A 57,671-nucleotide genomic window follows, 5' to 3' on the forward strand; every position below is an offset into this window, starting at 1 on the left:
GAGCCGGTTGCCTGATTCAGTCGGGCGGTCAGCCGACGGTATTGCCAGGTAAAGGCAACCACCTGAACAACACTAATAACAACTAAACCCAGGCCCGCCCACCGAAAAATAGTTGAAGACCAGACCGCCATCAAAAAGGACAGTACAAGAACAATCACTAACGCGAAAATAACTTCCCAGAGCATGTTTCTAAGAATTCGTTCAATGGCCGAACGAGACCGCTTCCGAAGCATTGTTTCGAGGTCAGATCCCGACTTGTCAGCAACTTGTTCAAATTGAGCCTGATAGAATACCTTGAATTCGTCGAGTTCCATCTTTAATTCTGTTGTACCGTTTGTTTCAATTGCTGCTTGATACGACTCATTTTAACACCCACGTAATTAGGGGTTATACCCAACAATTGCCCAATGGCGGCATAGTCGTAATCATCCAGGTAGAGCAGCACAAGTGCCTTATCTATTTTATCCAGTTGCCCAATCGCGGCATATAGCGCAGCAAATTGTGTTTCTGCAAACTCATCATCGAAGTCAGGGGGTTGTAAAACTGCGTCAAGACCGTCCTGAGACGGTTTTCGTTTTTCGCGACGGAAATGAGAAATGGCCGTATTTAAGCCAATCTGATAGAGCCAGGTTGAAAAGGCAGCCTCTTGACGGAAATTACGATTCGCCTTCCAGGCGTTTAGCAGAATTTCCTGAAACAGGTCTTGGCGATCTTCCGGTCTATCAGCATAGAGGTGACAAACTTTATGGATGATTTTCTGATGCTGGCCGATCTGGCGAACAAACTCCTGCTCTGACAACATAAAAAACGATAGCAAGGTCTAAAGTTGCTTAGATTAGGGCATTTTGCCTACTCAAACTAGCCAGTAACTGCTGCCGTAGCCGATCTTCACTGCGAATGGGGTTGGTTGGCAGTGCTGTTACACCTCTGGTCACCCACTCGTTAATTTGCTCGGTCGATTCTCCCTGGGCACGGGCCAGTGCTGCCCAAAACAAATAACTGTAGGCTGACGGAAATTCATCGGGAGAGGGTTTGATTTTCGACCAGTTCATCAACGCCAGTTTCACATCTCGATCAATATAGGCGTAGGCAAAGGCCAGTTCTTTCCAGACCTCAATTTTCATCAGGCTTGGCTGATCATCGAGCAAATCTTCCGCTTTTCTGAGATGATCAAACGCATTCGTCATCTCTTGCCGATCGAGGTAACGATAATAGGCCATGATATGGGCAAATAGTTGCAACGATGACTCCGGCTCTTTCGTTAACAGGGCTATTTGTTCCTGATTTAGGGTCGCGTAGGGCTGTCCTGACTGGCTATGTACCAGCAACTCAAGCGTTGCCTGTTCTACCGCAGCCGGATGTCCACCACCCATAAGGCGCATGAACCGGGCGCGATCTGTAAAGAATGGACCCGTCCGACCAGGAATGGTTGTTGCCAGAAAAAACATGCTCGAAAACACACCAAAAATCAAGCTAGAACAAACGGCTATACGCGCCACGGCCGACGAATCGGGTGTTAGCGCATTGGCACCTACATACCCTAACCAAAGCGTTAATGCACCCATTAGTAAACTAATAAGCGGACCAGCAGCCACAATAGCCGCAAACTTTTTCCGAAGGAAATTATCCGTTCGAATGGGCACCGTTCCCGATACTCCCCCATAGAGCCCGGCATCCCGATTGAGGTACCATTGTACTTGATCAGTATCGGGATGCCTACGAATTCCCAATGGCCCGACAACCAGTATGTAAAACCGAAAGTTAAGCGCCAGCCCCGTAAGCAGGTGACCTAATTCATGCACCAATAAAGCAGCCCAGGCGGCCACCAGGACGCTCGCCAGCTTTATGGCATCTTCCCAGCCATTACTGGCGTAGGCTATGTTTTTCAGGACAGCCTCGGAAAAGGCGTGTTGTACTACCCATACACCTCCATAACCGAGAGTTGCTCCGGCAATGGCCACTAACATCATTCGAAATATGTTCTTCTTTTTCATACGGCTCAGGCGCCAAAGGTTCTCCAGTAGACTAGAACAATAGCCACCATAACTAACAAATGGGTAATAAGCCAGGCCCGCTGCCAGCGTGGTCGATGGTCCCAGGGTACAGTTTGATCGAAGGGGTCGAAAATCAGGGCGACTCCCAGATTGGCAGCTGCATCATCATAGGAACCGGTCAGAAAGAAATAGAGACAAAGCAGAACGAACGCTCCATACATCGCGCGATTTATTTTAATGGAGCGGGGGTTATTTTGGGTAGATGGATTAACAGAGCGCATCGTATTAGCTGGTTTTTAGCTTATTAGTCGCTATCGTACCCTAAATATTACAAAGTGACGAAGTTTTTTTAGTGACCCTGTCCAAGCTACAGGCACCCCCCAGCAATAAGGTATTTGAGCGATGAGAAAAAGATAAGGTTAGATTTGCAGACAAACGGTGATATGATAAAGCTTGATTACAAAAAAAGCCGCTGGGACTCTCCCAGCGGCTTTTTCTATAAATATATAATCCAGTCTACTATTCCACCACAACACCCATATCACAGAATTTATCAATACGTTGATTGATGCGTTCCTGTGGGTCAATGGCGTTTAGTTCGGCAATGGTGTTCAGGATAACTTCTTTCAGATGATTGGCCATCGCCTGATGGTCGTTGTGAGCGCCCCCAATAGGCTCTTCCACAATTTCATCTACCAGTTTATTCAGCTTCATATCACGGGCGGTCAGCTTCATGGCTTCGGCCGCCTGCTCTTTGAAATCCCAGCTTCGCCAGAGAATGGTCGAACAGTTTTCGGGCGAGATAACCGAATACCAGGTATTTTCCAGCATCATGACTTTATCGCCAATCGCAATACCCAACGCTCCGCCCGATGCTCCTTCGCCAATGACGATACAGATAACGGGAACTGTGAGCATGAACATCTCTTTCAAATTGCGGGCAATGGCTTCACCCTGCCCCCGCTCTTCGGCTTCCAGACCCGGAAAGGCCCCCGGCGTGTCAATCAGGGTAACAATGGGTATGTTGAACTTCTCTGCCAGTTTCATCAGGCGAAGAGCTTTTCGGTAGCCCTCGGGATTAGGCATCCCGAAGTTCCGGTGCTGACGCTGCTTGGTATTCCGGCCTTTTTGCTGCCCAATGATCATGACCGTTTGGCCCGGTTCGCCAGGGTGGCCAATTTCGCAGAAACCACCCACCATAGCCGGATCATCGCGAACGGTACGGTCACCGTGTAGTTCGATAAACTGATCGCACATAAGCGAAATGTAATCGAGCGTGTAGGGCCGGTCCGGGTGGCGCGACAATTGCACACGCTGCCAACGGGTAAGGTTCTGAAAAATCTCCCGGCGCAGCCTGTCAATACTCTGCTCCAGCACTTTTACCGCTTCACTAACATCGATATTGCTGGTCTGAGCTAATTTCTTTGTCTCTTCCAGCCGCGCTTCGAGGTCGGCAATGGGTTTTTCAAAATCGAGGTAGGTTCTCATAAAAAAAGGGAGATAGGAGGAAGGGGAATAAAGGGAAAAGCGGTTTTAAACCCATTCTCCCTTTCCTCCCTTTCGTCCCTTTACTCCTTAAAGTTCATAGCTTTCGCCTTTCTTTGGAATAATCACCTGTGGATAACCTTCTTCGGCCAGTGTGGCTTTGAATGATTCCATGCTTTCATATTCGCCGTGAACCAGAAAAATATTTTTGAGCGATTCGGGCGATTGCATACCCACAAAATTAATCAAATCATTGCGGTCGCCGTGACCGCTGAATACGTCAATCTTTTCAATGTTGGCCAGCACCTGATGGTCAGTTCCCTTGATGCTCAGCGTTTGCTGTCCGTTCAGCAATCGCCAGCCGAGCGTTCCTTCAGCACAGTAGCCGATAATCAGAATGGTGGCGTATGGATTGCTGATATTTTCGGCCACGTGGTATTCAACCCGCCCGCCCTGTACCATGCCCGACGATGAGATAATAATACACGGCTCGCCAAAATTCGAAACGGCTTTACTGGCTTTTGACGATTCCAAAAACTGAAAATTCTGAAAATCGAATAAGGCTTCGTTCTCCTTGAAAAACTCCCTTGCCTCTGTACTCAGCATTTTTATGTGCTGAGAATAGATTTTGGAGCTCTCAAACGCCATCGGACTGTCCGAGAAAACCCGAATTGGCGGAAAATTCCGTTCGGTATACAGTCGGTTAAGGGTATAAAGAAGTGCCTGTGTCCGCCCAACGCTGAAGGACGGAATGATGAGCCGTCCCGGTATGTCGATACAAGTCCGCTGAATAATATCGGCCAGCGCGTCTTCGGGAGACATCAGGTTCTCGTGGAGACGATTGCCGTAGGTGCTTTCGCAAACGAGGTAATCGACTTGTGGAACGGTTGCCGGATCAACTAAAAGCGGGTAATTTTTGCGGCCAATGTCACCCGAGAAGCAGATACTTTTCCGTTCGCCATTTTCCATCACATTGATAACGATGTGCGCTGCACCCAGCAAGTGACCTGCCGGAATAAACGTCACATCGACGCCATCGGCCACTTTAAACTTCCGGTTGAAGCCAATGGGCACCACATTTTCCATCGCTTCACGAACCTGTCTGTCTAGAAACAGGTCTTTCTGCATTTGAGACTGCCGGTCTCTTACCCGCTGCTTTTTACTGGCGTTCAGCTCATTGATACGCTTCTGATTCAAGGAAGCTGCATCTTTGAGCAGCACATTGGTCAGCGCGAACGTTGGTTCAGTACACAAAATCTGGCCTTCGTATCCTTCACGAAACAGATTAGGCAAATTGCCCGAGTGATCCACGTGGGCGTGAGTCAGTAATACCAGATTGATGCTTGAGGCCTCAAACGGAAAATATCCCGGATGAGTAACGGCGGGGGTCGTTTGACCGTTAGAACTGGAACGCTCCAGATCGGAACCACAGTCAATCAGGATGCGGTAATCATCCTCCAGTTCCAGCAGATACATACTGCCGGTTACCTGCCGGGCCGCCCCCAGAAATGATAATTTCATGCTTGCAACTTTAACTATTCGGTGTCGTTTATTCGATGTCTTGAGGTAGGTGCTTCTAAAGCAAGTTGGGTGGCGCAAACTTCGTAAGTTTGCAAAAGTACGAAATACCCGTTGAATCGCCTAACTGTTACTGAATGCACTTTTTCTCCCATTTTCCAGCTTCTCTGTCTATTTTTTCTGTCGTCTGTTTTCTTACCTTATCAGCCTCGACACCGGCCCTTTCGCAGGCCCAACCATCTGCCGATTCGCTTGCTATTCAGCAACTAATCAGGCAGGTAGACGAATTTCAGGCGGGCCCGGCAACCCGCTATGGAACAGTCTCTTTGTCGGTTCGACGGGTGCGGGATGGCGAAGAATTTATTGGTTACAATGCGCGAATGAGTCTGCCTTCGGCCTCCACACTCAAATTAATTACCACCGCTACGGCCCTGGCTGTTCTTGGGCCAAACTATACCTACACGACTACGCTCGAATACGATGGCGCGATCAAAGACAGCGTATTAACCGGAAATCTATACATTCGGGGCACAGGCGACCCCTCGCTGGGTAGCTGGCGATTCCCGAATTACTACGACCTCCCATCGCTCCTTACCAGCTGGTCCGGTGCCGTTCGGGCTGCGGGTATCCGCCGAATTCAGGGAGCTGTTATTGGCGATGCCAGTTTGTATGATGACCTCACTACCCCCGAAACCTGGCCGTTTGGCGATTTGGGCAACTATTACGGGGCCAGTCTCAGTGCACTGAATGTGAATGAAAATCTGTATCGGGTATTTTTCCGACCGGGTAAATCGGTCGGTACTCCTGCAAGCGTACTTCGTACAGACCCGCTACTCCCCTACCTGAGCTTTCGCAACACAGTCACGACCGACGCAGCCAATACCGGCGATCAGGTAAATATTCTGGGCGCACCATTTATGAACCAGCAGTGGCTAACGGGCAAAGTCCCTATGGGTGAGCCTGCCAATGAGTTCAGCGTAAAAGGGGCAATGCCCGATCCGGCTTATTTTTCGGCCTACGCCCTTCAGAATCAACTTATACAGGATAGCATATCGATCAGCAACGCACCAACGTCGATAGGCGGAGGCTTGTCTGCAACGATTGTCACAACAGGTAAACGTACGATGCTGAATCAGCATAAATCGCCCTTATTAACGGAACTGGTTCAGCAAACGAATTTCCAGAGTATCAATCTATACGCCGAGGCTCTATTGAGAGCAACAGCGTTGACCCTCAATAAATCCGTCCGGTCAACAAGCACCAGCATTGACGCATTGATCGCGTTTTGGAAAAGCAAAGGTGTCGCACTGGATGGCTTTCGGATTCGGGATGGCAGCGGCCTATCGACCGTAGGGGCTCTTACGGCCGACAACATGACGGGAATACTAAGCGCGATGGGCCAAGATAAATCATTCCCGCAATTCTATGAGACGATACCCATTATCGGGCAAAGCGGGACGGTGAAAAGCCTGGCCCGAGGAACAGCCGCAGCTGGCAACATTCGGGCTAAAAGTGGGTCTATTGAAGGCGTCCGGGCCTATGCCGGCTACTTTACAGCGAAGGATGGCGAACAAATGAGCTTCTGCGTGCTTGTGAACAAGTTCACCCCCGGTCAAAACCGCGCCGTTACTAAAGAACTGGAAAAGATATTTGTCGGATTGGTGGGATTGAGCGGGAAGTAACGCGGGCTTACACCCGCGTCACGTTACTCATCTTCCAAATGCTCACAAACAGTGACGACATTGAACCAATACTGGCCAATGGCTTTGGTCACTTCGCTGAGCCGCTGAAAAGTTGGCGGCTTGGTAATAAAGCTATTGGCCCCGTTGAAATAAGAAGTTTCGATATCATCTTTTGCATCGGAAGTCGTCAACACCACAATTGGAATATGACGAAAATCGTCATTCGCTTTAATTTCCCGGAGAGCCTCCCGGCCATCTTTGCGGGGCATATTTAAATCCAGTAATATTAATTCGGGCAACGTGTGAGCTGCCCCGGAATACCGCCCTTCATACCGGAGAAAATCCAGCAGATCTTCGCCATCTTCGGCGAACGAAATACGGCTGGATGGATAATGTTGATGAAATGCCTCCCGAGTGAGGTAACGGTCGTCTTCGTCGTCGTCAACCAGCAGGATATGAATAGGTTTCTGAAGTTGGTCGGTCATACTGTTGTTGTGATTGGCTTTCTGGTAAAACGACTACAAACGTGGTGCCCTTATTGGGTTGGCTACGGGCCGTAATGTAGCCGTGGTGATACATGACAACTCGCTTGCAAATAGCTAGTCCAATACCGGTACCTGCAAAAGCGCTTTTGCCATGTAATCGTTGAAAAACTTTAAATATATGGTCTACGTATTTCTCATCAAACCCAATTCCGTTGTCTTCAATAGTGATCTCAACATATTGTCTTTCGGGTACTAACCCTATGTAATTTTCCCCGGTAACTGTCTGTACATCAATACGAAGCAACGGTTGAACACCCGGACGAATAAACTTAAGGGCATTGGAAATCAAGTTATTAAACAAATGATCTATCTGGCTTGGAATGCCTTCAATAACCGGCAAACTGTTTACCTCAACATGAACATCCAGCCCTTTGATGCGCAGTTCCTGATCATCCAGAATGCGCTGTACAATATCGTTCAGCTGTACAGATCTAAAATCTTCCCGATGACTGGAAATACGAGAAAAATTCAACAAGTCCTTGATGAGTTTGGACATTCGCTCGGCTGAGTTCGAAATTTTGCTCATAAACAGCAGGCTATCCGAGTCGAACAAGTTACCATAGCGATCGGTAATCAGGTTTGAGAAAGACTGAATCTTACGCAATGGCTCCTGTAAATCGTGGCTGGCTACAAAGGCAAAGCGTTCGAGTTCTTCATTGGAGGCTTCTAACTGACGAATTTGTCCTCGCAGTTGTGAGTCGTAGGCTCGCAGTTGATCTTCTGTCTGCTGGCGGTGGGTCAGTTCCTTTTCCAGTAATCGGTACAAAATCAGAAGTGCTAGAAACGTCAGTAGCGACAGGGCGGAAATAATAATAAGTGTATTCCGAAATGAGCGACCCGCCTGCCGATCCCGAACATCCATTAACGTTTGTTCCGTTTCGATCATCAAGGCCACATGTGCCCTCAGTAAATCCATTCGGCGTTTGCTCTCAGCACTAATTGCGGTATTCTTCAAATCAGATGCTTTTACGCGAATACGTTCTTTAGTTATTGATAGCTTGTCGTTGACTAACTTTTCAAGGAGAATGCGCCGTCGTATTTGAATCCGGTTATCAGTAGTTAGAATTCTCAATTTTCTAATTTCATCCGGCAACTGGTGAATCGCGGTGTAATAGGGCTCAAGATATGTTTTATCATTGGTAATGACGTAGCCTCGTGAACTGGTTTCGACGTCTTTTGCATATGACAATATATTATCAAGTACTCTGATTACTTCGTATGTGTGCCGAACCTGTTTCGTGTCATCACCATATTGGATGTAGCTATAAAACGATATAGTAAAGCCTGAACCAATCAACACCATAGCCATAATGAAACCCAGCGATATACGCTGGTTCATTAGCGAGGAGCCAATAAGATTCATTTTTTTCATAACGTCAGGCAGGCAATCTGCAACAAATAGTGAAAACGGCCAAAATCGTCAACTACTATTTATAACGTTTCAACCACTAAATTATGGTTCGTATAGATACAAACATCGGCTGCGATGTGCAGACTCTCGCGAACCATTTCTTCGGACGAAAGGCCAGCGGCATGTTTCTTCAGCGCTAATGCCGCAGATTGAGCATACATACCACCCGAACCAATAGCCGCTACATCGGCATCGGGCTCAATAACATCGCCCGTACCTGAAACCAGAAGCAGATCATCTTTCGATGCCACAATCAGCATCGCTTCAAGTTTGCGTAGATAGCGATCTGTGCGCCAGTCCTTTGCCAGTTCGATAGCCGCCCGTTTGAGGTTACCACCATAGGCATTTAATTTCTCTTCAAAGCGCTCGATTAGCGTGAAAGCATCGGCGGTCGAACCGGCAAATCCGGCCAGTACTTTTCCGCCCATCAGAACGCGGACTTTACGAACATTACTCTTGGCGATAGTATTTCCCATTGTCGCCTGTCCATCGGCACCGAGCGATACATGGCCATTATGTCGAATACCAACGACTGTAGTTGCGTGAATTGTGGGTTGCATGAATGTTAATTTATTGGCTAGTATAACACCCTGAGGGGGGATAAGGGTTCAGGGGTTTTGGTATTCGGGTTACGGTATTCGGTTGGCTGACGCATGAATTGGCTTGCGCCAGCCAACCGAATACCGTACTCCGAATATCATATAAACCTTATTACCCTTCCGCAAACGGGATTGGCCTGTTGACGCTCTCTTCGAGGGAGATAAACGTTTCGGTACGCTGGATACCGCTTACTTTCTGAATTTTATCGTGTAGTACTTCGCGCAGATGCTGTGTATCGCGACAAACGATTTTGGCAAAAATGCTGTAAATTCCGGTAGTGTAATGAACATTCACAACCTCGGGAATTTTCTCCAGTTGCCTGGAAACCTCCTCGTACAATGAACTCTTATCCAGATAGATGCCCAGAAAGGCACTGATATCCCAACCAAGTTTTGCATGGTCGATCACCAACTGCGACCCGCGCACAATACCCATCTGTTTTAACTTGTTCATCCGAACATGAACGGTCCCCCCTGATACAAATATTCGTTTACCGATTTCGGTATAAGCCATGTTTGCATCCTGCATCAGTAAACTCAATATTTTCAGATCAGTATTATCAATTTCTAAATTTTTCTCGGTCATTTCAACGCTATTTTTGATGAGTGTTAACAAAATTAGCCATATTTTGAATGGTTTGTAAATTTTAGGAAATTTTTATACAAAATTTGCAACAAACAGCCCTTATCTACTATCTTTGTATTGTCAAGTTGATCGAGCGGGGTCACACGCCGGTCTTCTTGATTTTTTTCCTCACACTGTAGGATGTCGAAATTGGCAGACGTGCCCTCCTGTCTCGGGGGTGGTGATAAAGGATAAACGCAGCATAATGCCGCCTGCAAAGGCGACTGGGGTTGACCACCAGAGTTGTACTGTAGCTAACTGCACCGTGGGTGGTTCGAGTCCCCCTCCTACAGCATTTTGACCGCTTCAAGTGGTCGCCGGTTCGCCGGAAACGATTTTAGTTTGTTGATGAAGTGTAATTGAACACGCCGGCTCCCCGATGAGTCCGGCGTTTGTTTTTTTTAGGCGATTCGAGTGTAGAACACGTTCATCCATTTTTTAACAAAATTCCTTTTTGACAGGATGAAAACAATCACAATTTGCCTGTAGGGCTGTAATCCTGCCTGAAAATAAACCAGAGCCAGCAATCGCTCTCCGTTCGTACCTAGCTCAAACGCGGACTTTTTTGCCTATTTTTGCGGTTTATTTACAAAAGAATGCTCCGTCGTAACGACGACCTTATATTCCAACGTGAAACATATCCGCAATTTTTGCATTATCGCCCATATTGACCACGGCAAGAGTACCCTGGCCGACCGATTACTTGAATTCACCAAAACCGTTGGTTCCCGCGATATGCAGGCCCAACTGCTCGACGATATGGATCTGGAGCGCGAACGTGGCATCACGATCAAGAGCCATGCGATCCAGATGGACTACGTATACCAGGGTGAAACCTATACACTAAATCTGATCGATACGCCAGGCCACGTAGATTTTAGTTACGAGGTGTCGCGCTCGATTGCGGCTTGCGAAGGGGCACTACTGTTGGTCGATGCATCGCAGGGAACTGAAGCACAGACGATCTCAAATTTATATCTGGCCCTCAACAACGACCTTGTTATCATTCCTGTCCTGAACAAAATCGACCTGCCGGGTGCCAGGCCCGAAGAGATCAAGGACGAAATGGTGGACCTGCTTGGCTGCACACGCGAAGACATCATTCCGGCTTCGGGTAAAGAGGGTATCGGTGTTCCCGAAATTCTGGCCGCCATTGTGGAGCGTATTCCTGCCCCAAAAGGCGAGCCCTCCGGTCCGTTGCAAGCCCTGATCTTCGATTCGCACTTTAACTCATATCGGGGTATTGAAGTTATTTTCCGGGTTAAGAATGGCCGTATTCGCAAGGGCGACAAGGTGAAGTTCATGAACACCGGCAAAGAATACACCGCCGATGAGGTAGGAACGCTCGGCCTGGTTCAGGTACCAAAAAATGTGATCGAGTGTGGCGATGTGGGATATCTGATTTCGGGTATTAAAGTGGCCAAAGAAGTAAAAGTTGGCGATACCGTAACAACGATCGACAACCCCGCCAGCGTGGCTATTCAGGGTTTCTCGGAAGTGAAACCAATGGTATTTGCGGGTATTTATCCGGTAGAAACCAGCGAATTCGAAGACCTCCGCGATGCAATGGAAAAGTTGCAGCTCAATGATGCAGCCCTCGTATGGGAACCCGAAACGTCGGCGGCTCTGGGCTTTGGTTTCCGGTGCGGCTTTCTGGGTATGCTCCATATGGAAATTGTTCAGGAACGCCTTGAGCGCGAATTCGACATGACCGTCATTACCACGGTACCATCGGTGCGTTTCGAGGTAATGACGACTAAGGGTGAAGAACTTCAGGTATCGGCTCCTGCCGAAATGCCCGACCCAAACCTGATCGACTATATTGAGGAACCGTTTATCCGGGCGCAGATCATTACAAAGGCGGAATATGTGGGTGGTATTATGGGACTTTGCATGGATAAGCGGAGTTTACTTAAAAATCAGGTTTACCTGACCGCCGACCGTGTTGAACTTCAGTTCGAGATGCCCCTGGCCGAAGTGGTGTTCGACTTTTTCGATAAACTCAAGACGATCTCACGCGGCTATGCCTCTCTGGATTATGAATTCATGGACAACCGCGAATCGGACATGGTGAAGCTCGATGTGATGCTCAACGGCGATAAGATCGATGCGCTCTCCGCTATTGTTCACCGCTCGAAGTCATATGAATGGGGAAAGAAGCTATGCGAAAAACTCCGCGAGTTAATACCCCGTCAACAGTTCGAGATTGCGATTCAGGCGGCCATTGGCCAGAAAATTATTGCCCGCGAAACCCTAAGCGCCCTTCGTAAAGACGTATTGGCCAAATGTTACGGTGGTGATATTTCGCGGAAACGCAAACTGCTCGACAAACAGAAGAAAGGTAAGAAACGAATGCGCCAAGTCGGTAATGTCGAGATACCGCAGGAAGCCTTTATGGCAGTTTTGAAGATAAATTAACCAAGAAGGCCAGTTCGAAACGGACTGGCCTTCTTGGTTAATCAAAAATGACTTTGGTCATCAAAGACAGAATTTCTACGACCAATCAGGTTCACGGTTTTAGGAATAGTTACGTGAATTTTGACGTTTCGATTACTTCTGGTACTGTTCGTCGCTAACCTTTTCCAGCCAATCAACTACTTTCCCGTTCAGGTTTTCCTGCATGGCGATGTGGGTCATGCCGGTGGTGGGAGTCGCCCCGTGCCAATGCTTCTCGTTGGGCTCGAACCAAACCACATCGCCCGGATGAATGGCCTCAATCGGTCCACCCTCGCGTTGCACCCAGCCATAACCAGCAGTAACGAGCAACGTTTGCCCCAGCGGATGAGTATGCCAGGCCGTTCGGGCACCGGGTTCGAACGTAACGCTCGCTGCGGCTGCCCGTCTGGCTTCATTAGCCGCAAATAAAGGGTCAATGCGCACCGCGCCGGTAAACCAGTCTTCCGGTCCTTTGCCCGATGGCTGTGAACCAATTCTTGTGATTTCCATGCTAAATACCAATTTGAAAAAATAGGACGAATATGTCAATGTTGATCTACTGAAATAATCGTTGAGTAAACGTGGTCAGGTACGCCCGCCAGTTCGCCCAGGTATGCCCGCCTTCCGTTTCTATAAATTCATACTTCAGGCCAATGGCATCCGCTTTTTTGCGGAAATCCTGAATGCCTGCCAGCAGAATACCAAAATCGTCTTTACCAACAGCCATCCAGTACAGCTTGTAGCCATTATCCTTCTGCTTTTTCAGTTTAGCATCCAGGTTTTGATAGGCTGGTGATTCGGGGTGATCCTCCGGCTTGTTGTTAAGGGCTGGTGAAAACAAGCCCATGTAATCGAAGGTGTTAGGGTAGTTTTGGGAGATGTAGCAGGAATGATAGCCGCCCATCGACAACCCGGCAATCGCTCGTCCGGCTTTTGTTTTTTGCGTACGATAACTACCCTCAACAAACTTCATGATATCCCCAAACGTCTCTTCAAATTTACCGTCCATTGTCTGCGGCAGCATAAAGGTTGGTTTGGGAAATCCGGTACTGCCCTCGCCGGGTGCCGCTTCCTGCGCTATATTGCCGTTGGTCATAACCACAATCATAGGTTTGGCTTTTCCAGTAGCAATCAGGTTGTCAAGAATCTCGGACGTTCGACCTAAACCCATCCAGGCGTCTTCGTCACCCCCAATACCATGCAGCAGATACAATACCGGGTACGTTGCTTTAATGCTCTCATAACCCGGTGGGGTATAAACCGTTAGCCTGCGTGTCATCCGATTACCGGGCGACTCGTACCAACGCCGGGTGATTGAGCCGTGAGGCACTTTATTTACGTTATAAATATCACCTTTCGTACCGCCAACGATGAAGAAATTAGCCACCGAGGCTACATCGCGAATCACAAAGGCATTGCTGGGGTCGTTAGTTTTCAGGCCATCCACTGAGAAGGAATAGGTGTAAAGTTCGGATGGTAGAACATCTGTCGTAAAAGACCACACCCCGCTATCGCCTTTTGCCATAGCCTTCGAAACGGTCGTAAATCCCTGAGACGGCATCCATTGCCCGGTGATATGAACCTCTTTCGCATTTGGGGCCAGCAAGCGAAATGTGACTCGATTATCTGCATGAATCTCTGGAGAAACAAGCTGTGGTGCTCTGGAAAGTGACTGTTGGGCGTTGCTCACGGTAGCGAACAGGCCAATCAACAGTAGCAGTAAATACGTCCCTTTCATTATGTCTGTTTATTATTGTCGCGTTGTGCGACAATAATAAACAGACATAATGACTTTGCCAAATAGTGAATGGTATTTGTCCTTATTTTTGCACTATGAGTGTTCAACTTATTGCAGATTACGACCTACCCGAAGGACATGGGTATCATCCCGGTTTGGCGTTGGATACCGTCATTTTTGGGTTTCATCAAAATCAGCTAAAGATTCTGCTACTTACCTACTACCAGTCCGATCTGTTTGCCCTACCGGGCGGGTTTATTCGGGAAGGGGAAGATTTAAATCAGGCGGCCCGGCGGGTACTCTTCGAGCGGACAGGTCTGACCGATATCTACCTCGACCAATTCTATACGTTCGGTGATCAGATGCGGCATGATACAACGCCCATACGGGCCATTATGACCTCAAAAGGCATACCCATAACCGAGCAGCACTGGGCGTTAAAGCGGTTTGTTACGGTTGGCTACTATGCGCTGGTCGACTTCACAAAAGCGGTCCCCAACACCGATGGCCTGGCCGATAGCTGCGCCTGGTACGACTTTGACGCCATGCCCCCGCTAATGCTCGACCACCAGACGATTGTGGCGAAGGCACTGGAAACGCTGCGTGCAAACCTCGACCACAAGCTGATCGGGTTGAACCTGCTGCCGGAGACCTTCACAATGGCAGATTTACAGCAACTATACGAAACCATCTTAAGTCGCCCCTTAAACCGATCAAGCTTTCAGCGAACGATGCTCAATTCTGGTATGCTGACGCGCATCGAGAAGAAATTTAGCGGTGGAGCGCACAAAGCCCCGTATCTGTATCGGTTCGCACTAACAACTGAAGGGTCTAATGAAACGGAAGATAGCGGAGCCGAAGAAGCCCAATAAGCACTCAGTCAAGGTTACAAAGACTTAACAACTTTGGCGGGAATTCCTGCCACTACGGTATTGGGCGGTACATCCCGACTCACTACCGCACCAGCGGCTACAATTGAGTTTTCGCCGATGGTAACTCCCGGCAAAATGGTTGCTCCCGCGCCAATCCAGGCGTTACGTTTGATCACAATCGGGCGAGGAATCAGGGTGGTTCGGTCAGTCGGGTCGAGCGGATGGTTTTCGGAGGTTAGATTGACTCTGGGACCAATCTGAACCTCGTCCTCAATGGTGATGCCGCCAATGTCCAGAAACGAGCAGGCATGGTTAATAAAGATGTTTTTACCCAATCGAATCGACCGGCCAAAATTGGTGTAGAACGGCGGGAAGATTGCCGTTGATTTATCAATTGGGCTACCGATAATGTCGCTTAGCTGAGCACGTACCTGATCGACGTTTGTGGCCGATGCGTTCATCTCGACACACAACCGGATGGTACGCGTCACGACTTCGCTAAACCGGCCATACTCCTGGTCATCCTTGCGGAGTAGTTCACCGGCTTGCAGACGCTGGAAAATATCGATCGGGTCTGAAGAATTACTCATACGTGTATAACAGTGGGTAAGCGAAAAATAAAGATGGGAGTCTAAACGAATGGCCAGACTCCCATCTTCGAAAAAAAATAAAAGCTATAACAGCGTTGCCATATCGATGACAAACCGGTAACGAACATCACCCTTCAGCATCCGTTCGTAGGCTTGTTCGATATCCTGAATCGGAATGAGTTCAATGTCTGAAACGATGTTGTGTTCAGCGCAAAAATCCAGCATTTCCTGCGTTTCGGGAAGCCCGCCAATACTCGATCCGGCAATACTTTTCCGGCCGGGAATCAAGCTGAAAGCCTGCAAGGCAGATGGTGTTGGTGGCGCACCAACACAAATATGCACACCGTCTGTTTTCAGCAGCGACAGGTACACATTGTAATCGTGCTCGGCAGAAACGGTATCCAGAATAAAATCATAATACCCTTTTACCGATTCGAGTTGAGCCGGGTCGCTGGTGACTACGAATTTATGGGCACCGAGTTTCCGGGCATCTTCTTCTTTAGCAGGCGAAGTGCTCAAAACGGTCACTTCAGCCCCGAAAGCAACGCCGAATTTAACGCCCATATGCCCTAGTCCACCCAGACCGACAACGGCCAGCTTATGACCTTTATCCACTCCCCAGTGCCGCAGGGGCGAGTAGGTCGTGATGCCCGCACAGAGCAGGGGAGCCGTAGCCGCCAGGTCCAACTTATCAGAGATATGCAGCACAAAATCCTCATGGACCACAATCGTGTTGGAATAGCCGCCATAAGTAGGCGTCTTTTTATCCTGTTCGAGTCCGTTATAGGTTTGGGTGTTGCCTTTTATGCAATACTGCTCCAGCCCGCGCTGGCAGTTTTCGCAAACGCGACAGGAGTCGACCAGACAGCCCGTGCCGGCCAGATCGCCCACGGTAAATTTGTGCACCTCGGACCCAACCGCCACTACGCGGCCAACAATTTCGTGACCGGGCACCATGGGATACATACTGTTGCCCCACTCACCCCGAACCTGGTGAATATCAGAATGACAGACACCGCAAAACGTTATATCGAATTGAACATCGTGTGCGCCCAGTTCACGACGCTGAAAATCCCAGGGGGCCAATCCCGACTCTTCATTCTGAGCCGCGTATCCTTTTGTTATAATCATTATTTCTTAGTTAAAAGCTGGTGTAAACTGACCAGTGTGCCAGCAACCCGTTTCGTTTTGTTGATTGTCAGACTACGTTTACGTTAATCTCTTTTTACACTGAGCGCAGCAACTTATCCGGTGTAATGGGCAGGTCGCGAACGCGCTGACCGGTAGCGTTAAAAACCGCGTTGGCGACCGCACCGGCAAACCCGATCAGGGCAATTTCGCCCATGCCTTTGGCACCCATCGGGTTAATGATTGGGTCGGGCTTGTCGATCATGATCGTTTCGATGGCGGGTACGTCGGCGTGAACCGATACGTGGTAGTCGGCAAGATTGTTATTTACGAACCGGCCAAACCGGTGGTCGATGATAGCTTCTTCGGTCAGGGCCATACCAATGCCACCCGCCACGCCACCAATCATCTGACTGGCTGCCGTTTTGGGGCTTACAATCCGTCCCGAATCGGCCACGCTTACGGCTTTCGACACGCGCACTACACCCGTCAGCGGGTTGACACGTACCTGTACAAAATGCACCGAGAACGAATACATCGAATACTTGCCTTGTTCCGGCCCGCCTTTCGAGTCGGCGCTTTTGTCGATCACCGTCAGGTTGTTGGTTCGCATTAGGTCGCGGAGGGCCACTTTTTTGCCGGGTTCCTTCTCTACAGACAGTATTCCATCAGCCATCGCCAGATCATCTGCCTGCCGACCCGCCAATGGGCCACCGGCTATAGTTGCCAGTTCTATCAACTGTTTCTTGATTTTCGTACAGGCATCATATACCGCTGAGCCTACCGCCGAAACAATGGCTGAACCGCCCTGCGTAGGGGCTTTTGGTAGCGAAGTATCGCCATACGCTACCTTGATCTTGTCGACTGGTATGCCCAGCACATTGTGCGCAATCATGGTCAGGGCTGTTCCGGTACCCGGTCCGATGTCGGTTACCGCGCTCTGTATAGTCAGCGAGCCATCGGCGTTGAGCATCGCCCGAGCCGAGGCCTCCCACCGGAAAGCGCTGAATACACCTGTGCTCATGCCGTAGCCAATAAGCCACTCGCCATCGCGCTGACTCGCCGGCTCATTTTTGCGTTTGCTCCAGCCAATAGCCTCAGCCCCGCGCTGATAGGCTTCTTTGAGATTCTTGCTCGAATAAGGCCGGTTGTGCTCAGGGTCAGTTTCGGTGTAGTTGCGCAGCCGGAATTCGATGGGGTCAAGATTCAGCTTGTGCGCCATCTCGTCCATCGCCGATTCAAGGGCGAAAGCTCCCGTGGCTTCGCCCGGTCCTCGCATCCAGATGGGCACACTTCGGTCAAGCCGTACAAGGCGGTAGCGGGTACTCACGTTCGGGCATTCGTACATGAACTTAGTCATGTTGACCGTTGCTTCCGTGAAGTCTTCGTAGCTGGCCGTTTCTGCCGTTGCCGAATGGGCAAGTCCGATCAACTTACCGTTCTTGTCGGCGCCCATGTTGATGGTCTGAACCGTATAAGGCCGGTGCCCAACCATCGTAAACATCTGGTTACGAGTAATAACCAGCTTCAATGGGCGACCAATTTTTTTGGCAATGGCCACTACCGCCGTTTCCTGCGGCCAGGTACGTAACCCCATACCAAAGCCGCCCCCCATAAATTCGGTATGCACATGAATGTTCTTCGGATCGAGCTTAAACGCCTGCGCCATAGCATCCTGCGTAGCATTAACGCCCTGCGTTTTGGCGTAGATCATCAGCGAGTCTGCTCCGGTCCAATGGGCCAGAATGCCGTGCAATTCCATTGGATTGTGCACCTCAACCGGAATCGTATAGTTGGCTTCCAGTGTAACAGGGGCCGATTGGTAGGCGTCGGCTTTGCCCCGCATATAGTCTCCCCCTCTTGGTATAATTCCTTCGGCCAAATGCTTCTCCAGTTCGGTACGGGCAGTCTGTTTCGTATAGGTCGCGCGTACCAGCGAAGCCGCATAGGTGGCCCGCTCGAAACTGTCGGCCACCACCATCGCGATGGGTTGCCCGTCGAACAGAATTTTGGGACTGCTCAGAATCCGGTATTTCTCTTCAGTTTTAGGCTTAGGCGCTGGTCCGTCAGCCTCACCGCCAACGGGCGCATCCCAACCCGGAATGGGCGGCATGTTCTGGTGCGTAAACACGCCCAGCACGCCCGGTGCACCCTGCGCTCTTTTAGTGTCGAGACTGGCGATGCTACCCCGGCCAATTTCGCTGCCGACAATGACGCAATAGGCCATGTTGGGTAGGTCAAAATCGGCAAAATACTGCGCTCCGCCGGTCACTTTCATCCGTCCGTCGATTCTGTCGATTGGCGGATTTTTTAGGTCTTTCGTCATGATCAGGCGGTTTTAGTGGCTGTTTTCAACGCGTCGATAATGGAGTTTGGCGCGAGGGTCAATTTGAAATCGTTTTCGCCATATCCTTTCGCGCCATTCATCGCGATTGAAGCGGCTTGTTTGAAGTTGGCTTCCGTAGCGGCTTTACCGCGCAAAAACTGCTCGGCCTCAGTCAGCCGCCAGGGCTTGTGTGCCACCCCGCCCATTGCCAGCCGGATATCATGAATGTTGCTACCCTTCATATCGACCGCAACACCCACCGAAATGAGCGCGAAGGCGTATGATGCCCTGTCACGTACTTTGAGGTAGTGTGAATTATCGGCAAACTTGTTGGTTGGAATATCGACCGACATGATCAGTTCGCCGGGAAGCAGCGTATTGTCTTTCTGGGGGGTGTCGCCGGGGAGCCGGTGGAAATCATTAAATGGAATTTTTCGGTCGCCCTTCGGCCCCGACACGTTTACCGTTGCATCCAGCGCTACCAGCGCAATGCACATATCGCTGGGGTGAACGGCAATGCACTTGTTCGATGCGCCAAAAATGGCGTGCATCCGGTTAATGCCGCCAATGGCTCCGCAGCCTGTTGGTCCATTTGGTTGCCCTTTGTCCGGGCCGGCCTGCACAGGGCTACGCTTGTTGCAGGGCATTGATGTATCGTAAAAATAGGCACAGCGCGTACGTTGCATCATGTTTCCGCCCACGGTTGCCATGTTCCGTAGCTGAGCCGACGCGCCCGCATTGAGGGCCATCGACAATAATGGAGCGTGTTTTTTTACCAGATCATGCTCAGCAACGGCTGAATTCTTCGCCATAGCGCCAATTCGCAAACCGGTACTCGTTTTTTCGATGGTTGACAGCGGCAGTTTGTTGATGTCGATCAGCCGCTCGGGCACTACGACCTCGCGCTTCATCAGGTCGATGAGGTTGGTGCCGCCCGCCAGAAAGTACGTGCCACTTTCCTGCGAAAGAGCCGTTACGGCGGCTTTAGGGGTGGTTACCCGCGTATATTGGAATTGGTTCATACCCTGGCTCCTCCGTGTTTAACGTCCATAATCGCATCCACAATGTTGGCATACGCTCCACAACGGCAGATGTTGCCGCTCATGTACTCCCGGATCTCGTCGGGGTTGTTGGCGTGCCCTTCGCGAACACAGGCCACCGCCGACATGATCTGTCCGGGGGTGCAATACCCGCACTGGAAACCGTCGTGTTTGATGAACGCTGCCTGCATGGGGTGTAATTGATCCACACTGCCCAGCCCTTCAATCGTTGTGACTTTACAGCCTTCCGTAGTCATGGCCAATGTTAGACACGAATTGACCCGTTGCCCATCGACGTGTACGGTACAGGCCCCGCATTGCCCATGATCGCATCCCTTCTTGGTGCCCGTCAGATGCAGTTGTTCACGCAATAGATCGAGCAGCGTTACGCGTGGCTCAATAGAGAGTTTTTGCATCGTGCCGTTGATGTCGACCTGAAGCGGCATCTTCTCGAAGGCAGCGGCTACTTTTTCGTCCAGACCATTGTCGATGGCGGCATTGGCAGCTGCAGGCGTCAGGGCCAGAGCCGCTAGTGCCGAGGATTGTTTTAAAAAATTTCGTCGGGACGAGTCGGCATGTCCAGACCCGCCCTCCATGTGTTCATGCTCATTCATGACGTTAGTTTGTTTAACGAAGCCGTTTTTTATTCTCTTTTCCTAAACAAAAACTGGAGTGTTTTTTTGTTAACTTTTATACTGTTCTATTTTACTCACTCCAGTTCGAACGTGACCGTTACGCTTCCTGCGCCAGGGGCGGCCGATAGTCCTGACGGATTGTCGATATGTCCTGGTCTTGTATAACTGTAGGATGTCGGAAACGTTTTATAGAAAAGTACAAGCGAGTTGGAACCATATAGGGTTAGATCGCCCGTTTGAATGGTATCGGGGTTTGATTCGTTGATGGGCAATTCATTTGATAGTTGCGTAGACTTCGCATTACCATTCAACCGCCCCGGCGCCCCGGTCTTTCATCGAGTGGGCTATGGACAAACGGGCTTTAAAGGCCGTAGCCGTTGCATTCTTCAGAAGTGTAGCCGTGAACTCAGTAGAGTCGATAGGGTTATCCATTGTGCAAGCTATGGTACCGATAAAAAAAAGTAGAAATGGGGAAAAGACTTGGAGGGAGTTTTTCATAGATAAATTGCCTGCTTTGGGGGTTAGCGAGCGGCTTTGTATTCCTCGTCCGTAACCGCCTGTAGCCATTTAACGGCTCCTCCTTTGCTCACGTTTGGATTGATGGCCGTGTGGGTGAACTGACCGTTCGGACCGGCGCCATGCCAGTGTTCAACCTGTGGTGGGATGGTGACCGATTCGCCCTCCCGGATCACTCTGGCGGGCTTCCCTTTCTCCTGATAAAAGCCGGTGCCTTTTGTGACCACCAGGAGTTGACCGTTAGGATGAGTGTGCCAGAACGTTCGGGCTTTTTGTTCGAAGGCAACACTGCTCACAATGCAATCCGTTTCGGTGTTTGGCCCTACCAACATGGTGACCCAGACAGTGCCGCTAAAATTTGTAGATGGTCCCTGTGTAGCTTTCGGTACTCCTTCCATTTTTCCGTTTTGAGCCACCGCTGAATGAATAGTTCCCAAAGCCAATCCGCCTAAAAGGCTATAGGTAAGTAATTTGCCTACTGTTCTAATTCTAGTTTCCATACGTATGAGTTTTGATGCAAAACTAACTGGCCGGCATCAGTTAGTTTATAGTAAAATCATTGCAATTTTTATGAAAATCACATTTCTTGGCTAAAAAAACAAATCGTTATTTTTCGAATTAGCTACTTTATTTTTGCAGTTAAAGCTTACAAATCAACTGCTTATTCCCAGTTAAAATATAATGCCCTATTCAATCGTCTTTAATTTTTGTAAAGCATCGTTTTTAACTAATTATGAAAATACTAACGAGAAATTCTGCCCATCATGATGGGTCAGATTATCGGTGTCGCCGATCAACCTAACTCCAGCCAGTTTTTTTAAGAAATAAGTCGGCGTAACGCCTAATGAATTTCAGCGTTCGCCTATTTCGCCCGATTATGAGGGGTGAAGCCTCCGGGCATAGCAAAGCCAGTCCATTTCCGGGCTGGCTTGCTGCTTAATCAAAAAGATTACCCGCTCCATTACGCCAACGTAGCGTCAACTTTGATGGTCGTATTGAATAATTTTGAAATAGGGCAATTGTGTTCGGCATGGTCGACCAATTCGTCAAACTTGGCTTTGTCGAGACCCGGTACTACGGCCTTAAGCGTTAAAACTGAACTGGTAATTCCACCGTCTTCAAGGGTGATGGCACAATTCACGTCGAGCGTGTCAGCGGCAAAACCTGCCTGCTGAATATTAAATGCCAACTGCATGGCGAAGCAGCCTGCATGAGCCGCTGCGACCAATTCTTCGGGGTTAGTACCCACCCCATCTTCAAAACGGGTTTTGTATGAATACTGTGTCTGGTTCAAAACGGTGCTGGCCGTGGTTACGGTTCCCTGACCATCTTTACCGGTACCTGCCCAATGGGCCTGTGAATTGCGGGTGATTTTCATAAATTATAAGCGTTAACTGGGTTTGTGATCTATCTTTTGATGAACCAAAAGTAGCAGGCTTGGTTCAGGCAATTTTTCACCTATGTTAAAAAGCGATTCTTCATTCCAGAATACCGATTGATAGCATAACCTCACCTGCTGAAGCAACTAAATTACCTGTTATGCCCTATTTTTAGGGCATGACATCTCCCCAACATCTGGCTCTACAACAGCAGCTGCACCAATTTGCTCAACTCTCAGACGATGATTACCAACTGGCAAATGAGTTTTGGCAGGCCAGATCAGTAAGCCGACATGACTTCTTTAACGTTCCAAATTCACTTTGTCGGCATATTGGCTTTATTGTGAAAGGCCTCTTCCGGGTCTATTATGTTGATCCAAAAACGGAGCAGGAACACAACCTGTATTTTGCCGCCGAGAATACATTCATCACGTCGCTGAAGAGTTTATTGACCCGCACCACTTGCCCATATATAATAGAGGCTCTGGAAGACTCTGAACTACTGGTGATGCAATACGATCATCTACAACAGCTGTATGACCGTTCGCACGGATGGGAACGGTTTGGCCGACTTCTGGCCGAGCAGTATTTTTTGATGAATCAGCTACGGGCTGAAAGTTTACTGACCCAAACGGCGGAGGAACGCTATCTGGATTTATTGGATAACCACCCCGATCTGATCAACCGGGTTTCGCTGGGTCATATATCATCTTATTTGGGAATCAAAGGCCCATCGCTGAGTAGGATTCGGGCCCAGGTAGCGCATAAGGTATGATCGCAGGCAGAAAGATAAACAGCTCAAACGCAAAATCTTACACGCAACCTTCGTCATTTTAAGCCGTTCAGTCAGTAAGTAGTTTGACCTACAGCCGACTCTGAATAACCGTATATCTCGATAGACTAGTAGGTAAATAGCTGATAATCATTTTTTTACATTTATTTTGGAAAAATGAAATCCACAATTCACCTTTGCCCAGTAGTTAACAAGACTACTAATGATTTACCGTACGATTAGCATGATCACCTCACAAAATTCGGCAACAGTTTCTGCAAGCATTACCGTTTCTGGTTTCGGAGATTCAGTCGTGTGTCGAATGGCTATGCACGCCTGCTGTTGCTGTTGATTACTTCCGCGCCAGGCATCTTATAACCCCAGCGCCCTACTCACCAACTTTAACGATTTAGTTGCCTGTCTTTACGGGGCAGGTCAACCAGTGAGATTTAAAACGAGTAAACATTACCCTACATATTCTATAGGACAAATAACAAACAACAATGCTCATTCATTTTCCAGACTGTCAATCATGCAACCATCACTCACCTCCCCTCAGCCCGGCATACCGGCATTCGTTGCCAACGTGACGTATCAACTAGCGGGTTTCGACCGGCTAAATTTTGTTAGCGACATTGCAGACACAGTGCCGCAGGATGGTTCATACATCATCCGTGCCTTGTGTTTTGAGGGTAATGGCGTACAGGCAAATGGGTTGTTAACTGTTCAAATACTGGATGAACCTAACTTATTGGGTTTTCTGGCACAGCGATTACGCTCCGTGCAGGGTATGGTTAGTGTGCAGGAAATACAGTAAGTATCTTTTTCGATTACTGGCCTGTGATCCGGCGGCAACTGGTTCATAGGCAAAAAAAGCCGAAACGGCGGCAACCGTTCCGGCTGGCTAACAACAAGGCTTTAGCACCCGAAGCGTCGGACTGGCCTCATTTTTCACATAACCAGGACAAAGTAATGCAAAAACTTTTATTTGCGGGAGTAGTCTGGCTACTCTCTTGCGGAGGATTGCTGGCACAATCAACCGCAACGCGTCTATCAGGCATCGTTCGAACCGATAACGGCGAACCCCTACCCGGTGCCAACGTGGTAGTAAAAAACCAAACAAAAGGGGCAACAACCGACGTTAATGGCCTTTTTAGCCTGGATGCTCAGTCGGGCGACGAATTAGTGATCTCAGCCATTGGCTATCAGACTAATCAGATAAAGGTTGGCTCAAAAAATACCCTTGAGATTTTCCTGAAGGAATCGGCGTCGCAACTCAATGAAGTCGTGGTCGTTGGCTATGGCACGCAAGACCGCAAAAGTCTGGTAGGCTCCGTTACACAGGTCAACGCCGACGAGATCAAGAACCGTCCCGTTGCGAGCTTCGATCAGCAATTGCAGGGTCGGGCGGCCGGTGTGCAGGTAGCGGCCAACACGGGCGTACCCGGCGATGGAATCTTCTTCCGCATTCGGGGAACAACGTCCATTAACGCCAGTAATGACCCGCTTTATGTGGTCGATGGGGTGTTTGTGAATAACCAGTCGCTCCAGAAAATCACGACGCAAGGCCAGGCAAATAACCCTTTGGCCGATATCAATCCCGCTGATATTGAGTCAATTTCGATTCTCAAAGATGCCGAAGCGACGGCTATTTACGGTGCGCGGGCGGCCAATGGTGTCGTGCTGATAACGACCAAACGGGGTTCGTACAATAGCAAAACCAAGGTAAGTCTCAATGCATCGGTCGGGCAGGCGTGGGCACCCAAACTCTGGGATCTGGTAACCGGCCCTGAGCACGCCACCATCATCAACGAAGCCTGGACGAACGACGGCAAACCAGCCGCCACACGGCCTTTCCGTCCCGTTTCGGAAGGGGGGCGCGGGCTACCCGAAGAACAGCAGACGTATGATCGCCTGCACGATATTTTCCGGACGGGAGTACTGCAAAATTATGACGTTGCCGTATCGGGTGGCACGAAGCAAACACGCTTTTACATTGGCGGAGGGTATACCAGTCAACAGGCCACACTGCGCACGAATGATTTTTCCAGAGCAAGTTTTAAACTTAATCTGGATCAGGACATTACAGACAAAATCCGCATCGGTACGAGCAATATCATGTCGCAGTCGAACCGGTCGAATGCACGTGTGGGCGATGGTCCGCAGGGGGGTATTTTACAGGCGGCTCTGCATACGCCAACGTATTTACCCAAATTCAATACCGACGGCACCTATGCCAAATGGGCGGGCTTCGACAACCTGGATGTGCTGATCAACAACACCGATATGCACTCGACCAGCACGCGGTATATCGGCAACATTTACGGTGAATATGACATCACCAGCGGGTTGAAATTTCGTAGTAGCTGGAGTATCGACTACAACGATTTTAACGAATATGAATACTGGAATACGCTAACCAACCGGGGCAGTGCGAGCAAAGGACTGGCCACATCGAGCGTCAGCAAAAACATAGTCTGGATCAATGAGCAGACCTTGTCGTATCGCCGTTCGTTTGGCACGCAGCACAATTTTGGGGCGCTGGTCGGGAATACGCTTCAGGGCAATGTAGCTACCCAAACACTGGCGCAGGGCACCAATTTCCCGTCCGATGCCTTTAAACAAATTGCCTCGGCCTCGGTCACGACCTCCTCCTCAAACCGTAATGCGTATAATCTGGTCTCGTTCTTTGGCCGGGTCGATTACAATTTCGCGAAGAAATACTTCCTGGAAGCCAGCCTCCGTGCCGATGCTTCCTCGAAATTTGCCGTAGGACACCGCTGGGGTTATTTCCCCTCGGCGGGGGTCGCCTGGCAGCTCAAACAAGAGAATTTTCTCCGAGATGTCAATTTCCTGAGCGACCTGAAAATTCGGGCCAGCGTTGGCTGGACGGGGAATCAGAATGGTATCGGTAACTACGCGTCTCGCGGATTGTGGGGCGGTGGGTACAATTACCTCGATAATCCGGGCACCTTTCCCGTGCAGTTGGCTAACCCCGACCTTAAGTGGGAAACTACCCGGCAAACAAACGTCGGTTTAAACGTCGGCTTCTTCAACAACCGCATTGGTCTGGAAGTAAACGCTTACTCGAAATACACCTACGACTTACTTTTACAGGTGCCACTGGCGCAGAGTTCGGGCTTTGCCAGCATTTACCGGAACGATGGCGAGATCAGCAACCGGGGTCTCGAATTCTCAATTAACAGTCAGAATATCAACAAGGACGGATTCCAGTGGACTACCAGTTTCAACATTGCCGGGAACGTAAACCGAATAGAAAAACTGTCTATTCCAGTTGATGCCAGCTACGCCACGGAGCGCATGGCGCAGGGTTATTCATTCCACTCGTACTATGTTTATAAACAGCTCTATGTTGACCCAAAAACGGGCGATGCCGTGTATGACGATGTCAACAAAGACGGCAAAATCACCGTGGCCGACCGGCAGTTTTACGGGAGCGCGTTGCCCAAATTCTTTGGCGGGCTGAACAACACCTTCGCTTACAAAGGGTTCGATCTGTCGGTATTTTTCAATTTCACCTACGGCAACAAGGTGTTTAACAACAACCGGTTTTTCCTGGAGTCGGGTGGTACGCGGGATGACCGTCGGGCCATCAACAAAAACCAGTTGAACCGCTGGCAGAAAGAAGGCGACATTACCGATGTGCCACGTGTCACGACCATTGGCAACAACTACAACCTGAGTCTAACCAGTCGATTTGTTGAAGATGGGTCATTTCTCCGACTGAACTCACTCGTGTTTGGCTACACCATCCCTAAATCAGTTCTTCGCAAATTGGGGATTTCCTCGGCACGGGTATATTACAGCGGCTCGAACCTGTGGCTGTTGAGCAACTATCAGGGGCCGGACCCAGAGGTAAACGTCACCGCCGACCCCACAACGCAAGGCTATGACCTGGGCACGCCACCCCAACCGCGGACAGCTCAGTTTGGTCTCAACCTTACGTTATAAACGCTCCTCACACGTTCTGTCCGTTGTCGTTTTCAGCCTTTAGGGTGGATATGATTGGACTACACCGAAACGAAATCAGCATGAAAAAGATACGTTATATACTTCCTTTCCTTGTACTTCTGACCAGTTGCCAGCAATTTCTGAATGTGCAACCGGAGTTACAGGTCGATGAATCACAGGCAATTACGAACGCCAGCACCGCCGAAGCGGCTGTAAATGGGCTCTACAACCGACTGGGCAGTGACAACTATTATGGCTCTAACTTTCCGGCCCTGTCCTACCTGTCGGGGGGCGACATTCAGTGGACTGGTTCGCAGTCGGCTCCGCAGGAGATTACGGCCCGGAAGTTAACAGCCGCCAATGGGTATGTCAGCTCGGCCTGGTCGGCTATTTATCAGACCATCTTACAAGCCAACTATTTACTGGAAGTGGTTCCTACGTTAAAAGACCCGCAACTAACCGCCGACCGAAAAAATCAGATTCAGGGCGAAGCCTATGCACTTCGGGCTTTGTCGTACTTCGATCTCGCGCGGGGCTGGGGCGGTGTGCAGTTGATCTTGAATGCAACGCACACGCCATCCGACAATACGGGTATCAGCCGCAGTACTCTGGACGAAACCTACGCGCAGGTACTGAAAGACCTGACGGCTGCGGAGCCTCTTCTGGCAGCGACAACCAACCGTAACAAGGTTACGCGGAAAACCGTTTGGGCGTTGCGGGCGCGGTATCACCTCTATCGGCGGGAGTGGGAACAGGCAGAGACCTACGCCAGCAAACTCATCGACGATGCGGCTGCTTACAAACTGGCAAAACCGTACAATGCTTTCTTTGCGAACAACGCAGTGGCCACAACAGAATCGGTCTTTGAGATTGCCTATACCAATTCGTTCAAAAACGGTCATTATAACTGGTGGCTTCCTCCGGCACTCAGCGGTCGGCGCGAATGGGCACCGAGTGATAAACTTGTAGCCTTGCTCAACGACCCGAATGTGGGCGGTAACCGGAAAGACCTGATTGCCCAAACCAGTCCACCGGGTAATTTGTGGTACGGCAAACTGTATTACCGCACGCCACTCGGCACCGATCCGGCCTACATTATTCGTATTACTGAGTTGTATCTGATTCGTGCAGAAGCCCGTACCCAACTGGGTAAAATAGCGGCCGCACTCACCGATTTGAACGCCGTTCGTGATCGGGCGGGTCTGGCCGTTTCGCAGGCAACAACCAAAGACGCTCTATTATTAGCCATTGAAACCGAACGGCAAGTCGAATTTCCGTTCGAGGCTGATCGCTGGTTCAACCTGATCCGTACCGGGCGGGTGGCGGTTGTTCTGGGCATTACCGATGCCAGTAAATACGTACTGCCCATTCCCAACAGCGAACTTCTGGCCGATAAGGCGCTGACGCAAAATCAGGGGTATTAACTTATCTTCGTTCGGTTGCGTATTAACAGCCCAATAACACGAAAACAAACTACTGAAATGAAAAAGCAAATCATTTTACCGCTCCTGTTCCTGGCACTACTCGTTGGCAGGATCAACGCGCAAACGACCCAATTTGTAGGGCCCGAAAAAGGATCGCTGGTCATTGTGGGCGGGGGAAATATGGGGTCTGAAATCTGGGACCGTTTCGTTGAACTGGCCGGTGGGCCAGCCGCAGCCAGCATCGTGATTATTCCAACGGCGGGCGAAGATTCATCAGCCGACAGTGCGCCCCGCGAAGAGGAAAAACTGCTCAGTCTGGGCGTAAAGGACATTACTATTCTGCACACCCGCGATCCAAAAGTGGCCAATCAGGAATCGTTTGTGGCTCCATTGCGTAAAGCCACGGGCGTCTGGTTTGTGGGTGGTCGGCACTGGCGACTTGCCGATTCCTACCTGAACACGCTGGCACATAAAGAATTCAATGCCGTATTGAGTCGGGGGGGCGTTATTGGCGGCACATCGGCCGGGGCTACCGTTCTTGGGTCGTTTATGGTTCGGGGCGATACCAAAGGCAACTCGATTATGATTGGCGACCATACACAGGGGCTTGACTTTATTCACAACGTAACCATCGACCAGCATTTCCTGCGTCGGAATCGTCAGTTCGACCTCGTGGACGTAATTAAAACCCGACCTGAGCTATTGGGTGTTGCCATTGACGAAGGGACAGCCATTGTAGTGCAACAGAATACGTTCGAGGTTATTGGCGCATCCTATGTCGGCATTTACGAGGCCGGTCAAATTGCCAACAGCACAAAGTACCCATCGGGCCAGAACAGCACGGGAGGGCCGTTTTACTTCCTCAGCAAAGGCCAGAAGTTTGACCTGAAAGCGCGTAAAGTGTTGAGTCAACAGCCACAACGGGTAAACGAACCAGCGAAGTAAAGAGATGAGTGTATCAGACAGCATCCTGCTGTCTGGCCATCAGGCTAAAAAATGCCCTTAACTGGCCAAGTCGGAACGGGGTAAGGAGTTCATCTTTGCCTGACGGCCAGACAGCAAGATGCTGTCTGATACACTCATCAATAAACAAGTTGACATCGACCCAAATAACCTATTTAATCTATAGATTATAATTATTAATATTTCCCATTTATGTCAGCATTTGAATCAACTCCACCACCCACTCCTGCCTGGACGAAAGCAGAGAAAGTACTCTTTCGCTTTGTATTCATCTACTTCATTATCCAGGTTATTCCTCTCAGTTGGCAATTCTACCGTGACCTGTTTTCAATTGACTGGGGGGCCTTTTATTACCGCGACCTGTTCCACTTATCGCGCTACGCCCCTCATTTTTTTGGGCAGGACGACACCTTTGTCAATTGGGCAGTAGTTGCGTTGATTGCCCTTGCGGGCACTGTAATCTGGTCGTTACGCGATTCAACCCGAACAGATTATACAGCCCTATTCTACTGGCTTCGTGTTGTGCTGCGCTACCGCTTAGCTATTGCGGTCTTTGCCTACGGTTTCATTAAGCTTTTCCCACTCTTGGCTCCACTCCCATCCATCAGCAACCTTAACACGCCCTATGGCGATTTTACAGCCTGGAAACTATTTTCGCTCAGTCTGGGCATAGTGCCCTCCTATGAATCATTTTTAGGGCTCGTCGAAATTGTGGGCGGGCTTTTACTCCTCAACCGCAAGACAACGGCTATCGGCACGCTGATAATCATTCCATTTCTGGGTAATGTCTTTGTCTCGAATCTGGCCTACGAGGGCGGTGAGTCTGTTTATAGTTTGCTGCTTATCACGTTCGCACTGGTCTTGTTTGGGTATGATGCTATCCGTTTGTTCAGGCTGGTTTCGCTTGAGCAACCAACGCTGCCAAACCGGTTCAAACCTGTTTTTACTGAAACCTGGCAACGGTATAGCCGCTTGGCGCTGAAGAGCAGTTTCATCTTCTTCGCCGTTTTTCTGTATGGATACAAAACCTACGCAGCCTATAAAACCGGCTCCTACCAATTCCCAAAAACAGCGGGTTTGCCCGGAGCAGCGGGTGTGTATGATGTAAGTGTGTTCAAGCTGGCGGACGAAACCCTCCCCTACTCCAAAACGGACTCCGTGCGCTGGCAGGACGTCGTTTTTGAAACCTGGAATACAATCAGCATTAAATCGAATCGGCCCGTTATTCTGGATAGAACGAACACCGAACGAATTATGGCCGACGATGCCAGCCGAACCTATGAACAGGCGGGTTCGGCTGGTCGTCATTATTACCGCTATCAGGTCGATTCAACCCGGCATGTGCTGGCGTTGACAAACCGGAATCCCAATTACCCGAACGAAACGCTGACGTTGCAGTATGAGCGTGACGGCTCGAATCAGATTATCCTGTCCGGACTCAATGAGAGACGGGATTCTGTGTATGTGGTACTCAATAAACTCAACAAAAAATACCTGCTGAACGAGGCTGCCAAAGCCGGTCGTCGGGGCACACTCAAACTCTAATCCTGCTAAACAATGGCACTTCCCGATATCACTCCCGAACGTCAGGACTTAGGGCTTATTTCGCCCGAGGAACTAACCCAAATACCCATTCATGAACGGCAACACGTTGCGTCGAATTCTCAAATTTCCGGGAAACAACAGCCCGAAGATTCTAAATCGGCCAGTCGATACCGGGCCTGGACGACTGCTCAGAAGATCGCGTTCCGAATTGCGTTTATCTTCTTTACGGTCATTTCACTACCAACCAGCGCAAGTTGGTATAAAAATATTTTTTCGCTCGACTGGCTGCATCTGCATTACCGGGATTTATATGACGTAGCTCGCTTTCAGCCAAACATCCTGGGTCGTGTAAGCTGGTGGCCGGTTTGGCTGGGATATGGGGAATGGGTATTTATTCTGCTCGTCTCAGCGGCACTTGGCCTTATCTGGACCGCCGTCATTAAAATTCGGCGGGCGGAACCGCGCGATTACAACCTGCTCTATTACTGGCTTCGGGTTGTTGTTCGGTACCGGGCGGGTATTGGTATTATCGGTTTCGGCTTTACAAAATTGCTACCCACGCAGTTACCCTACCCATCATTGGGGTTGCTCAATACGAATTTTGGCGACCTGACCGCCCAAAAAATCTATTGGCTTTCTATCGGAATTGTGCCTTGGTACGAAGTGTTTGCGGGCGTTGTGGAAGTACTGGCCGGTGCTTTACTGTTCTTCCGGGCAACAACCTTTTGGGGAGCCGTATTGCTTTTTGGGGCACTGGCCGATATTGTCTATGTAAACCTTGCCTACGATGGTGGCGTACACGGCTATAGCTCGTACTTTGTTTTACTATCCGGCTTTCTGCTGATATATTATGTAAAGGATTTGTACAATCTACTCATTCGCGAGCAACTCACCATCCCAAACTATTATTATCCGTCGTTTGGCAAAATCTGGCAGAAAATAGGCCGAATTGGTCTAAAAACGGCTACTATCGGCATTTTTCTGGTGCTTCTGTTCTGGATCCAATACGTCAATTTCCGGTATGACCCCTATAAGCAACCGGCTCAAAAGGGCGTTCGGGAGTTACGCGGCAACTACGCTGTTTCGGAGTTCCGGCTCAACAACAAGGAAATACCTTATTCACCGGTCGATTCACTTCGCTGGCAGGAAGCCACTTTCGAGAACTGGTCGACGCTGACGTTTAAAGTGAATCGGCCGGTACCACTCGACCTCTCGAACGGGGGCGGCTCACCCATGCGCGACCTGAACCGAACCTTCGAACTGACAGGGGTAGCCGGTGGTCAGCGAGTTTTCTATTACGATGCCGACCCGGTCAATCATGTGCTGTATTTGCAGGACAAATACCGGCCCGGTCGGCGGGGCGAAGACAGCGAGGGCGATACTTCGGGTAAACGCGACAGGAAGAAAACACTTGAGAAACCCGATAATTGGATTCCAGCCACTGCACTCGCGAACATCGGCCCCGAGTACTCAAAAATTGAGCCCATAGCCCTCACGACACGCCGGGCCAAAGGCATTAAATCAGAAACCCGGCAGGAAGATGGTAAACGAAAACGCATGATCCTGAACTACCAGACAACCGATGGTTCGCGGGTGGTATTGACAGGAATAACCGAAAACAAGGACTCGATTTATGTCGTGCTTGATCGAATCAATCGGCCTTACGCGCTGTCGAAAAGCACGCTGAATGCAGGGGAGTATCAATAGACGCTCTTGCACACCGTTGTATTTCCGTTCAAGCTTTCAAATACCCATACGTGAAAGGCCCTTCCGGCGTCAGCATGTCAAATAACCTGGAACAGTTACCGCTATACTGACTGTTATAACTATAATTCCAATAGTAGGACCAAATGGCTAAAACTGATTTTGATGCCGTGATTGTCGGCTCCGGCCCGAACGGGCTCAGTGCAGCCATCACGATGCAGCGTGCCGGACTGTCGGTCCTTGTTCTCGAAGCAAAAGACACCATTGGTGGAGGACTTCGCTCGGCGCAGTTGACCCAACCGGGCTTTGTTCATGACATTTGTTCTGCCATTCACCCATTGGCCGTTGGTTCGCCGTTTTTCAGAAATTTACCCCTCGCTGAGCATGGGCTGGAATTTATTGAGCCTCCCGTAGCGGCAGCACATCCCTTCGATGGCGGCACGGCGGCAGCACTTGGCCGCTCCCTGACAAACACCGCCCAATCGCTTGGCGCTGATGAACAGACTTACCGAAAGTTACTGGAACCTATCCTTCGAGATTGGCCCACAATGGCCCCTGACATATTGGGGCCGTTGCGGTTCCCGAAACACCCGATCGACATGGCGAGTTTTGGGCTTGATGCGTTGTTGCCGGTAACGCAACTCGTAAAACGATTCAAAACAAAAGAAGCCCGCGGCCTTTTCGGCGGTATGGCGGCTCACTCGATTCAGCCACTGAGCAACTTGACGACATCGGCCATTGCGCTGGTTCTTATGACGGCCGGTCATTTATACAACTGGCCAATTCCGAAAGGTGGTTCGCAAACGATAGCCAATGCGCTGGCGGCCTATTTCCGGTCTATAGGTGGACAGATTGAAACGGATCGGCGGGTAAAATCGCTTCAGGATATTCCCTCCACGCGGGTTGTGTTATTCGATGTTACACCCAAACAATTGCTCAGCATTGCCGGAGAACGGTTTTCATCTCTTTACCGTACCCAGTTAGAACGGTACCGCTACGGCATGGGCGTATTCAAAATCGACTGGGCACTGGACGGTCCTATTCCCTTCACAGCTCCCGAATGCCAGCAGGCCGGAACGATACACATCGGCGGCACATTCGAAGAAATCGCCGAAGCAGAACAAGCTACTTCCGACGGCAAACACCCCGACAAACCTTATATTCTCCTGGCTCAGCAAAGCCTGTTCGACACCAGTCGCGCCCCCGAAGGCAAGCATACGGCCTGGGCCTATTGCCACGTTCCCAACGGCTCGACGCTGGACAGAACTGATATCATCGAGAAACAGGTTGAACGTTTTGCCCCGGGTTTCCGGGATCGAATACTGGATCGGCACACCATGAATACAGTGCAAATGGAAAGCTACAACCCAAACTACATCGGGGGCGACATTAACGGCGGCATCATCGACATCGGGCAGTTATATACCCGCCCGGTCATTGGTCTATCACCTTACACAACATCGGCACCGGGTATATTTATCTGCTCCTCCTCTACTCCTCCCGGTGGTGGCGTTCATGGCATGTGTGGCTACCACGCGGCCCGCGTTGCGCTGCGTGAAAGCTTCGGCCTACCCGTGCCGATAACACTAGCGATGAGTTAAAAGGAATATGCTTAGCTTTATCATGACAAGCAAAACTAACCATCATGGGTAAATTCCACGACGCCATCAAGCTTTCTCACAGAGACTTCATCGAAAAACAGCATATCTTTTTTGTCAGCACGGCTCCCCTGAGTGCTGATGGACACGTTAATCTGTCGCCAAAAGGGCTGGCTTGTTTCAGGGTATTGGAGGATAACAAAGTGGGATACATGGATTTGATCAGCAGCGGGAATGAAACCTCAGCGCATACGTTCGAAAACGGCCGCATTACGTTCATGTTCTGCTCGTTTGAGGGCGCTCCCAACATTCTCCGACTGTACGGGAAAGGGGTTACTGCTTTACCCGGCACCGATGCCTGGAATCAATATTCACCCGGTTTTACGCTCTACCCAAGCACCCGTCAGCTAATCATCGCTGATATTGAGCTAGTGCAAACCTCCTGTGGTTTTGGGGTTCCGCTTTTTGACTACGCAGGTGAGCGCGATGTCCATTTCAAATGGGCCGAAAAGAAAGGGGCAGATGGTTTATTCGACTATGTGCAGAAAAATAACCTGACTAGCCTGGATGGCTTACCAACGAATTTAGGACTACAAAAGACCTAACGACATATCCGGCATTTTTTTTGCAGTACCGCCATTGTGTGACTCATAAATCGTACCACAATGCGCGCCGTACTCCTGCTTGTCGTTAGCCTGTTAACACTTTCGCCACTTTTTGGGCAAGTGAAATTGCCCACTAAATCCCAAAAAACCCTCTTTACCATATCGGCGGTTGACGATAAAACATCAGCTGAACTACCGGCTCAGTTTACCATTCAGGCTATTCAGGCTAAAAAGAAATTTACGGGTAAAAGCGACTCAGTAAAAGCGTTTTCCTTTATTCTGACGCGTACCGACACGCTCAACGTTATTGCCAGTTCTCCCGGTTACTATGAGGCCGAAGAACTTATGGTGGTTTCCTGTGACACCTGCGCCGACTATGGTTATGTAATCCGGCTTGAAAAAGAAGACCCAAAAACCGATAGTGTATTTAGAAATCTGGAACTCAATCAGTCCTTTCGTCTGGATAATGTTTACTTCGATCAAAGCAGCTACGTACTCCGGCCTGAATCGTTTCCTCAGTTGGATAAGCTGATTAAAACACTGGTTACTACCCCTAAACTGGTTATCGAAATTGCCGGGCATACCGATAACGTAGGTGACAAACGGCTCAATCAGGCGCTATCGGAGAATCGAGCCAAAATCATTACGAATTACCTGGTCACAAATGGTATAGCGGAGAAACGCCTGCGCCATAACGGCTATGGAAGTAATAAACCGGCTGCCCCAAATGACTCGGAAGAAAATAAACGAAAGAACCGACGCGTTGAATTTGTTGTATTAGCCATGTAGCCTGCTGGCTTTAGTGTAAGGTCAAACGCGTGCCCGTGAGGTATGCGTTAGCGGCTACGCCAGCAACACAGCGACAACAATTGTCAATGACTTATTTCGTTAAACCTGACTCAATCGTTCGCCACATCTGGGGCGACGCCGATGTTATACTACTGGTTTTTGCTGGGTCAGCCGCCGAGTTCGCTTTAAATCGGGCTGTAGACTGGCTGTTTTATACGGGGAAGCTCCCCGCTGACCCTATTGCCCGACTATTTTCAACGGTTCGTTACGCGCAGGAGATTGTCTTCGCGCCTGAGTTGAAAGCGCGTCAGGCTATCGCACAAATGGACGCTATTCATGGCGGAGTCGAGCAAAATCGGGGGCATACCATTCCCGACTGGGCCTACCGCGATGTGCTTTACATGCTGATCGACTATTCGGAACGAGCGTACGAAACCCTTTACAGGCCCCTCACCAACCCCGAACGCGAAGAATTATTCAGTACCTTTCGGGAAGTGGGTGCCGGGATGCACGTTCCCGATTTACCCAACACCTATGCCAACTGGCGTATCGATCGGGAGGCTCATTTAAATCGCGACCTGCTCCGAAGTGAGTTTACCGACAAGCTGTTTCAGCGCTACCGCGAACAACTTGGCAACTGGCGTTATAACTTACTTCGGCAGGCGCAGGCTGTTCTTGTGCCAAAACAAGTGAGCCAGCAACTTGCTTTACCTACCAAGCCACTACTGGCCTATTCAATTGGGCTGTATAAGGTGTTAAATTTCCTAGGCCTTCGATCTGTTGTTCAACGAGTCTTGTTACCGACAGACTATCTGGATCAGATTAGAGGGTTGGATCGGTGATTTACCCGATGGCGCAAGGCTCTGGCCTTGTGTCTACTATTCTCCGGCCTCTGGCCGGATTATTAAACTATATTGCTACACCGGCCAGAGGCCGGAGAACAGTAGACACAAGGCCAGAGCCTTGCGCCATCGGGTAAATCACTACAACTCATCAACATGATATCTTCTCCTATCACAACATCCGTTTTCGATCTGTTTAAAGTTGGACCGGGGCCGTCGAGTTCGCATACGATCGGACCGATGAAAGCGGCTTTCGACTTTCGGCAACGGCTGGCTCACTTACCAACCGAGATTCAGCAACGGGCCGATGCCATTCATGTTCACCTCTACGGGTCCCTGAGTGCAACGGGTAAGGGCCACGGTACCGACCGTGCTGTAGTGGCCGGGCTATTAGGTTGGCAACCCGAAACCACCGACCCCGTCGCCATGCTGAAACTCTTACGCGACCCGGCGGCTTTATACCCCGTTCCGGTTGATGAGAAAACGATTGAGGTTGGCCCTCAGCAGATTCACTTCGAGCGTGTGCGCTACGATTCGCCGTACCATAATACGATGGTCATCAAATTAACATCGGGTGAGGCTGTATTGTCGGAAGAAGAATATTATTCCATTGGGGGCGGCTTCATTATCCGTAAAAACGAGCCCGAAATCAGCGCCGATGCCTATTCTGTACCCTATCCGTACAGTACAATGGCCGAGTTGAAAGCGCAGCTCACGGCAAATACTATTTCGCTGGATGAGCTATTAATGGCCAATGAAATGTCACTAACGGGCAGAGATCGCGCTGAAGTCAACCAGCGAATTGACCAGATTCTGGATTTCATGCACAAGGCAGTTCGGCGCGGGCTAAAACAGAAAGGAATTTTGCCGGGCTCGATAAAATTGAGTCGAAAAGCTCCAATTCTGTTTCAGCAAGCGAAGGGCATGAGCCAGTCGTCGGACAGTTTCCTCATTTTCCTGAACGCCTACTGCCTGGCCGCTTCCGAAGAAAACGCGGCTGGCGGTATCGTTGTTACGGCACCTACTTCGGGGGCTTCGGGCGTTATTCCCGGCCTGACCTTTCTGGCGAAACACCGTTTTCACTATGACAAAGCAACCATGCGGGCGGGCATGCTGGCAGCAGCAATGATTGGGTTTCTGGTTAAACACAACGCCAGTATTTCCGGGGCCGAAATGGGCTGCATGGGCGAAATCGGAACAGCCTCGGCTATGGGCGCGGCTTTTTTGACACGCTGCACCCAAGCCAAAGCCGACATTGGCCCCATTGAAGCTGCCGCCGAAATTGGCATTGAACATCACCTTGGCATGACCTGCGACCCAATTGGGGGCTACGTTCAAATTCCCTGCATCGAACGGAATGCTATGGGAGCGGTGAAAGCCTATAATGCGTTTCTGCTGGCCACATCGGGGGCGGCTTCGTTCCAGAAGATTTCGCTCGATGCCGTTGTTAAAGTCATGAAGGCAACCGGCCGCGATATGTCAACAAAATACAAGGAAACATCGGAAGCCGGGCTGGCTCTCAGTGCAACGGAATGTTAAATAGGGGAAGAAAAGGAGGAGAGGGAGGAAGGGGAAGAGCGGAAAAAGCGACTAGTTGCGGCTCCCTTTCTTCCACTTCCTCCCTCCTTTCTTTAAACAATTCGTAGTGTTTAATGCGTTTTTAACAAATACGCTCATTAACGCGGCATTGATTTTAGGTATGACCAATATTTACACACCCCAGCAACAACGGGTTTTACTAATAACGAGCCTGATTATTATTGCGGGCTTCATTATTTTTGGGTTAAGCGGCTACATATCGGCTTTTCTGGGAGCTGGAATTTTATATGTTGTTTTCCGTCCCTGGTTCACGGCGCTGGCCATCAAACGAAACTGGAATAAATCGCTGGTAACAACCCTCCTGATTATCTTCTCGGTGGTGGTAATCATTATGCCGTTCCTGACGCTGAGTTTACTGCTCATCGACCGTATTCAGTACTATTCTCAGCATACAGAAGATATTCTGAATCTGGCGAAGAAAGCGGAAGAATTGACCGGTTATCAGATAACCAGTCAGGCGAATATTCAAAATCTGCTCCGGCAAGGCGGATCTTACGCCAGTCGTCTTCTTCCCTCTCTGGCGGGCGGTGCGCTGGACTTTATTGTCATCCTCGGCCTGATGTTCTTCACTATGTATTTCATGTTTGTGCAGCAGGAAGGCTTTCAAAAAGGGCTGCAAAAATACCTGCCGTTTAAACGGGACACCCAAAAAGAGCTGGGGGAATCGCTGAAGAACAATGTCAACGCCAATGTAATCGGGCAGGCATTGGTCAGTCTTGTACAGGGGGTATTGACGGGGGCAACGCTTTGGATATTTGGTGTTCCCGATGCGATTTTCTGGGGAACGGTGGCTTTCTTTATGGCCTTTATTCCTGTTCTTGGTACACCTTTAGTTTGGGGACCTGCCGGGCTAATTCAGCTATCACAGGGTAACACCAGCCAGGGCATTGGGATTTTGGTGGTGGGTGTTGTTGTCATCATTAACATCGACAACCTGCTTCGGATTATGCTGGCCAAACGTATGGGCGATATTCACCCACTCGTCACGCTGGCGGGCATTGTGCTTGGTGTACCTATTTTCGGGATACTGGGGCTAGTGGTTGGGCCATTGCTCCTCTCCTACTTTATCGTACTGATCCAGGTTTTTGAACGACAGAACAAGTCGCAGGAAAAAGAAGTAGCTCTGGCAGAACAGAAGGTAGACGTTGACGCTCAACAGAAAAAATGAATAATGCAAAATGAATAATGTAAAATGACGGTACAGCCCTGACTATTCATTTTACATTATTCATTTTGCATTCCTCTTACTGCCGCGTTACTTTACTGGCACCGGAGGTTTCTGAATCCAGTTTATCGACGTGACCAAAGTTAACGTGGCTGGCTCCACTCGCATCGACGGCCGCTTTGTTCACGCTAAGGCTGGTGGCTTCAATCTTACTGGCTCCGCTCAAATCGGCTTCCAGTACATCGACATGACCGCGCAATACGGCATTTGACGCACCAGACAGTTCAATATTCAGCTTTTCTACTGATCCATCAAACACCGTCCGGCAAGCGCCACTCATGTCGATATCAAGGTTTTTGTAGTTACCAAAACCAACCAGACTGGCTTTCGAAGCCCCCGACAGTTTCAACTGGTCAATGCTCGGAACGGTAATTGTTAAGCCAACACGTTTCCGGTTTGTCCAGTCGAACAGACCACCCCGACGGTCGATTTTCACTTCGAGTGTACTGCCGTTTACCCGAACATCCATGTCGCTCATGTCTTCTTCTCGTCCATCGGCAACGACTTTGTACACATCCCCCTTGCGGAAACGAACGACAAAAGCACCTGCCACATCGACCTTCGAGAACGCGCTGACATTAAACTGGCGGGTATGATCGCTGATGTTATCGAAGTCGTCGCCCAATTCGCTGGATACCGCACTCTGTACATCGTCGGTCAGGTCGGTTACGTCATTATCTTCGTCGCTATCGCTGCGATCTTTTTCGCGCGGATAGTTAATGCAAACCAGGCCGTCATCTTTCGTAAACTTCCAGAGACTGGATGCCATTCGATCCAGTTCTTTCTCGCCAAACTCATTGCGAATAAAGCGGGCAAAATCACGGGTCATGCGGAACGGTTTTTCGTAAGGCACCATCAAATCCATATCCAGATCCTGCGCCCGGAAATGTGCTTTAGGCGTCAGTTCCAATGTTTCATCGAAGCGCACCGTCGAATCTTTGACCGCATATGTGTACTTAATCTGGCGAGCGTTAGCCTGGGCTTCAGCCCTGCTGCGACCCTGAGCCCGGAAGTATTGTATCAGACTAATGCCCGGTCCGTCGTAGCCTTTTACATCAATGGATGGGCGCCAGTTATCGTCATTCTCCACCTCGTTCATAGCGAACGTTGGCGTGACCCCTGAAATGTTCAGCACCTTCGTTTCTTCGACTGTTCCCCGACGCTGGAAGCTGGAAATGAGGGGGGTTGCACTGCCCGCAAAAACAACCAGGCTCACGAGCCACACACCAGCGAAGGTAAGCGCGGTACGGCTGTTGACGACACTACGGGTAGTGATCAACATAATACCCAGAATGGCCAGGCCCAGCGCCGGTATGATGCCTGTCAGGAAAGCCGCCAGCACCATTGGCAGTGTAATATCTGCCTGAAGAAATTGAAGTGGGAAGTCCGAACCAGACCCAAAGTCACCAAAATGTGTACCCGTTTCCAAACCAATTGCTGCGCCCAATACGGCCAGGCAAACGATCATAAAGGCAAAGCCGAGCAAAAGCATGATCACACCGGCAAATACCCTAATCAATGATACAACTCCGTTCAGTAAAGGCCCCAGTGCGCTACCCAAACCGCCAATGATCGTGGCAATAGCCCGAAATGGAAACAGAAGAATGCGAGTCAATGTGCTTTCCCGATCCGGTGTTTCATTAATGTTCAGATTCTGCTTGATACTATGCTCGATATTTGACAACGTAATGGGCTGTCCCTGCATTTCCATCTTTTCGGTGAGCGTGTTGGCCGCCGGGGCAATCATCCACAGCACAATGTATAGCAGGAAACCTACGCCAAAGAACACAATACCCAGTACGAACAACAGTCGAACAATACCCGTATCGATACCAAAATAGGCGGCAATACCCGAGGAAACGCCCCCGAGCACCTTATCTTCGGGATTACGGAAAAACTTTTTTACGGTTTTATCGTCTTCAATTGTCATAACACCCGGCAAGGCAATCCACATAGCAACGTAGACGATAAAGGTAAAGCCACTCAGGCCACCAAAGAACCCGCCGGGCCCATTCGATGCGCCACTCAAAGCGGGTAAGCCAATGAATAGTCCCACAAAAATTAAGCGGACCCAGACCACATCCATGTTGAAGTAGTGAGCCAATCCGGCACAAACACCACCGAGGGTTTTCCGGCGTATATCACGCACCAATCGGCGCGGGCCGGTATAGGTCCCTGACGGCTGAGATGCGAATGGAGCCGCCGTTGGGTTGGCTGTTTGATTGCTTTTGTTCTGCGTTCCCTTTCCCGGACCCTGTGCCGAATGACGGCCCCCGTTAGTCACCAGCACTTCTTCTTCCTCTACGGCTTCGAAGTCGGCAACGGTGCCCATAGCGGCAACGAGTTCATTGACATCCTCAAGGGAAACAACTTGTTTATCAGCCGATTTTAGTTTGGCAAGAAGCTTCTCGGCAATCCGGTTTTCGATGTCCGTTACAATCTCCTGACTGTCTTCGTAGGTCGAAAAGTACTGTTGTACCGTTGTCAGGTAATTTTTAAGCTTATCGTAGCCATCCTCTTCTATATGGAAGATGACACCACTTATATTTATACTGATGGTCTTTTTCATTGCGGTCCGACGATTCGGTTTATGAATAGAAAAGGTTAAGCGTTGGCTGGAGGAATGGTTGGATCTGGCGAGGGTGAAACTGTTACTGCCCCGTTCGTAATTTTCTTGTGTAGTTCGATCTTGCCGACAATCGAGTTAACGGATTCGGCAAGCTCCTGCCAGGTATCGTTGAGTGCTTCTAATGAATTACGACCCAGATCGGTCAGGATGTAGTATTTACGTGGCGGCCCGGATGTGGACTCGACCCATTTATAATCGAGCAGACCGGCATTTTTCAAACGGGTTAGCAGCGGGTACAATGTGCCCTCCACAACCATGATCCTGGCGGAAGTCAGCTCGTCAAGCATATCGGAGGCATATATTTCACCCCGCGATATGATGTGCAAAATGCAGAACTCCAGAATTCCCTTCCGCATTTGCACCTGAGCATTTTCTATATTCATTGGTATCTAGGATTTCGTTAATTTCTTATATCAAAGGTACAATAAGGTACTATGCGATGCAAGGTACCTTTTGTTTTTCATTCCTATTCAGGTATTAGTGGCAAAAAAACAGGGGTGAATGGTTGGGTGTCAGTTTATGTGATCAGCACCAACGGCAAACTCGATCCGGTAGGGCTATTGATCCATGAGCAGGCCCATCAAATCCTCTGACCGGGCAAGTGTCTGGCCCAGGGTGGGGTAGAAAACCGATCAGGACATGGAGCAGATTGTCGCCTGGAAGCCCCAAATGAGCGGACATGGGCATCATTAGTTGAACGGCCTTCGGGTTGAGTTGCCGAATCATCCCCTGGGATCGGTTTCCGACATGGCCAACGGAAAGCGGTGCATAAAAAGCAGCCGTTGTTGGAGGTGCTTTTGTGGGTCCAAAATCATCAGGAATATGACTTACGATCGACCAAGAAATATTGGTAGGGGCTATGACTGGCTTTAAGCAGCCGCAATCGCACTTTGGTCGGCTCACAAACGTAGGTCAGGATATAATCCAGCTCTTCGTCCAGATCAGGCAACGCATATTTAGCGGCCACCATCCGATTGTTAGCGCAGGGAGCAATCTCGGTAAAGTAGTATTTGCCGATCGCATAATCGGTGTCAATGCCGGTTAGGTGCGATTCCGATTTGCAATAGGCGAGCACTACCCCTTCCCGACTCATGCGAACAATGCCAAATGGAGCCTCGTTGAGTTGGTTGGGGGTCTGCTGATCCAGCCAGTCGAGCAGCAACGGATCAGAAAAAGCAGGAATTGATTGGTTCATTGAGGCAACTCTAGGCGTATAGCAATTTAGGTAAGTAAACCCGGAAGGTAGCGCCTTCGCCCGGCTGGCTGGTGGCCGTGATGGCACCGTTATGGTTTTCAACAACCTTCTGGCAGATCGCCAGCCCGATGCCCGTTCCGACATACACATCCTTGCCGTGCAAGCGCTGGAAGACCTGGAAAATTCGATCCAGAAATTTCTCATCGAAGCCAATGCCGTTATCAATCACATTGATTTCATAAAACAGCGGGATGTTCCCCGTTTCCATGGAGGTGGCGCCCAGTGTTGGTCGGGCGACAGCAGGCAGGTCTTCTGCTGACAGCAATCGGGCGGTGATCTGAATTCTGGGCGAGACGCCCGGCAAGCGATACTTGAGGGCGTTGGATAGCAGGTTCGAAAACAGTTGTTGCAACTGGGTCTTATCGCCGTGAAGAATGGGCAGCTCATCCCAATGTAGGGTAGCGGCAGATTCCTGAATCGTTACGCTTAAATCATCGACGATGTGCCCTAGCAGATCGCTTAGGTTTACCGATTCTGGCTTTGCCAGTTGGGTATTGATCCGGGAATAAGCCAGCAGGTGTTTAATGAGTTTTGACATTCGCTGCGCTGCACTTTGCATACGCTCGATGATATCCAGCCCGGCCTCATCCAGCCCGGCCGCATATGTAGCTGCCAGGATACTGCCAAACGATTGAATCTTACGCAGGGGCTCCTGTAAATCATGACTGGCCACGTACGCAAATTTCTGAAGATTATCGTTACTCCGGCGCAGGTCGTAATTAGCCGTTTCAAGCGCCTGCTGCTGGTGTTTCAGATTCGTGACGTCCAGAAACGTAAACAGAATCTGATTGCCATGCTGAATGAGTGATGACTGAAACCAACCCTGAATACCGTCACTAAAAAAGGGCATCAGCCACTCTTTGGGTTGGCCGCTTTCGGCAACAATAACCATCGAGTCGAACAGTTCCTGCCCCTGCTTACCGGGGAAAAGCGTTCGTACACGTTGGTTAATCAATTCATGGTCCGATCGGTTGGTTGTTCGCCGTTGGGTTTCGTTAACCAGTTTATAAATAAAATCAATTATCCGGCCGGGCTGTCCATCGATTGCGGTTTCACGAACGGGCTCAAACAGAACCATACCCGACGGTTGGGTATCCATAATCAGTTTCATCAATTCGTTATGTTGCCGCTGGGCCAGTTGCGTTTTGTGGGCCTCCGTTACATCCATGTAAGTCATCAACACCCGATCGGTAGACCCGGAGTTGCCAATCAGGGAGAACTCGGTATCAAACCATCCCGCCGACGAGTCGGTATAATCGGTCAAGATCATGCGCTGGGATTGCCCGGTTCTCAGGGTTTCGCGCAAGGCAAAGTCAAGCATCCCCCCCCGAAAACGGGGAAACAGGGTCAGTAAATCCTGACCAAGCAGTGCCTCTGCCGAATACCCCGTGATGTAGGTATTCATGGGATTGCTCATGCGGTAGCGGAAATCAAGGATGGTGCGTTCGGGCGAATTATCCCGAATGGCTTCCCAAAGCACCAGGCCCGCCGGTGTGCTGTTGTTGATCGTTTCCAGCAGGAGCGCCTGCTGCTGTACTTGCTCCTGGGCCAGTTTCTGGACTGTTTTATCCTGAATGGTCAGCACGAAACCATTGCCCCGCTTCACTGCCGACAGGTCGTACCAGCCGGGTCCACAACCAAAATCAAGAGTTCGTTCGGTTTTGAAGGGCTTGCCCGTTTCCACCAAAGCGATATAATTGTCCAGTAAACCGTTTTCTTGCGTTTGCGGAATCAGGTCGAGAAGGGTACGCCCCAGTAACTCCCTGTCGGATAAACCGGTAAGTTCGCCATGCACCTTATTTTGCAACACATACCGAAAATCAAGGAGCCGACCCGCCGAATCACGCACCGCGTCGAAAGCGACGATGGCATGCTGCGAACCGTTCAGCACGGAGTTCAATAGTTCGGCCTGTTGATGATGAGCCAACTGAGCCAGTTTAGTTTGGGTAATATCCGTAATTGCCAGCAGTAGCTGATCAGCCTTCGGGCTAATGGAAATCGTGAACCAGCGCACCTTTTGTTCGATGGTAAACGGCAGTTCGAACGTTATCGAATGCTTGTCTTCAATCGCCAAAATAGCCCGCGAGAGCAAACCTGATGCTTCGGCATTGGGCAACACAGACGTAAGCAACTGCCCTTCTACGCTGGAACCGGGTTGTCGAAAAATTTCTTCCAGCAGGCGATTGATCCGAACGAACTGAAAATTAACCAGGCGACTGTGGTTGTTTTCCTCCTGCCTTACTGCATTCATCACGGCAATTCCCATGGGCACCTGATTAATCACCTCGTCAAGAATGTGTACCTGCTGTTGAGCAAGTGCCATCGTTTTTTTGACTGCCGTAATATCATTATAGGTGATCATAATCCCGGTGGGTACCCGAACAATTTTCACTTCCCGCCATGTATCGAATTCTGGATAATAATGTTCTGTTGACAGCGGCTGCTTCGTGTCAAAAACTTTCACATATTCCTCAAATAGTCCGTTGATCCTCGTAGCGGGATAGATCTCCACAAGGTTTTTCCCAGCAGGTCCTCTCGTTTGTAGCCGCTCATGCGCAGACCAGCCTCATTGATCATCACAAACCGGAAGTCAGTAACCATACCCGCTTCGTCGCAGATAGCTTCGAAAACAGTAATTCCATTGATGGATGCATTAAAGGTTTCCTCCAGAACATGAGCCCGACGGGCTGCGTCTGCATCGGCCTTACTCTGAGAAATGTCGTTGTATGAAACAACTACGCTGTTTTCGCCAAGCGGTACAGCCGAAACATCGCACCAGGCCGGTATGGCCAGCCCAGGTCGGTGGTACGAAAATTCAAATTGGGCCGGTAATCCTGTTTCTACCACCTGGCGATAGCGATCATCCAGACCGGTACCGACCAGATGGGGGTACAAAACGGGAAAGGTACTTCCCAATAACTCAACGGCCGGCCGACCCAGGTTGCGCTCGGCCACAGGGTTTACCATTGTCAGCCGTAAAGCAGACTTGTTATTACTGCTGTCCTGCACCAGTTGATAGACCATAACGGCGTTCTGCGAAGCACTCAATACACTTTGCAGCAGGATGGATGGAGATAGAGTAGATAGCGACATGCACTGGGTAGGTTACTAGTCAACGAGGTTAGGAAGACGGTACTAATTCGTGTTTGTTGCTTAAGGCTTAAACTGCTGACTGTGGATCAGCCAGAAGTTAATGGCTTGACTTATCATATCACTTACCTGGTGGTAACTTTCCGGTTTTATCAGGTAAGCATTTGCCCCCAGATCATAGGCCCGGCGCATATCTTTGGGATTATCCGATGAGCTGTACACAACCAGGGGCATGTAGCGAGTCCGGCTGTTGGCCCGTACCTGCTGAATAACGTCAAAACCGCTATGACCAGGAAGTTTCAGGTCGATAAGCACCAGGTGAGGCATGGCCGGGCTTTTGCCTTTATAGTCCCCCTGTTCAAGCAAATAATCGATGGCTTCGCTCCCACTGGTCAAGATCAGAAAACTGGGTGGCTGCTCCATACGACTGATGAGACGCCGGAAGATATCGGACTCATCGGCGTTATCTTCAATGTAAAGTACCTCAAGCATTCGTTTTATAAAATTTGGGATGGGAACGACACATAAAAAGTAGTTGATTGATTTAGCACGCTCTCGAACCAGACTTTTCCTTTATGGCGACTCAGGATTCGTTTGACAATGGCTAACCCCACCCCGTAGCCTTCATAGCTGGCAGCTGAATCAAGCCGTTGAAAAAGTTCAAATACCTTCCCGGCCTGTTTCATGTCAATGCCAATACCATTGTCGGTTACCGAGTAAATGAGTTCGTTTTCGGTTTGGACTCCCTGGACCGATATGTAGGAAGAGGGTACGGAACGCGTGTACTTTACGGCATTATTCAACAGATTACTGAATACCTGAGTAACCATCGTTTGATCGCCTGTCAGATCAGGCATTGGCCCAATATGAATGGTCAGATCGCGGCCTGTTTCGCTGCTTAACAATTCCTCCCGCAGTTGTCCCAGCAGTTCACGCATGGGCAGTGTTTTGGCCAGGAACCCCGAACTGCCGATCTGGGAGTAATGCATAATATTGCGAATCAGGATGCTCATCCGTTCACTGGCCTTCTCGATCTTCGTAAAGATGGCCTTTGCGGGTTCATCCATCCGGGCGCCATAATCTTCCCGGTAAATCTCGGCGTACCGCCGAATGGAGGACAAAGGCGACCGTAGCTCATGCGAAACCGTATAGCTGAACGCTTCGAGTTGTTCATTCGACAGGCGAAGCTTTTCATTGAGCACCCGAAGCTGATTTGCCTTCTGGTCAACTACCTGCAGGATGTCTTCACGCAGTTTGAGCGCCATGGCCACCTCCATTTGCTGCCAGGGATGGGCTTTATTATGAACGAGTTGCGTCCATTTTTCGAAACTTTTCCGGGGACTGAGTTGGGTATTGCCTTCACTGGTTATTTCTACCGGTTTATCCGGGTTACCTCCCCAGGACACCTCCTGGATGAGTTCAGGTTTGAACCAGAGCAAGTATTCGTTCATCTGTCGCGAGAGTACCACCAGCAATACCCCTGACGCTTTCTGCCGATACAGTTCAGCCGGGGGGTATAAATTAGGAAGTTGGTCCGTTTGAAAGATACGTTCGGTAGTGCTGTTTTTTATCCAGTCGATCAAGGCAAAAATCTCGTCGGAGGAGGGCGTATCACCTAATTGGTGAAGTTGCTCGTCAAACAGCAGCGCGGCCCCGGTTGCGGAGTTAAGCTCAAGAGCGGTTTGTGGGTGTTTAGTCAGTCCCTGGACAATATCCCAATCGCTCTGCATTTGTTGATTGAGTACCTGCCCGGCCTGCTGGAGCTTTTCCGAAAACTGGGCCTCTTCATCGTCTTTTCTAATCTCCAGCACGGTGGATAACAGCTGGCTAACTACCTTAAGGGATTGGCGGGCCGGGAAGTCGATGAACCGGGGGCCCCGGTAATGATGGCAGGCAATGAGCCCCCATAGTTCATTTCGGTAGAGCAGCGAAATGCTCAGACTTGACTGAACACCCATATTTTTTAAGTAAGCCACATGCATAGGCGAAACCGCCCGCAGGTTGGCTTGTGTCAGGTCGAGCGGTCGATTATAATGGGCATAGTTGACGGGGTATATAGGTACCCGTTCCTGACTAACATCGCCAATACCCCGAATTAGGTTGATCTTATATAGTTCCCGGGCTTGCCGGGGGATATCGGAGGCCGGATAATGGAGTCCTAAAAAAGGGTCTAACCAGGGTTCCCTGGCTTCAGCAACCACTTCCCCGTGCCAGTCCTCTCCAAACCGATAAATCATTACCCGGTCAAATCCGGTGATTTTTTTCACTTTCTGCACAACCTTCTCCAGCAGTTGGGTCAGGGTCGAACTCCGTTGAATATCGCTCATCGTTTGACTGAGCAACGATGTGAGGGGTAGTTGATCAGGCAATTGACTGGCGGGCTCAAACTCCATAATCAGCGCTCCGTCCTGCTGATGCAGTAAAATAAACCAATCCTGGTTCTGTCGTCGAAAAGGGAACGGATTGACGGTTTCACACCGACCACTTTGTATCGCTACGGTTAGCATCTGGTGAAGCGCCACACCCGTTAAATCACCGGCTGAAATCTGCGTTACCGACTTACCAATGATGACCTCCACCGGCTGGCCGGTTAACTGGATAATGTTTTCACTGGCCTGCCAAATGGTCAGGTTAACCGGATCCAGAACCACTAGAAAGCCGGATGCCTGAATAAAGCCGGGCCACTGAATCGGCTCTTGGTCGCAGTTGGTTAAATCGAGGGATGGACGCATTTTAAAACCGAAATCAGTTAAGCAAAAGTACTCAAATCAATATACGAAGTAACAACTTAAAACCATTTCGCTAAGTCAACTATAATAAAACTACTTAGTTATTTAATTAGTTGGTTTTCAGTATCAAATGTAGACAATTGATTAATATCATATATCGATTAATCTATATTTAATTTAAATATATAGACTATTATATTTAAGTAGTTTAATGGCATTTAGGCTAAGCCAAGTCTGGCCATTTATCCCCCAAACTATTCTTAATATCAATCGTATTTAATGAATTTGCTTCAATAGGACGGCTGCGCAATAGGCTGAAGATGGTCCAAAAACAGCCTACCAGGCAACATATCTATACATATAACCTCTTGGACAGCCTTATCCTACTGGCGCCGAAACTTGACCGGTCAAACTAATCAATTAAAGCTACCTGCCTTATAGACCAAAACAATATATAAATCTTTATGCTTTATACACACTAACAGGTATAATAAATACTAAAATGCTAACAAGATCATCTGTTGTTTTTGACGAAAATCAAAAAAGGTTTATTTCCCTTTATGATCGGTATTCACCTTCGTTATGGGGCCTAATTTTAATGGCTAATCTTCCGCAATTTCAATCAGAAACTATCTTACTGAACGTATTTACGATAGCCCTGAAGCAACTCAATCAAAACCAGATAACCGAAAAACAGTTCTTTGCTACGTTACTTAAACTAGCCTGTAAAGAAGGGTTACCATTGGCTTGCCTGCAATCAGTATGGGACAAGCAATAAGCTTCAACGAACTAATTTCCAGGCCTATATTTAGGCTCAGTTAAACTACAAACAATTGATATACAGAGACTTATCTCTATATCCACCCGATAATCCTTAACCCCCAGAAATTAATTACCTTTCTAAAAACAGTTCGGTATTTGGTTTATTCATTTACCGATATCTTTTTTTTTCTCTTTTTTAGCCAACCGACGAGGTGGACTTACTACACTAAACTGGACATTGTGTTAAGCATGATTTAACATGATGTTTCACACAGGCGACCCTGCATGAAACCAGTAGGCAGTAAAACTCAACTTCAACATGCGGCCGACTTTGATGCAGCAACCCCGTATTTATTGATAATCAAAAAAACTCCAGCCCTGCAGATCGCCAAAATTGGTTTAGCAACATGCAGGGCTGGAGTCCTTTGTTCTGGTTTACTACCTTCAGTCCGGTTTACCGGACATCGCCAATGCGCTTGGCACGTTTGGTTTGCTTGAGGACGAATGGTACACAGACATCTGGCAGACAGTCGCAAACCGTGGTCAATAATGTTACTGTTACGTCCTTAAAACAACCCGATCGATTATAGACCCGAACTGTGTATGATTCAGAGATCAATGGGTTTGTCAGATTGCTGACAAGCACACCACCCGTTGGGATTGACTTCGCCGTTCCAGAGAGTGAAGCCGCTGGATTAAAGACACTACCTGCCGAATACTGATACGTGTTAGACAGATCGAAGCTGCTAAGCTCGATCTTGCCATTGGCTTGCAGCACCTTGCCTACGCAGGTAACGGGAATGGCGGTTGCCTTAAACGCTGGCAGACTATCCTCCTCGATGATGAATGGGCAGCAACTGAAGTCAGGGCATTTGCCAGTGGTGTTGTCAACGGCAAGGCTATAGGTACCGGGGCCGGTTATATCCAGGCTGTTAGTGGTCTGACCTACTATCTCGACATTATCCCTGAACCACTTATAGCTACTACGACCAGCGGGTACTGACAGTTGGAACGTGTAGATATCACCCACACACATGACCACGGGAATGGAGGTACAGACTATCGCTGTATCGCCGGGAATCGTCGCTTTGTTGTAGAGGATGCCTGAACTATCGGCTTTAGCCTGGAAGGTTAGCATCAGACTTTGTCCGGCACTGATGGAGGCTACCTGCCAGGTGCTGATAGGGCTACCCTGGGTGAAGGTCGTACCGACCGGAGCCGTAGCCGAACCAGCCACGTAGTTGAGGCCCACGGTACTCGAATCAGTGACGACAATATTCGACGCGATCGTTGTTCCCGTATTGGTCAGCACCAGCGTGTAGGTCAGGATATCACCAAGTTTGGCTTTGCTTAGGTTAACCATTTTGTCGAGCGTCAGTTTGGTGCTGACAGGCTGAGTGCAGGAAGCCGGTGCGGTGTAGGTAGTAGTGCTCGTACTACAGCCGCTCAGTGTAGCGGTGACGGTATGCACCAGGCCATCGGAGCCCAATCCTGTCAGGCTAAAGGGCACCAAAGTCGCGGTATTGCTGACGGTCAGGGTGGTGGTCATCAGTCCGCTGGTGATGAGGATGGTCCCACCGGTAGTATTGTTGCTCAGGCTCACCATTCCGCTCAGGGTGTAAGTGTTGGTCGCGGAACTACATACCCCCGGCGTAACAGCCAGGCCAATCGAGCAGACCGGGCCGGTATTGATATCAAACACGGTGAGGGGCAGGCTCACCTGACAACCCTTACTGTCGGTGACTCGTAGCGTAGCCGTGAAGCTACCGGCAGCGGTGGGTATTCCGGCAATGAGCCCTGTGGTTGGGTTAAGTGTCAACCCGGTTGGCAGGCTACCCACCGAAATAGTATAGGTGAGTGGAGCGGTGCCCCCCGTGGTCGTAAGCATCTGGCTGTAAGGCGTACCGACCTGTCCGTTGGGCAGGCTGGCAGTGGTCAGACTCAGCGAGCAGACCGTGCACGAAGCGGGAGCGGTGTAGGTCGTCGTAGCCGATGGACCACCCGTCAGGGTAGCCACCACCGTGTGGCTACCTGCGTTGCTCACGCCCGAGACCGAGAAACTGGCCGTTGCCTGCCCCGCCGTGACGGTGATGGTCGTCAGGCTGGCTCCATTATCAGTAATGGTCAGTGTGCCTGCCACCGCGTTGGTCAAACTTACCGTGCCCGTGGCGGTGTAGTTATTGGTCAGCGAGTTACAAGTCGGGATACCAACCACCACCGCTATGGCTGGCGGAGCCACTGTACATGAAGCCGGAGCCGAATAAGCCGCGTTGTCGGTACCGCAACCTGACAGACTGGCGATCACCGTGTGTGAGCCGCTGCCCGAGGTCAGCCCCGTCAAGGAATAAACTACCGAGGTGGTGCTGGCCGTGATGGTCAGCGTAGTGGACTTGGCACCGTCGGTAATCACCAGGTTACCGGCTGTGGAGTTGGTCAACCCAACCGTACCAGAGATGCTGTACTGATTCGTTACTGAGTTACACGTACCCGGCGTGACGATCAGATCCAGCGAGCAGACCGGCAGGGCCGAGGTCGTGATGGTCAGCGATGTCACATCGGTACATGATTTGGCATCGGTCACTTTGATGCTGAAGGCACTAGTAGCAGCCGCCGACGGTATTCCTGAAATCACACCCGTGGTGGGGTTCAGGCTCAGGCCCGAAGGTAACGTACCTATCGAGACGGCGTAGGTATAGGGCGTGGTACCACCTGAGGTGACCAGCGTGCGGCTGTAGGCCGTACCCACCTGCCCATCGGGCAAGGTGCTCGTTACTAGGTTCACCGTACACACCGTACAGCTAGCCGGAGCCGCATAGGTGATAAAGTCCGTTCCGCAATTCGTTAAGCTGGAAGTAACCGTGTGCGAGCCACTACCCGAAGTCAGACCCGTTAATGAGTAAGCCACCGAGGTTGCCCCCGCGGTGACAGCCACTGTGGTTGATTTAGACCCGTCGGTGATGGTGAGCGTACCCGCCACGGCGTTGGTGAAGCTCACCGTACCAGAGATTGAGTATTGGTTGGTGGCTGAGTTACACGTACCCGGTGTGACCACCAGATTCTGCGAACAGGCCGGGGCCGAAGAAGTGACAATGGTCAGTGAGGCCACATCGGTACACGATTTAGCGTCGGTCACTTTGATGGTGAAGACACTGGTAGTGGCCGCTGTTGGTGTACCTGAGATCACACCCGTGGTTGGGTTGAGGGTTAGTCCCGTTGGCAACGTACCTGTCGAGACGGCGTAGGTATAGGGCGTGGTGCCACCCGTGGTGGTCAGCGTCTGGCTATAGGCGGTGCCCACCTGGCCGTTAGGCAGGGTACTGGTGGTCAGGTTAACGGTGCACACTGTGCAACTGGCCGGAGCCGTGTACGTCGTGAAATCTGAACCACAGCCGGGCAGTGTGGCTACAACGGTATGGCTGGCACCGGTAGACGTAAAACCGCTTAACGAATAGGGGATATTTGTATCTGTAGCGCTGACGGTGATCGTTGTGGTAGCCGTACCATCGGTGATGGTTAGCGTACCCGCCACGGCGTTGGTCAGTGATACCGTACCCGAGATACTGTACTGATTCGTGGCTGAGTTACAGATGCCAGGAGTGACTGCCACATTGAGTGCGCAGGGTGCTACGGAGCAGGAAGCCGGAGCTGTATAGGTAGTAACGTCGGTTCCACAGCCGGGCAGTGTCACCACCACGGTATGTGAACCCGATCCCGATGTCAAGCCCGCCAGCGTATAGGCCACAGAGGTGGCCGAGGCAACTACCGCAACAGTGGTCGACTTAGCTCCATCAGTAATGGTAGCTGTTCCTGCTACCGCACTCGTTAGGCTAATGGTGCCCGAAACGCTGTATTGATTTGTGGCCGAATTACAGGTGCCCGGAGTTGCGGTTGCGGTAAGGTCGCAAGCGGCAACAGTATAACCCGCATCATAGTTGAAATTGTTTTGACCTGCGTTTCCCAGCGTAAAGACAATAACCCCTGCTGCATTGGGGTCCGAGTCAATGGCTTCGGTATTACTTCCGCTGGCCGAATTGGGCTTGGTGCTCAAACTCAGCGTACTGAAGGAAGTGGGGAAACAGAGCGAATAACTGACGCCTGCCGTCAGGGTCGATAAACCATAGGCAAATCCGGTGGTGTTGGTACCGGTTGCATCGGTGAAATAGTATTCGCCATTTGGGTTTGTCGTTACGGTGGCTACCGTGGTTGAAGCCGGTCCTTTTAGCGTCACCGTTACACCAGCCAGTGGTGATTCACCCGGATCCTGTACGCCGTTGTCGTTGGCATCATTCCAGACCCGGTTGCCAATCATGATGGGTGGATTGTCGCACAACATGGCCAGATCGCCTAGCCCGCTACCCTTACCAAAGGTAGATACATCTGAGGCATTGGGCACGATCTCTAGTCGTCCCGCAGCGTCGGTACCTCCTTGCTGCTGCCCATCTGATGTCTTATCCCAGGTAATACCGTTCGAATTGAAATCGAAGGGATCAATCATATTGGCGGCTACGAAGTTCTGGCTCAAATTGGTTGTGACCATGCCGCCCGTAAACTGATCAAGGGGTGGGTTATTGATGGAAGCCGTCAAATCGAAAAACGACCATGGAGCCGTTTCTACCGTCGTGTATGCCGGCGCCTTGGCGTAGGTGATATCGCCGTAGGCAATGCCATTGATCAGGTTTGAATTCGTGACGTTAGGTATAAAATTCTTGAATCCCGTCTGGTGTCCGGACCGATCCATCACCCCAATCAGCATGTTATCATTAATATCAAATTCAATATCAGAAATAATGGGCTGAGGGTATATATGATAGGATCCGTCTGACATACCCTTTACCGAAGCTGGCGCGATGGCTGGATACCAGGCGTTCCAGGTCTTCGAGGCTTGTTTTGTGAGCGAATTGCCCAGATTAACCGCCAGTGACATCGATGTGGCCGCTGTCAGGCTGTTGCACTTCATAATATAGTAGTGCAACTGGGCATCATTCTGATTGGTTTCTCCTGAACAAACCGCCCCCACATACAATACCCCATTGTGCTCTTTCAAGGCCCAGGGTCTGATATCGCCACTCCCACCCAGACATGTAGGCGTGGTAACAGCTAGTTTCCAGAGTAGCTTTTTGGTAGTATAATCAATACACAAGACCTGCTGATTGCTCAAGTCCGTTACATAAAGCCGCTTCCCATCTTCAGATAGTTCAATATCGCCAATACCCTCACGACCCATATTGGCCCAGCCCCAGTTATCGCGGCTAGGCGACGTTTTTACACCTAATCCGCGCGAGGAAGCACCGGGATCGGCTGGAAAACCCAGATTAACCGGTGCGTTGGCCTGATCAACGAAGGTGCTGGCATTGATATCAAGCCAGAGCGTGGGCGTGCCAGCGCCCGCCGTTGTGGGGGTAGTCAGATCTATTTCGTAGATAGCACCCAACCCATTCGGGCCAAGATCCATGTGGCGTTTGATAAAGGCCGACAGGTATAATTTTTTTGTATCACGGTTATAGGCTTGCCCCCAAACGGCCCCTATTTCGCTAAATTTCGCAATGTTCTGGTGGGCCTTCCCCTGTCCCCGGTCCAAATCATTAAAAAGCACCACAACCGATTCGGTACCGTTCGATGCCCTTGAACCATTTAAATAGCAAGGGTCGGCAATGATCGGATTGGGTTGGCAATAATTGGCCGCATTGCCAATGCCCAGGTTTACGCTGGTACTGCCACCACTCACAAACTGAACTGATGTACCAGACCCGGTACCTTTAAAGCTATCGTAATTGCTGGCAGGCAGACTGGTGAATTCGACCCGAAACTGACCAGCACCCGTAGTGAGCGTGTACTGCCCCAACGTTGCAGCGGCTGAACTGGTCGTAGTAGTCCCAACAGATGCTCCGGCTGCATTGTAGGCCGTCACCGTGACACCCCCAACGCCGGGTTCAACAAAATTCGCCGTATTATCTTTCGCGCCGTCGGAGTTAAAATCACGGAAGACTGTACCCGTGATTGTTTGTGCCTGCATGCTGCCTGTAAGCACAGCTATCGACATGAACACCAATGTGATCACTAATAGTAGCCTTCGTAAGGAGTCTCGCAACGTTATCTGCCGACAGGCAGCAACGCTGATCCCAGTAGCAGGCCGTATGTCGGAGTGAGTGAGTGGGTAGGTAGGTACTACCGGAAGAGTCATCGCTTTGCTCTTCGGCAAGAGGCCAGGCGACAAGGTAAGCGTAGATGTTAGGTGCATAATGTCTCGAATATTTCACTACCAGATCTAAGCCGTGAGTACAATCATCCATTATCAGGGGACAGTACTTTGCCTTATCTGGCCAATAGCAAAATCAAGGGCGGCAATAAGTATGCTAGAAGCCTTTCGAAGTAGTCAAATGGGGAAAAACGACAAAAAAAAGAGTATAATAGGTAGTATTTAAAAAACTAGAAGAATAGGATTTTTATACACAATAATTTTTTTTGTCTTTACAAAAAGAAAGCCAATAATTCAATAGAGAGATTGATATCTATAAACACACAACAACATTCGCCTTAAAACAACAAACCAGGGACCTTGCTACATAGAAATGGTCCGAAATCGGTGGATTTCGGACCATTTCTATGTACGATTAATAAACCAGCCATTAAAGGGCTTTATGCACTTTTTTAATGACAAAAAGTACACACTTGGCAGGTGGACAGCTACAGATGGTCTGGGGTAGGATGACCACCACATCTTTCTCACAACCCAGCCCATTGCAGATGCGAACCGTGTACGCCTGACCGCCTGCCGTGGCCGGATTGGCTAAGTCAGCCACCACTACCCCACTGGCGGGCACAGGCCGGAGCGTACTGCCCCCGATCACCTGTGCCTCATTGAAGCGACTGCCCAGCGAGACCTGGTAAAAATAGGTGGTCGTATCGGTGGCGCTTAGCCTCCAGTTGGTCACCACAATCCGGCCATCGGCGTTGGCCTCCGAACTGCTGGCCGTGCTGCAGGTGGGTGCCTGGGCCTGCGCCTGGTAGGTGGCGATCGAATCTTCCACGATGACCACCGGGCAGCACGACCCGTCAGGACACTGCCCCACGGCAGTGCCATTGATCACCACCGAGTAGCTGCCCGCCTGGGTAGCCGTGAACGAGCTTAGGGTGGCGCTGGCGATGACCACTCCATTGCGGTACCACTGGTAGCTGGCCTGGCCGGTGGGGGCATCTATTTGAAAGGCATAATCGGTGCCTTTGCAAACATGGATGGGGGGCTGGCAGGCGATGGTGCAACTCTGGGGAGCGGAGTAGGTCGTACTGCCTGTGCCGCAGCCGGTGAGCGTCGCAGTGACGGTATGCACCAGGCCATCGGAGCCCAATCCCGTGAGGCTAAAGGGCACCAAAGTCGCGGTATTGCTGATGGTCAGGGTGGTGGTCATCAGTCCGCTGGTGATGAGGATGGTCCCACCGGTGGTATTGTTGCTCAGGCTCACCATTCCGCTCAGGGTGTAAGTGTTGGTCGCGGAACTACATACCCCCGGCGTAACAGCCAGGCCAATCGAGCAGACCGGGCCGGTATTGATATCAAACACGGTGAGGGGCAGGCTCACCCGACAACCTTTGCTATCGGTGATAGTGAAGGTGACGGTAAAGCTACCGGCTGCAGTGGGTACTCCCGCGAT

47 protein-coding genes (2 of these 47 cut by a window edge) are annotated in these 57,671 nt (G+C 50.1%); 17 read left to right on the forward strand and 30 right to left on the reverse strand.

Features of this window, described 5'->3' with window-relative positions; genetic code table 11:
• The 6 genes from CWM47_RS00245 to CWM47_RS00270 form a co-directional block, all read right to left on the reverse strand.
• Nucleotides 1-314: the 5' end (the start) of a hypothetical protein gene (locus CWM47_RS00245; protein WP_100985810.1), read on the reverse strand. Its footprint begins 331 nt before the window's first position; only the first 314 of its 645 coding nucleotides appear in the window; its start codon is at nucleotides 312-314; the stop codon falls past the left edge of the window.
• 2 nt (nucleotides 315-316) lie between these two features.
• Entirely contained in the window at nucleotides 317-802 is a 486-nt protein-coding gene (locus CWM47_RS00250; protein WP_100985811.1) for an RNA polymerase sigma factor, read from the reverse strand.
• A 28-nt stretch (nucleotides 803-830) separates the two neighbouring features.
• Nucleotides 831-1,994, reverse strand: a complete 1,164-nt coding sequence (locus CWM47_RS00255) for a M50 family metallopeptidase (protein WP_100985812.1) — start codon at nucleotides 1,992-1,994, stop codon at nucleotides 831-833.
• A 5-nt stretch (nucleotides 1,995-1,999) separates the two neighbouring features.
• Nucleotides 2,000-2,275 (reverse strand): hypothetical protein, encoded by a 276-nt coding sequence (locus CWM47_RS00260; RefSeq protein ID WP_100985813.1) that lies wholly within the window; start codon nucleotides 2,273-2,275, stop codon nucleotides 2,000-2,002.
• Between the two features lie 238 nt (nucleotides 2,276-2,513).
• Entirely contained in the window at nucleotides 2,514-3,482 is a 969-nt protein-coding gene (locus CWM47_RS00265) for an acetyl-CoA carboxylase carboxyltransferase subunit alpha (protein ID WP_100985814.1), read from the reverse strand.
• An 87-nt stretch (nucleotides 3,483-3,569) separates the two neighbouring features.
• Nucleotides 3,570-5,000, reverse strand: coding sequence for an MBL fold metallo-hydrolase RNA specificity domain-containing protein (locus CWM47_RS00270; RefSeq protein ID WP_100985815.1), 1,431 nt, complete (start codon nucleotides 4,998-5,000; stop codon nucleotides 3,570-3,572).
• A gap of 134 nt (nucleotides 5,001-5,134) precedes the next feature.
• Between CWM47_RS00270 and dacB the strand changes: the two genes are divergently transcribed.
• On the forward strand, nucleotides 5,135-6,679 hold the full coding sequence (gene dacB, locus CWM47_RS00275) for a D-alanyl-D-alanine carboxypeptidase/D-alanyl-D-alanine endopeptidase (RefSeq protein WP_100985816.1): 1,545 nt from the start codon (nucleotides 5,135-5,137) through the stop codon (nucleotides 6,677-6,679).
• A gap of 23 nt (nucleotides 6,680-6,702) precedes the next feature.
• Here dacB and CWM47_RS00280 read toward each other — a convergent pair whose 3' ends face one another.
• The 4 genes from CWM47_RS00280 to CWM47_RS00295 all read right to left on the reverse strand — a co-directional run bounded on the left by CWM47_RS00280 (nucleotide 6,703) and on the right by CWM47_RS00295 (nucleotide 9,820).
• Nucleotides 6,703-7,164, reverse strand: coding sequence for a response regulator (locus CWM47_RS00280; RefSeq protein ID WP_100985817.1), 462 nt, complete (start codon nucleotides 7,162-7,164; stop codon nucleotides 6,703-6,705).
• On the reverse strand, nucleotides 7,121-8,596 hold the full coding sequence (locus tag CWM47_RS00285; RefSeq protein ID WP_240625655.1) for a sensor histidine kinase: 1,476 nt from the start codon (nucleotides 8,594-8,596) through the stop codon (nucleotides 7,121-7,123). Before CWM47_RS00285 ends, CWM47_RS00280 begins: the two co-directional genes overlap by 44 nt.
• Before the next feature lie 59 nt (nucleotides 8,597-8,655).
• The gene (hslV, locus tag CWM47_RS00290) at nucleotides 8,656-9,195 is read right to left on the reverse strand and encodes an ATP-dependent protease subunit HslV (protein ID WP_100985818.1); all 540 of its coding nucleotides are present in this window, start codon (nucleotides 9,193-9,195) and stop codon (nucleotides 8,656-8,658) included.
• A gap of 151 nt (nucleotides 9,196-9,346) precedes the next feature.
• Nucleotides 9,347-9,820 (reverse strand): Lrp/AsnC ligand binding domain-containing protein, encoded by a 474-nt coding sequence (locus tag CWM47_RS00295; protein ID WP_100985819.1) that lies wholly within the window; start codon nucleotides 9,818-9,820, stop codon nucleotides 9,347-9,349.
• A 669-nt stretch (nucleotides 9,821-10,489) separates the two neighbouring features.
• On the opposite strand from CWM47_RS00295, the gene lepA reads away from it, so the two are divergent.
• Nucleotides 10,490-12,277, forward strand: coding sequence for a translation elongation factor 4 (gene lepA, locus CWM47_RS00300; protein ID WP_100985820.1), 1,788 nt, complete (start codon nucleotides 10,490-10,492; stop codon nucleotides 12,275-12,277).
• A gap of 132 nt (nucleotides 12,278-12,409) precedes the next feature.
• Here the strand turns inward: lepA and CWM47_RS00305 are convergent, their stop codons facing one another.
• Together CWM47_RS00305 and CWM47_RS00310 are read right to left on the reverse strand one after the other, a co-directional pair.
• Complete coding sequence (locus CWM47_RS00305) at nucleotides 12,410-12,805, reverse strand: (R)-mandelonitrile lyase (protein ID WP_100993668.1); 396 nt, start codon at nucleotides 12,803-12,805, stop codon at nucleotides 12,410-12,412.
• A 46-nt stretch (nucleotides 12,806-12,851) separates the two neighbouring features.
• A complete protein-coding gene (locus CWM47_RS00310) occupies nucleotides 12,852-14,033 on the reverse strand; it encodes an esterase (RefSeq protein WP_100985821.1) in 1,182 nt (393 codons plus the stop codon).
• A gap of 95 nt (nucleotides 14,034-14,128) precedes the next feature.
• Here CWM47_RS00310 and CWM47_RS00315 point away from each other — a divergent pair, with 95 nt between their 5' ends.
• Nucleotides 14,129-14,905 (forward strand): NUDIX hydrolase, encoded by a 777-nt coding sequence (locus tag CWM47_RS00315; protein WP_100985822.1) that lies wholly within the window; start codon nucleotides 14,129-14,131, stop codon nucleotides 14,903-14,905.
• A 14-nt stretch (nucleotides 14,906-14,919) separates the two neighbouring features.
• Here CWM47_RS00315 and CWM47_RS00320 read toward each other — a convergent pair whose 3' ends face one another.
• The 9 genes from CWM47_RS00320 to CWM47_RS00360 all read right to left on the reverse strand — a co-directional run bounded on the left by CWM47_RS00320 (nucleotide 14,920) and on the right by CWM47_RS00360 (nucleotide 22,518).
• Nucleotides 14,920-15,495 (reverse strand): sugar O-acetyltransferase, encoded by a 576-nt coding sequence (locus CWM47_RS00320; RefSeq protein WP_100985823.1) that lies wholly within the window; start codon nucleotides 15,493-15,495, stop codon nucleotides 14,920-14,922.
• Between the two features lie 84 nt (nucleotides 15,496-15,579).
• Entirely contained in the window at nucleotides 15,580-16,626 is a 1,047-nt protein-coding gene (locus CWM47_RS00325) for an NAD(P)-dependent alcohol dehydrogenase (protein ID WP_100985824.1), read from the reverse strand.
• 94 nt (nucleotides 16,627-16,720) lie between these two features.
• Nucleotides 16,721-18,949 (reverse strand): xanthine dehydrogenase family protein molybdopterin-binding subunit, encoded by a 2,229-nt coding sequence (locus CWM47_RS00330; RefSeq protein ID WP_100985825.1) that lies wholly within the window; start codon nucleotides 18,947-18,949, stop codon nucleotides 16,721-16,723.
• 2 nt (nucleotides 18,950-18,951) lie between these two features.
• Nucleotides 18,952-19,971: an FAD binding domain-containing protein gene (locus CWM47_RS00335; protein ID WP_100985826.1), complete on the reverse strand. Its 1,020-nt coding sequence runs from the start codon at nucleotides 19,969-19,971 to the stop codon at nucleotides 18,952-18,954.
• On the reverse strand, nucleotides 19,968-20,603 hold the full coding sequence (locus CWM47_RS00340) for a (2Fe-2S)-binding protein (protein ID WP_100985827.1): 636 nt from the start codon (nucleotides 20,601-20,603) through the stop codon (nucleotides 19,968-19,970). The genes CWM47_RS00335 and CWM47_RS00340 overlap by 4 nt, the downstream gene beginning before the upstream one ends.
• A gap of 95 nt (nucleotides 20,604-20,698) precedes the next feature.
• Nucleotides 20,699-20,896, reverse strand: a complete 198-nt coding sequence (locus CWM47_RS39035; protein WP_100985828.1) for a cyclophilin-like fold protein — start codon at nucleotides 20,894-20,896, stop codon at nucleotides 20,699-20,701.
• A 28-nt stretch (nucleotides 20,897-20,924) separates the two neighbouring features.
• The gene (locus CWM47_RS39750; protein ID WP_262512006.1) at nucleotides 20,925-21,056 is read right to left on the reverse strand and encodes a cyclophilin-like fold protein; all 132 of its coding nucleotides are present in this window, start codon (nucleotides 21,054-21,056) and stop codon (nucleotides 20,925-20,927) included.
• Between the two features lie 89 nt (nucleotides 21,057-21,145).
• The gene (locus CWM47_RS00355) at nucleotides 21,146-21,640 is read right to left on the reverse strand and encodes a cupin domain-containing protein (RefSeq protein WP_206170587.1); all 495 of its coding nucleotides are present in this window, start codon (nucleotides 21,638-21,640) and stop codon (nucleotides 21,146-21,148) included.
• Between the two features lie 461 nt (nucleotides 21,641-22,101).
• Nucleotides 22,102-22,518: an OsmC family peroxiredoxin gene (locus tag CWM47_RS00360; protein WP_100985830.1), complete on the reverse strand. Its 417-nt coding sequence runs from the start codon at nucleotides 22,516-22,518 to the stop codon at nucleotides 22,102-22,104.
• 179 nt (nucleotides 22,519-22,697) lie between these two features.
• Here CWM47_RS00360 and CWM47_RS00365 point away from each other — a divergent pair, with 179 nt between their 5' ends.
• The 13 genes from CWM47_RS00365 (at nucleotide 22,698) to CWM47_RS00425 (ending at nucleotide 39,500) form a co-directional block, all read left to right on the forward strand.
• Nucleotides 22,698-23,294, forward strand: coding sequence for a Crp/Fnr family transcriptional regulator (locus CWM47_RS00365; RefSeq protein ID WP_100985831.1), 597 nt, complete (start codon nucleotides 22,698-22,700; stop codon nucleotides 23,292-23,294).
• A 529-nt stretch (nucleotides 23,295-23,823) separates the two neighbouring features.
• The gene (locus CWM47_RS00370; protein WP_100985832.1) at nucleotides 23,824-24,108 is read left to right on the forward strand and encodes a hypothetical protein; all 285 of its coding nucleotides are present in this window, start codon (nucleotides 23,824-23,826) and stop codon (nucleotides 24,106-24,108) included.
• Between the two features lie 155 nt (nucleotides 24,109-24,263).
• Complete coding sequence (locus tag CWM47_RS00375; RefSeq protein ID WP_100993670.1) at nucleotides 24,264-27,263, forward strand: SusC/RagA family TonB-linked outer membrane protein; 3,000 nt, start codon at nucleotides 24,264-24,266, stop codon at nucleotides 27,261-27,263.
• A gap of 80 nt (nucleotides 27,264-27,343) precedes the next feature.
• Nucleotides 27,344-28,687 carry a RagB/SusD family nutrient uptake outer membrane protein gene (locus CWM47_RS00380; RefSeq protein ID WP_100985833.1) on the forward strand — a complete coding sequence of 448 codons (1,344 nt, stop codon included), beginning with the start codon at nucleotides 27,344-27,346 and terminating at the stop codon, nucleotides 28,685-28,687.
• Nucleotides 28,688-28,744: 57 nt separating this feature from the next.
• Nucleotides 28,745-29,632, forward strand: coding sequence for a cyanophycinase (locus CWM47_RS00385; protein ID WP_100985834.1), 888 nt, complete (start codon nucleotides 28,745-28,747; stop codon nucleotides 29,630-29,632).
• Between the two features lie 210 nt (nucleotides 29,633-29,842).
• Nucleotides 29,843-31,195 (forward strand): hypothetical protein, encoded by a 1,353-nt coding sequence (locus CWM47_RS00390; RefSeq protein ID WP_100985835.1) that lies wholly within the window; start codon nucleotides 29,843-29,845, stop codon nucleotides 31,193-31,195.
• Between the two features lie 12 nt (nucleotides 31,196-31,207).
• Complete coding sequence (locus tag CWM47_RS00395; protein WP_100985836.1) at nucleotides 31,208-32,902, forward strand: hypothetical protein; 1,695 nt, start codon at nucleotides 31,208-31,210, stop codon at nucleotides 32,900-32,902.
• A 143-nt stretch (nucleotides 32,903-33,045) separates the two neighbouring features.
• On the forward strand, nucleotides 33,046-34,500 hold the full coding sequence (locus tag CWM47_RS00400; protein WP_100985837.1) for a phytoene desaturase family protein: 1,455 nt from the start codon (nucleotides 33,046-33,048) through the stop codon (nucleotides 34,498-34,500).
• 44 nt (nucleotides 34,501-34,544) lie between these two features.
• Nucleotides 34,545-35,102 carry a pyridoxamine 5'-phosphate oxidase family protein gene (locus CWM47_RS00405; protein WP_100985838.1) on the forward strand — a complete coding sequence of 186 codons (558 nt, stop codon included), beginning with the start codon at nucleotides 34,545-34,547 and terminating at the stop codon, nucleotides 35,100-35,102.
• 60 nt (nucleotides 35,103-35,162) lie between these two features.
• Nucleotides 35,163-35,891, forward strand: a complete 729-nt coding sequence (locus CWM47_RS00410) for an OmpA family protein (RefSeq protein ID WP_100985839.1) — start codon at nucleotides 35,163-35,165, stop codon at nucleotides 35,889-35,891.
• Between the two features lie 86 nt (nucleotides 35,892-35,977).
• Entirely contained in the window at nucleotides 35,978-36,733 is a 756-nt protein-coding gene (locus tag CWM47_RS00415; RefSeq protein WP_100985840.1) for an oxygenase MpaB family protein, read from the forward strand.
• 156 nt (nucleotides 36,734-36,889) lie between these two features.
• Nucleotides 36,890-38,272, forward strand: a complete 1,383-nt coding sequence (locus CWM47_RS00420; protein WP_100985841.1) for an L-serine ammonia-lyase — start codon at nucleotides 36,890-36,892, stop codon at nucleotides 38,270-38,272.
• Nucleotides 38,273-38,432: 160 nt separating this feature from the next.
• On the forward strand, nucleotides 38,433-39,500 hold the full coding sequence (locus CWM47_RS00425; RefSeq protein ID WP_100985842.1) for an AI-2E family transporter: 1,068 nt from the start codon (nucleotides 38,433-38,435) through the stop codon (nucleotides 39,498-39,500).
• A gap of 76 nt (nucleotides 39,501-39,576) precedes the next feature.
• Here the strand turns inward: CWM47_RS00425 and CWM47_RS00430 are convergent, their stop codons facing one another.
• The 7 genes from CWM47_RS00430 to CWM47_RS00460 form a co-directional block, all read right to left on the reverse strand.
• Nucleotides 39,577-42,126 (reverse strand): PspC domain-containing protein, encoded by a 2,550-nt coding sequence (locus CWM47_RS00430; RefSeq protein WP_100985843.1) that lies wholly within the window; start codon nucleotides 42,124-42,126, stop codon nucleotides 39,577-39,579.
• A gap of 35 nt (nucleotides 42,127-42,161) precedes the next feature.
• The gene (locus CWM47_RS00435) at nucleotides 42,162-42,569 is read right to left on the reverse strand and encodes a PadR family transcriptional regulator (protein WP_100985844.1); all 408 of its coding nucleotides are present in this window, start codon (nucleotides 42,567-42,569) and stop codon (nucleotides 42,162-42,164) included.
• Nucleotides 42,570-43,000: 431 nt separating this feature from the next.
• Nucleotides 43,001-43,381 carry a photoactive yellow protein gene (locus CWM47_RS00440; protein ID WP_100985845.1) on the reverse strand — a complete coding sequence of 127 codons (381 nt, stop codon included), beginning with the start codon at nucleotides 43,379-43,381 and terminating at the stop codon, nucleotides 43,001-43,003.
• Nucleotides 43,382-43,391: 10 nt separating this feature from the next.
• Nucleotides 43,392-45,953, reverse strand: a complete 2,562-nt coding sequence (locus CWM47_RS00445; protein ID WP_170069392.1) for a PAS domain-containing sensor histidine kinase — start codon at nucleotides 45,951-45,953, stop codon at nucleotides 43,392-43,394.
• The gene (locus CWM47_RS00450) at nucleotides 45,902-46,534 is read right to left on the reverse strand and encodes a PAS domain-containing protein (RefSeq protein WP_100985847.1); all 633 of its coding nucleotides are present in this window, start codon (nucleotides 46,532-46,534) and stop codon (nucleotides 45,902-45,904) included. The genes CWM47_RS00445 and CWM47_RS00450 overlap by 52 nt, the downstream gene beginning before the upstream one ends.
• A gap of 60 nt (nucleotides 46,535-46,594) precedes the next feature.
• Nucleotides 46,595-47,023, reverse strand: a complete 429-nt coding sequence (locus CWM47_RS00455; protein ID WP_100985848.1) for a response regulator — start codon at nucleotides 47,021-47,023, stop codon at nucleotides 46,595-46,597.
• Nucleotides 47,024-47,028: 5 nt separating this feature from the next.
• Nucleotides 47,029-49,263 (reverse strand): ATP-binding protein, encoded by a 2,235-nt coding sequence (locus tag CWM47_RS00460; RefSeq protein ID WP_100985849.1) that lies wholly within the window; start codon nucleotides 49,261-49,263, stop codon nucleotides 47,029-47,031.
• A gap of 595 nt (nucleotides 49,264-49,858) precedes the next feature.
• On the opposite strand from CWM47_RS00460, the gene CWM47_RS00465 reads away from it, so the two are divergent.
• Entirely contained in the window at nucleotides 49,859-50,038 is a 180-nt protein-coding gene (locus CWM47_RS00465) for a hypothetical protein (protein WP_157815868.1), read from the forward strand.
• Between the two features lie 438 nt (nucleotides 50,039-50,476).
• On the opposite strand, the gene CWM47_RS00470 is transcribed toward CWM47_RS00465, so the two are convergent.
• Together CWM47_RS00470 and CWM47_RS00475 are read right to left on the reverse strand one after the other, a co-directional pair.
• On the reverse strand, nucleotides 50,477-56,260 hold the full coding sequence (locus CWM47_RS00470) for a putative Ig domain-containing protein (RefSeq protein WP_100985851.1): 5,784 nt from the start codon (nucleotides 56,258-56,260) through the stop codon (nucleotides 50,477-50,479).
• A 388-nt stretch (nucleotides 56,261-56,648) separates the two neighbouring features.
• Nucleotides 56,649-57,671 carry the 3' portion of a putative Ig domain-containing protein gene (locus tag CWM47_RS00475; protein WP_170069393.1) on the reverse strand. 2,970 nt of this gene lie beyond the right edge of the window, so the window shows 1,023 of its 3,993 coding nt (coding positions 2,971-3,993); the start codon falls outside the window, past its right edge; the stop codon is at nucleotides 56,649-56,651.

The sequence above is a fragment of the Spirosoma pollinicola genome (assembly GCF_002831565.1).
GTDB lineage: Bacteria > Bacteroidota > Bacteroidia > Cytophagales > Spirosomataceae > Spirosoma > Spirosoma pollinicola.

Bases quoted from the DNA above. Each gene is read 5' to 3' on its own strand.
- hslV (WP_100985818.1), bottom strand. From the start codon at position 9,195: ATGCAACCCACAATTCACGCAACTACAGTCGTTGGTATTCGACATAAT.
- CWM47_RS00400 (WP_100985837.1), top strand. From the start codon at position 33,046: ATGGCTAAAACTGATTTTGATGCCGTGATTGTCGGCTCCGGCCCGAAC.
- CWM47_RS00465 (WP_157815868.1), top strand. From the start codon at position 49,859: ATGGCTAATCTTCCGCAATTTCAATCAGAAACTATCTTACTGAACGTA.
- CWM47_RS00330 (WP_100985825.1), bottom strand. From the start codon at position 18,949: ATGACGAAAGACCTAAAAAATCCGCCAATCGACAGAATCGACGGACGG.
- CWM47_RS00410 (WP_100985839.1), top strand. From the start codon at position 35,163: ATGCGCGCCGTACTCCTGCTTGTCGTTAGCCTGTTAACACTTTCGCCA.
- CWM47_RS00250 (WP_100985811.1), bottom strand. From the start codon at position 802: ATGTTGTCAGAGCAGGAGTTTGTTCGCCAGATCGGCCAGCATCAGAAA.
- CWM47_RS00470 (WP_100985851.1), bottom strand. From the start codon at position 56,260: ATGCACCTAACATCTACGCTTACCTTGTCGCCTGGCCTCTTGCCGAAG.
- CWM47_RS00380 (WP_100985833.1), top strand. From the start codon at position 27,344: ATGAAAAAGATACGTTATATACTTCCTTTCCTTGTACTTCTGACCAGT.
- CWM47_RS00395 (WP_100985836.1), top strand. From the start codon at position 31,208: ATGGCACTTCCCGATATCACTCCCGAACGTCAGGACTTAGGGCTTATT.
- CWM47_RS00430 (WP_100985843.1), bottom strand. From the start codon at position 42,126: ATGAAAAAGACCATCAGTATAAATATAAGTGGTGTCATCTTCCATATA.
- CWM47_RS00405 (WP_100985838.1), top strand. From the start codon at position 34,545: ATGGGTAAATTCCACGACGCCATCAAGCTTTCTCACAGAGACTTCATC.
- CWM47_RS00365 (WP_100985831.1), top strand. From the start codon at position 22,698: ATGACATCTCCCCAACATCTGGCTCTACAACAGCAGCTGCACCAATTT.
- CWM47_RS00355 (WP_206170587.1), bottom strand. From the start codon at position 21,640: ATGGAAACTAGAATTAGAACAGTAGGCAAATTACTTACCTATAGCCTT.
- CWM47_RS00375 (WP_100993670.1), top strand. From the start codon at position 24,264: ATGCAAAAACTTTTATTTGCGGGAGTAGTCTGGCTACTCTCTTGCGGA.
- CWM47_RS00305 (WP_100993668.1), bottom strand. From the start codon at position 12,805: ATGGAAATCACAAGAATTGGTTCACAGCCATCGGGCAAAGGACCGGAA.
- CWM47_RS00440 (WP_100985845.1), bottom strand. From the start codon at position 43,381: ATGAACCAATCAATTCCTGCTTTTTCTGATCCGTTGCTGCTCGACTGG.
- CWM47_RS00315 (WP_100985822.1), top strand. From the start codon at position 14,129: ATGAGTGTTCAACTTATTGCAGATTACGACCTACCCGAAGGACATGGG.
- CWM47_RS00260 (WP_100985813.1), bottom strand. From the start codon at position 2,275: ATGCGCTCTGTTAATCCATCTACCCAAAATAACCCCCGCTCCATTAAA.
- CWM47_RS00320 (WP_100985823.1), bottom strand. From the start codon at position 15,495: ATGAGTAATTCTTCAGACCCGATCGATATTTTCCAGCGTCTGCAAGCC.
- CWM47_RS00385 (WP_100985834.1), top strand. From the start codon at position 28,745: ATGAAAAAGCAAATCATTTTACCGCTCCTGTTCCTGGCACTACTCGTT.
- CWM47_RS00370 (WP_100985832.1), top strand. From the start codon at position 23,824: ATGCAACCATCACTCACCTCCCCTCAGCCCGGCATACCGGCATTCGTT.
- CWM47_RS00285 (WP_240625655.1), bottom strand. From the start codon at position 8,596: ATGAAAAAAATGAATCTTATTGGCTCCTCGCTAATGAACCAGCGTATA.
- CWM47_RS00450 (WP_100985847.1), bottom strand. From the start codon at position 46,534: ATGTCGCTATCTACTCTATCTCCATCCATCCTGCTGCAAAGTGTATTG.
- CWM47_RS00435 (WP_100985844.1), bottom strand. From the start codon at position 42,569: ATGAATATAGAAAATGCTCAGGTGCAAATGCGGAAGGGAATTCTGGAG.
- CWM47_RS00265 (WP_100985814.1), bottom strand. From the start codon at position 3,482: ATGAGAACCTACCTCGATTTTGAAAAACCCATTGCCGACCTCGAAGCG.
- CWM47_RS00415 (WP_100985840.1), top strand. From the start codon at position 35,978: ATGACTTATTTCGTTAAACCTGACTCAATCGTTCGCCACATCTGGGGC.
- CWM47_RS00335 (WP_100985826.1), bottom strand. From the start codon at position 19,971: ATGAACCAATTCCAATATACGCGGGTAACCACCCCTAAAGCCGCCGTA.
- CWM47_RS00270 (WP_100985815.1), bottom strand. From the start codon at position 5,000: ATGAAATTATCATTTCTGGGGGCGGCCCGGCAGGTAACCGGCAGTATG.
- CWM47_RS00425 (WP_100985842.1), top strand. From the start codon at position 38,433: ATGACCAATATTTACACACCCCAGCAACAACGGGTTTTACTAATAACG.
- CWM47_RS00420 (WP_100985841.1), top strand. From the start codon at position 36,890: ATGATATCTTCTCCTATCACAACATCCGTTTTCGATCTGTTTAAAGTT.
- CWM47_RS00390 (WP_100985835.1), top strand. From the start codon at position 29,843: ATGTCAGCATTTGAATCAACTCCACCACCCACTCCTGCCTGGACGAAA.
- CWM47_RS00325 (WP_100985824.1), bottom strand. From the start codon at position 16,626: ATGATTATAACAAAAGGATACGCGGCTCAGAATGAAGAGTCGGGATTG.
- CWM47_RS00295 (WP_100985819.1), bottom strand. From the start codon at position 9,820: ATGACCGAGAAAAATTTAGAAATTGATAATACTGATCTGAAAATATTG.
- CWM47_RS00455 (WP_100985848.1), bottom strand. From the start codon at position 47,023: ATGCTTGAGGTACTTTACATTGAAGATAACGCCGATGAGTCCGATATC.
- CWM47_RS00310 (WP_100985821.1), bottom strand. From the start codon at position 14,033: ATGAAAGGGACGTATTTACTGCTACTGTTGATTGGCCTGTTCGCTACC.
- dacB (WP_100985816.1), top strand. From the start codon at position 5,135: ATGCACTTTTTCTCCCATTTTCCAGCTTCTCTGTCTATTTTTTCTGTC.
- CWM47_RS39750 (WP_262512006.1), bottom strand. From the start codon at position 21,056: ATGGATAACCCTATCGACTCTACTGAGTTCACGGCTACACTTCTGAAG.
- CWM47_RS00360 (WP_100985830.1), bottom strand. From the start codon at position 22,518: ATGAAAATCACCCGCAATTCACAGGCCCATTGGGCAGGTACCGGTAAA.
- CWM47_RS00280 (WP_100985817.1), bottom strand. From the start codon at position 7,164: ATGACCGACCAACTTCAGAAACCTATTCATATCCTGCTGGTTGACGAC.
- CWM47_RS00460 (WP_100985849.1), bottom strand. From the start codon at position 49,263: ATGCGTCCATCCCTCGATTTAACCAACTGCGACCAAGAGCCGATTCAG.
- CWM47_RS00340 (WP_100985827.1), bottom strand. From the start codon at position 20,603: ATGAATGAGCATGAACACATGGAGGGCGGGTCTGGACATGCCGACTCG.
- CWM47_RS00255 (WP_100985812.1), bottom strand. From the start codon at position 1,994: ATGAAAAAGAAGAACATATTTCGAATGATGTTAGTGGCCATTGCCGGA.